Origin of the sequence: Novosphingobium sp. PhB55, assembly GCF_004368805.1 — a bacterium.
Classification (GTDB): domain Bacteria; phylum Pseudomonadota; class Alphaproteobacteria; order Sphingomonadales; family Sphingomonadaceae; genus Novosphingobium.
Genome location: NZ_SODQ01000005.1, coordinates 335,643 through 391,132 on the forward strand (window position 1 = coordinate 335,643; position 55,490 = coordinate 391,132).

At 66.6% G+C, this 55,490-nt stretch carries 53 protein-coding genes and 1 tRNA gene (2 of these 54 cut by a window edge); 26 read left to right on the top strand and 28 right to left on the bottom strand.

Annotated features, from left to right (window positions below; genetic code table 11):
- Positions 1 to 298, bottom strand: partial view of a prephenate dehydratase gene (locus tag EDF57_RS14250; RefSeq protein WP_132264498.1) — the 5' portion only. The gene continues 611 nt to the left of window position 1, outside the view; only the first 298 of its 909 coding nucleotides appear in the window; its start codon is at positions 296 to 298; its stop codon lies beyond the left edge, outside the window.
- Positions 299 to 428: 130 nt separating this feature from the next.
- Here EDF57_RS14250 and EDF57_RS14255 point away from each other — a divergent pair, with 130 nt between their 5' ends.
- Complete coding sequence (locus EDF57_RS14255; protein WP_134094762.1) at positions 429 to 1,058, top strand: cytochrome c family protein; 630 nt, start codon at positions 429 to 431, stop codon at positions 1,056 to 1,058.
- A 260-nt stretch (positions 1,059 to 1,318) separates the two neighbouring features.
- Here the strand turns inward: EDF57_RS14255 and EDF57_RS14260 are convergent, their stop codons facing one another.
- From EDF57_RS14260 to EDF57_RS14270, 3 genes are read right to left on the bottom strand one after another with little or no spacing between them, the layout of a single operon-like run.
- Positions 1,319 to 1,870, bottom strand: coding sequence for an alpha/beta hydrolase (locus tag EDF57_RS14260; RefSeq protein ID WP_134094763.1), 552 nt, complete (start codon positions 1,868 to 1,870; stop codon positions 1,319 to 1,321).
- Positions 1,867 to 2,544, bottom strand: coding sequence for an RlmE family RNA methyltransferase (locus EDF57_RS14265; RefSeq protein ID WP_132264492.1), 678 nt, complete (start codon positions 2,542 to 2,544; stop codon positions 1,867 to 1,869). Before EDF57_RS14265 ends, EDF57_RS14260 begins: the two co-directional genes overlap by 4 nt.
- Positions 2,541 to 3,983 (bottom strand): Ppx/GppA phosphatase family protein, encoded by a 1,443-nt coding sequence (locus tag EDF57_RS14270; protein WP_132264490.1) that lies wholly within the window; start codon positions 3,981 to 3,983, stop codon positions 2,541 to 2,543. Before EDF57_RS14270 ends, EDF57_RS14265 begins: the two co-directional genes overlap by 4 nt.
- Positions 3,984 to 4,131: 148 nt before the next feature.
- Here EDF57_RS14270 and EDF57_RS14275 point away from each other — a divergent pair.
- Together EDF57_RS14275 and EDF57_RS14280 are read left to right on the top strand one after the other, a co-directional pair.
- Positions 4,132 to 4,205 (top strand) — tRNA-Gln (locus tag EDF57_RS14275).
- 348 nt (positions 4,206 to 4,553) lie between these two features.
- Entirely contained in the window at positions 4,554 to 4,826 is a 273-nt protein-coding gene (locus EDF57_RS14280) for a histidine kinase (protein ID WP_132264488.1), read from the top strand.
- 15 nt (positions 4,827 to 4,841) lie between these two features.
- Here the strand turns inward: EDF57_RS14280 and hemN are convergent, their stop codons facing one another.
- Entirely contained in the window at positions 4,842 to 6,155 is a 1,314-nt protein-coding gene (gene hemN / locus EDF57_RS14285) for an oxygen-independent coproporphyrinogen III oxidase (protein ID WP_134094898.1), read from the bottom strand.
- Between the two features lie 188 nt (positions 6,156 to 6,343).
- Here hemN and EDF57_RS14290 point away from each other — a divergent pair, with 188 nt between their 5' ends.
- Positions 6,344 to 7,054 carry an OmpW family outer membrane protein gene (locus EDF57_RS14290; protein WP_134094764.1) on the top strand — a complete coding sequence of 237 codons (711 nt, stop codon included), beginning with the start codon at positions 6,344 to 6,346 and terminating at the stop codon, positions 7,052 to 7,054.
- 136 nt (positions 7,055 to 7,190) lie between these two features.
- Here EDF57_RS14290 and EDF57_RS14295 read toward each other — a convergent pair whose 3' ends face one another.
- Both EDF57_RS14295 and EDF57_RS14300 read right to left on the bottom strand, forming a co-directional pair.
- Positions 7,191 to 7,892 (bottom strand): Crp/Fnr family transcriptional regulator, encoded by a 702-nt coding sequence (locus EDF57_RS14295; RefSeq protein ID WP_132264483.1) that lies wholly within the window; start codon positions 7,890 to 7,892, stop codon positions 7,191 to 7,193.
- Positions 7,893 to 7,954: 62 nt separating this feature from the next.
- Positions 7,955 to 9,013 (bottom strand): LD-carboxypeptidase, encoded by a 1,059-nt coding sequence (locus tag EDF57_RS14300; RefSeq protein WP_134094765.1) that lies wholly within the window; start codon positions 9,011 to 9,013, stop codon positions 7,955 to 7,957.
- A gap of 190 nt (positions 9,014 to 9,203) precedes the next feature.
- On the opposite strand from EDF57_RS14300, the gene EDF57_RS14305 reads away from it, so the two are divergent.
- Positions 9,204 to 10,079: a TIGR00730 family Rossman fold protein gene (locus EDF57_RS14305; RefSeq protein ID WP_132264479.1), complete on the top strand. Its 876-nt coding sequence runs from the start codon at positions 9,204 to 9,206 to the stop codon at positions 10,077 to 10,079.
- A gap of 114 nt (positions 10,080 to 10,193) precedes the next feature.
- Here the strand turns inward: EDF57_RS14305 and thiD are convergent, their stop codons facing one another.
- The 3 genes from thiD to glmM all read right to left on the bottom strand — a co-directional run bounded on the left by thiD (position 10,194) and on the right by glmM (position 12,644).
- Entirely contained in the window at positions 10,194 to 10,943 is a 750-nt protein-coding gene (thiD, locus tag EDF57_RS14310; protein ID WP_134094766.1) for a bifunctional hydroxymethylpyrimidine kinase/phosphomethylpyrimidine kinase, read from the bottom strand.
- 133 nt (positions 10,944 to 11,076) lie between these two features.
- The gene (locus EDF57_RS14315) at positions 11,077 to 11,304 is read right to left on the bottom strand and encodes a DUF1272 domain-containing protein (protein ID WP_132264476.1); all 228 of its coding nucleotides are present in this window, start codon (positions 11,302 to 11,304) and stop codon (positions 11,077 to 11,079) included.
- Positions 11,304 to 12,644 (bottom strand): phosphoglucosamine mutase, encoded by a 1,341-nt coding sequence (gene glmM, locus EDF57_RS14320; protein WP_132264474.1) that lies wholly within the window; start codon positions 12,642 to 12,644, stop codon positions 11,304 to 11,306. Before glmM ends, EDF57_RS14315 begins: the two co-directional genes overlap by 1 nt.
- A 175-nt stretch (positions 12,645 to 12,819) precedes the next feature.
- Here glmM and EDF57_RS14325 point away from each other — a divergent pair, with 175 nt between their 5' ends.
- The 3 genes from EDF57_RS14325 to EDF57_RS14335 all read left to right on the top strand — a co-directional run bounded on the left by EDF57_RS14325 (position 12,820) and on the right by EDF57_RS14335 (position 15,073).
- Positions 12,820 to 14,109 carry a cation:dicarboxylase symporter family transporter gene (locus tag EDF57_RS14325; RefSeq protein ID WP_132264473.1) on the top strand — a complete coding sequence of 430 codons (1,290 nt, stop codon included), beginning with the start codon at positions 12,820 to 12,822 and terminating at the stop codon, positions 14,107 to 14,109.
- A gap of 68 nt (positions 14,110 to 14,177) precedes the next feature.
- On the top strand, positions 14,178 to 14,741 hold the full coding sequence (locus EDF57_RS14330; protein ID WP_134094767.1) for a flavin reductase family protein: 564 nt from the start codon (positions 14,178 to 14,180) through the stop codon (positions 14,739 to 14,741).
- The gene (locus EDF57_RS14335) at positions 14,741 to 15,073 is read left to right on the top strand and encodes a hypothetical protein (protein WP_134094768.1); all 333 of its coding nucleotides are present in this window, start codon (positions 14,741 to 14,743) and stop codon (positions 15,071 to 15,073) included. The genes EDF57_RS14330 and EDF57_RS14335 overlap by 1 nt, the downstream gene beginning before the upstream one ends.
- A gap of 39 nt (positions 15,074 to 15,112) precedes the next feature.
- Here EDF57_RS14335 and EDF57_RS14340 read toward each other — a convergent pair whose 3' ends face one another.
- Positions 15,113 to 15,721, bottom strand: coding sequence for an HNH endonuclease (locus tag EDF57_RS14340; RefSeq protein ID WP_132264468.1), 609 nt, complete (start codon positions 15,719 to 15,721; stop codon positions 15,113 to 15,115).
- A 489-nt stretch (positions 15,722 to 16,210) separates the two neighbouring features.
- Between EDF57_RS14340 and gluQRS the strand changes: the two genes are divergently transcribed.
- The 5 genes from gluQRS (at position 16,211) to EDF57_RS14365 (ending at position 19,285) form a co-directional block, all read left to right on the top strand.
- Complete coding sequence (gene gluQRS / locus EDF57_RS14345; RefSeq protein ID WP_134094769.1) at positions 16,211 to 17,056, top strand: tRNA glutamyl-Q(34) synthetase GluQRS; 846 nt, start codon at positions 16,211 to 16,213, stop codon at positions 17,054 to 17,056.
- On the top strand, positions 17,053 to 17,286 hold the full coding sequence (locus EDF57_RS14350) for an HIG1 domain-containing protein (protein ID WP_132264465.1): 234 nt from the start codon (positions 17,053 to 17,055) through the stop codon (positions 17,284 to 17,286). Before gluQRS ends, EDF57_RS14350 begins: the two co-directional genes overlap by 4 nt.
- A gap of 50 nt (positions 17,287 to 17,336) precedes the next feature.
- A complete protein-coding gene (locus EDF57_RS14355) occupies positions 17,337 to 17,918 on the top strand; it encodes a cob(I)yrinic acid a,c-diamide adenosyltransferase (RefSeq protein WP_134094770.1) in 582 nt (193 codons plus the stop codon).
- 64 nt (positions 17,919 to 17,982) lie between these two features.
- Positions 17,983 to 18,852 (top strand): 3-hydroxyacyl-CoA dehydrogenase NAD-binding domain-containing protein, encoded by an 870-nt coding sequence (locus EDF57_RS14360; RefSeq protein WP_243841069.1) that lies wholly within the window; start codon positions 17,983 to 17,985, stop codon positions 18,850 to 18,852.
- Between the two features lie 112 nt (positions 18,853 to 18,964).
- A complete protein-coding gene (locus EDF57_RS14365; protein ID WP_132264459.1) occupies positions 18,965 to 19,285 on the top strand; it encodes a hypothetical protein in 321 nt (106 codons plus the stop codon).
- 440 nt (positions 19,286 to 19,725) lie between these two features.
- Here EDF57_RS14365 and mutS read toward each other — a convergent pair whose 3' ends face one another.
- Complete coding sequence (gene mutS / locus EDF57_RS14375; RefSeq protein ID WP_134094899.1) at positions 19,726 to 22,335, bottom strand: DNA mismatch repair protein MutS; 2,610 nt, start codon at positions 22,333 to 22,335, stop codon at positions 19,726 to 19,728.
- 150 nt (positions 22,336 to 22,485) lie between these two features.
- On the opposite strand from mutS, the gene EDF57_RS14380 reads away from it, so the two are divergent.
- A complete protein-coding gene (locus EDF57_RS14380) occupies positions 22,486 to 24,747 on the top strand; it encodes an NADP-dependent malic enzyme (protein WP_132264456.1) in 2,262 nt (753 codons plus the stop codon).
- A gap of 147 nt (positions 24,748 to 24,894) precedes the next feature.
- Here the strand turns inward: EDF57_RS14380 and EDF57_RS14385 are convergent, their stop codons facing one another.
- The 4 genes from EDF57_RS14385 to EDF57_RS14400 all read right to left on the bottom strand — a co-directional run bounded on the left by EDF57_RS14385 (position 24,895) and on the right by EDF57_RS14400 (position 28,645).
- Complete coding sequence (locus EDF57_RS14385; RefSeq protein WP_134094772.1) at positions 24,895 to 25,626, bottom strand: tRNA (guanine(46)-N(7))-methyltransferase TrmB; 732 nt, start codon at positions 25,624 to 25,626, stop codon at positions 24,895 to 24,897.
- Positions 25,627 to 26,157: 531 nt separating this feature from the next.
- On the bottom strand, positions 26,158 to 26,853 hold the full coding sequence (locus EDF57_RS14390) for a response regulator transcription factor CtrA (protein ID WP_021233000.1): 696 nt from the start codon (positions 26,851 to 26,853) through the stop codon (positions 26,158 to 26,160).
- 204 nt (positions 26,854 to 27,057) lie between these two features.
- Positions 27,058 to 28,416, bottom strand: a complete 1,359-nt coding sequence (locus EDF57_RS14395) for a putative O-glycosylation ligase, exosortase A system-associated (protein ID WP_132264451.1) — start codon at positions 28,414 to 28,416, stop codon at positions 27,058 to 27,060.
- Complete coding sequence (locus EDF57_RS14400) at positions 28,409 to 28,645, bottom strand: hypothetical protein (RefSeq protein ID WP_134094773.1); 237 nt, start codon at positions 28,643 to 28,645, stop codon at positions 28,409 to 28,411. Before EDF57_RS14400 ends, EDF57_RS14395 begins: the two co-directional genes overlap by 8 nt.
- Before the next feature lie 65 nt (positions 28,646 to 28,710).
- On the opposite strand from EDF57_RS14400, the gene EDF57_RS14405 reads away from it, so the two are divergent.
- The 5 genes from EDF57_RS14405 to EDF57_RS14425 all read left to right on the top strand — a co-directional run bounded on the left by EDF57_RS14405 (position 28,711) and on the right by EDF57_RS14425 (position 38,860).
- Positions 28,711 to 29,964 (top strand): TIGR04063 family PEP-CTERM/XrtA system glycosyltransferase, encoded by a 1,254-nt coding sequence (locus EDF57_RS14405; RefSeq protein WP_134094774.1) that lies wholly within the window; start codon positions 28,711 to 28,713, stop codon positions 29,962 to 29,964.
- A gap of 46 nt (positions 29,965 to 30,010) precedes the next feature.
- Positions 30,011 to 32,008: a hypothetical protein gene (locus EDF57_RS14410; protein WP_134094775.1), complete on the top strand. Its 1,998-nt coding sequence runs from the start codon at positions 30,011 to 30,013 to the stop codon at positions 32,006 to 32,008.
- A gap of 274 nt (positions 32,009 to 32,282) precedes the next feature.
- Positions 32,283 to 36,920 (top strand): glutamate synthase large subunit, encoded by a 4,638-nt coding sequence (gltB, locus tag EDF57_RS14415; RefSeq protein WP_134094776.1) that lies wholly within the window; start codon positions 32,283 to 32,285, stop codon positions 36,918 to 36,920.
- Between the two features lie 19 nt (positions 36,921 to 36,939).
- The gene (locus EDF57_RS14420; protein WP_132264441.1) at positions 36,940 to 38,373 is read left to right on the top strand and encodes a glutamate synthase subunit beta; all 1,434 of its coding nucleotides are present in this window, start codon (positions 36,940 to 36,942) and stop codon (positions 38,371 to 38,373) included.
- A gap of 178 nt (positions 38,374 to 38,551) precedes the next feature.
- A complete protein-coding gene (locus tag EDF57_RS14425) occupies positions 38,552 to 38,860 on the top strand; it encodes an antibiotic biosynthesis monooxygenase family protein (protein ID WP_134094777.1) in 309 nt (102 codons plus the stop codon).
- A gap of 29 nt (positions 38,861 to 38,889) precedes the next feature.
- Here the strand turns inward: EDF57_RS14425 and ung are convergent, their stop codons facing one another.
- Positions 38,890 to 39,561 (bottom strand): uracil-DNA glycosylase, encoded by a 672-nt coding sequence (gene ung, locus EDF57_RS14430; RefSeq protein WP_132265279.1) that lies wholly within the window; start codon positions 39,559 to 39,561, stop codon positions 38,890 to 38,892.
- Positions 39,562 to 39,699: 138 nt separating this feature from the next.
- Here ung and EDF57_RS14435 point away from each other — a divergent pair, with 138 nt between their 5' ends.
- The 3 genes from EDF57_RS14435 to EDF57_RS14445 are packed head-to-tail and all read left to right on the top strand — an operon-like array spanning position 39,700 to position 41,545.
- Positions 39,700 to 40,323: a ribonuclease D gene (locus EDF57_RS14435; RefSeq protein WP_134094778.1), complete on the top strand. Its 624-nt coding sequence runs from the start codon at positions 39,700 to 39,702 to the stop codon at positions 40,321 to 40,323.
- A gap of 17 nt (positions 40,324 to 40,340) precedes the next feature.
- A complete protein-coding gene (gene lptC / locus EDF57_RS14440; protein ID WP_132264436.1) occupies positions 40,341 to 40,988 on the top strand; it encodes an LPS export ABC transporter periplasmic protein LptC in 648 nt (215 codons plus the stop codon).
- 14 nt (positions 40,989 to 41,002) lie between these two features.
- Complete coding sequence (locus EDF57_RS14445; protein WP_134094779.1) at positions 41,003 to 41,545, top strand: LptA/OstA family protein; 543 nt, start codon at positions 41,003 to 41,005, stop codon at positions 41,543 to 41,545.
- Between the two features lie 169 nt (positions 41,546 to 41,714).
- Here EDF57_RS14445 and EDF57_RS14450 read toward each other — a convergent pair whose 3' ends face one another.
- From EDF57_RS14450 to EDF57_RS14470, 5 genes are all read right to left on the bottom strand, one after another.
- The gene (locus EDF57_RS14450; protein ID WP_132264432.1) at positions 41,715 to 43,115 is read right to left on the bottom strand and encodes a sugar transferase; all 1,401 of its coding nucleotides are present in this window, start codon (positions 43,113 to 43,115) and stop codon (positions 41,715 to 41,717) included.
- Between the two features lie 148 nt (positions 43,116 to 43,263).
- Entirely contained in the window at positions 43,264 to 44,322 is a 1,059-nt protein-coding gene (gene holA, locus EDF57_RS14455; protein ID WP_132264430.1) for a DNA polymerase III subunit delta, read from the bottom strand.
- 61 nt (positions 44,323 to 44,383) lie between these two features.
- On the bottom strand, positions 44,384 to 44,821 hold the full coding sequence (gene lptE, locus EDF57_RS14460; RefSeq protein WP_165921377.1) for an LPS assembly lipoprotein LptE: 438 nt from the start codon (positions 44,819 to 44,821) through the stop codon (positions 44,384 to 44,386).
- 86 nt (positions 44,822 to 44,907) lie between these two features.
- A complete protein-coding gene (gene leuS / locus EDF57_RS14465) occupies positions 44,908 to 47,439 on the bottom strand; it encodes a leucine--tRNA ligase (RefSeq protein WP_134094780.1) in 2,532 nt (843 codons plus the stop codon).
- Between the two features lie 71 nt (positions 47,440 to 47,510).
- Positions 47,511 to 47,978, bottom strand: a complete 468-nt coding sequence (locus EDF57_RS14470) for a DUF3576 domain-containing protein (RefSeq protein ID WP_132264426.1) — start codon at positions 47,976 to 47,978, stop codon at positions 47,511 to 47,513.
- A 385-nt stretch (positions 47,979 to 48,363) separates the two neighbouring features.
- Here EDF57_RS14470 and EDF57_RS14475 point away from each other — a divergent pair, with 385 nt between their 5' ends.
- Both EDF57_RS14475 and phbB read left to right on the top strand, forming a co-directional pair.
- Positions 48,364 to 49,086 (top strand): hypothetical protein, encoded by a 723-nt coding sequence (locus EDF57_RS14475; RefSeq protein ID WP_134094781.1) that lies wholly within the window; start codon positions 48,364 to 48,366, stop codon positions 49,084 to 49,086.
- 140 nt (positions 49,087 to 49,226) lie between these two features.
- Positions 49,227 to 49,949, top strand: a complete 723-nt coding sequence (gene phbB, locus EDF57_RS14480; RefSeq protein WP_132264422.1) for an acetoacetyl-CoA reductase — start codon at positions 49,227 to 49,229, stop codon at positions 49,947 to 49,949.
- A gap of 60 nt (positions 49,950 to 50,009) precedes the next feature.
- On the opposite strand, the gene EDF57_RS14485 is transcribed toward phbB, so the two are convergent.
- Positions 50,010 to 50,336 carry a YnfA family protein gene (locus EDF57_RS14485; protein ID WP_134094782.1) on the bottom strand — a complete coding sequence of 109 codons (327 nt, stop codon included), beginning with the start codon at positions 50,334 to 50,336 and terminating at the stop codon, positions 50,010 to 50,012.
- Positions 50,337 to 50,505: 169 nt separating this feature from the next.
- Here EDF57_RS14485 and EDF57_RS14490 point away from each other — a divergent pair, with 169 nt between their 5' ends.
- Positions 50,506 to 50,739 (top strand): ribbon-helix-helix domain-containing protein, encoded by a 234-nt coding sequence (locus tag EDF57_RS14490; protein WP_134094783.1) that lies wholly within the window; start codon positions 50,506 to 50,508, stop codon positions 50,737 to 50,739.
- A gap of 118 nt (positions 50,740 to 50,857) precedes the next feature.
- Here EDF57_RS14490 and EDF57_RS14495 read toward each other — a convergent pair whose 3' ends face one another.
- Complete coding sequence (locus tag EDF57_RS14495) at positions 50,858 to 51,079, bottom strand: hypothetical protein (RefSeq protein ID WP_132264417.1); 222 nt, start codon at positions 51,077 to 51,079, stop codon at positions 50,858 to 50,860.
- A gap of 78 nt (positions 51,080 to 51,157) precedes the next feature.
- Positions 51,158 to 52,441 (bottom strand): UDP-N-acetylglucosamine 1-carboxyvinyltransferase, encoded by a 1,284-nt coding sequence (gene murA / locus EDF57_RS14500; protein ID WP_132264415.1) that lies wholly within the window; start codon positions 52,439 to 52,441, stop codon positions 51,158 to 51,160.
- Positions 52,442 to 52,568: 127 nt separating this feature from the next.
- On the opposite strand from murA, the gene EDF57_RS14505 reads away from it, so the two are divergent.
- Complete coding sequence (locus EDF57_RS14505) at positions 52,569 to 53,462, top strand: UTP--glucose-1-phosphate uridylyltransferase (RefSeq protein WP_132264413.1); 894 nt, start codon at positions 52,569 to 52,571, stop codon at positions 53,460 to 53,462.
- A 144-nt stretch (positions 53,463 to 53,606) separates the two neighbouring features.
- Here the strand turns inward: EDF57_RS14505 and EDF57_RS14510 are convergent, their stop codons facing one another.
- From EDF57_RS14510 to EDF57_RS14520, 3 genes are all read right to left on the bottom strand, one after another.
- Complete coding sequence (locus tag EDF57_RS14510; protein WP_134094784.1) at positions 53,607 to 54,254, bottom strand: lytic transglycosylase domain-containing protein; 648 nt, start codon at positions 54,252 to 54,254, stop codon at positions 53,607 to 53,609.
- Positions 54,255 to 54,321: 67 nt separating this feature from the next.
- Positions 54,322 to 55,440: a phytase gene (locus tag EDF57_RS14515; RefSeq protein ID WP_134094785.1), complete on the bottom strand. Its 1,119-nt coding sequence runs from the start codon at positions 55,438 to 55,440 to the stop codon at positions 54,322 to 54,324.
- Positions 55,440 to 55,490, bottom strand: the 3' end of a protein-coding gene (locus tag EDF57_RS14520; protein WP_132264408.1) for a TonB-dependent receptor. It continues 2,745 nt past the right edge of the window; only the last 51 of its 2,796 coding nucleotides appear in the window; the start codon falls outside the window, past its right edge; the stop codon is at positions 55,440 to 55,442. The genes EDF57_RS14515 and EDF57_RS14520 overlap by 1 nt, the downstream gene beginning before the upstream one ends.

A 55,490-nucleotide genomic window follows, 5' to 3' on the forward strand; every position in this document is an offset into this window, starting at 1 on the left:
CGCCCACGATCGACAGCCCGCTTTCCGGCAGCAGGAAATGGATGTCCGCCACGCGGCCGTGCTGCGAATTCTCGATCGGGATGATGGCCCGGTCGGCCCGGCCGTCCTTCACCGCATCCAGCGCATCCTCGAAGGAAAAGCACGGCAGCGGCAGACAGTCGGGATCGTGTTCCAACGCCGCTCGGTGCGAATTGCATCCGGGGGCGCCCTGGAAGGCCGCCGCGCGCGAGGGATCGGCCGCAGCGGCCTCGTTCATGCGGGCGACCAGGTCGAGAGCGGGTTCGGGATAGGAATGCATAGCGTCCGCGCGATTAAGCCGCAAAGGCGATGTCCGCAATGGCTCTTGCACTAACCTGCTGGCAACTCTAGAGCCTCAACCCAAAGAGGATGAGAAAAAACTCCACCCGTGGGGCAAGGGCAAACAAGAAATGGATGATCGTTTCAACACCATTGCCGGCTGGGCTTTGTTCGCCGGTATCGTCGGTCTTGGTCTGACCACCGTCAGCTCTCATTACTTCCGTGCAGACAAGCCGCATCGTCCCGAGACGATGGGTTACGCCATCGAAGGCGTGGAACAGGAAGGCGAAGCAGGCGCCGAAGCGCCGATCGCCACTCTTCTTGCCAGCGCGGACCCGGCCAAGGGACAAGCCACTTTCGCCAAGTGCCAGTCCTGCCACACGATCAACCAGGGCGGCACCAACGGCATCGGTCCCAATCTCTACGGCGTGGTCGGTGAAGGCATCGGCCAGGGCGTCGGCGGTTTCGCTTTCTCCGACGCGCTCAAGGGCGTTGGCGGCAAGTGGGACTTCGACAAGCTGAACGACTGGCTGAAAAGCCCGAAGGCTTTCGCACCCGGCACCAAGATGACGTTCGCCGGCCTGCCCAAGGGTGAGGATCGCGCCAACGTGATCGCCTACCTCAACGCCCAGGGTTCGAACCTGCCGCTTCCCGCCGCACCTGCGGCAGCGGCAGCAGCAGCACCGGCAGCCGGCGATGCGCCCGCCGCCGCCAGCAGCGAAGCCGCAGCCGCGCCCGCAGCCGCCGCGGCTGCCGAGTAACACCCCATTTCCGGTAGCGGTCCGGCCTGACTCTGTCGGGGCGGACTGCCCGGTCCAGGAATCCGGCCAGGCCGGCAGAAAACGGTCCCGCGGGCGCCACCGAGTCGCCTTGCGGGCCGTTTTCGTCAGGACGTAGAGGCGGCCTCGCCCCCGATCGCGAACCACTTCGCGAGCAGGTGGAATCACCTGATGACCCGGAAAAACGCGGCAAACCAGAAGCCTGGAGCAGTTGATCCGATGCATCCAGATCGGAAACTACTCTAGCCTTCGATCCTGCCCGTCAAACCATCTTCGAAGCGGCGGAGCTGTTCGCGGCCCCACGACCAGTCGCCCAGGCCACTTGCGGCATTAATGTGCCCCAGCGCCCCGGCCTCGACGAAGGACGCGCCCCATTGGCGGGCGCGCGCACGGGAATGGACGAGCGGACCATAGGGATCGTCCGAACTCGCCACGACCACCGCCGGAAACCGCAGGAAAAGCTCGGGCGGATTGCCGAAGCTCGCCGCCTCTTGCGGAAAATCCGGGCCTTGCGGATCCGGCATCGCCACCAGGAACGCGCCTCGCGCCGCCCGGTCGGACCGCGCGCTCCAATGCGCGACGAGCAGGCAGGACAGGCTGTGAGCGACGAGGATCGGCGCCTCGGAAAGCGCGGCCACGGCCGCGTCCAGCGCGGCGATCCACTGATCGAGCTGCGGCGCGTCCCAGCTGTCGGGCGCGAACCGCTGCATCTCCGGCTCGGCGGCTTCCCACCGCGATTGCCAGTGCTCCGGCCCTGAACCGCCAATGCCGGGCAGGACCAGATAGGCGCTCATTCGCCGCTGTCCGCCGGCCCCTTGAACCCCTTGGCGATCACGTACCACTCGGACGAACCCTTGCGGCTGGCCGGCGGCTTGGCGTGCTTCACGCTGGTGAAACGCCGCTTGAGAATGCCGAGCAGTTCGGTGTCCGTGCCGCCCGCGAAGACCTTGGCAACGAAAGTACCGCCGGGCGCGAGGTACTGGATCGCGAAATCGGCCGCCGTTTCGACCAGCCCCATGGTGCGCAAGTGGTCCGTCTGCTTGTGGCCGACGGTATTGGCCGCCATGTCCGAGAGAACGAGGTCCGGCGCGCCTTCCAGGGCCTGTTCCAGCGCCGCGGGGGCCTCGTCGGCCATGAAGTCCATCTCGAAGATGGTCACGCCCTCGATCGGGTCGGTGGGCAGCAGGTCGATGCCCACGACTTTGGCCTTGGGAGCCTTGAGACGCAGCACCTGGCTCCAGCCGCCCGGCGCGATGCCGAGGTCGACCGCGCGGGTCACGTTCTTGAACAGGTCGAATTTCTCGTCGAGTTCCAGCAGCTTGTAGGCGGCGCGGCTACGGTAGCCGTCGGCCTTGGCCTGCTTCACGTAAGGATCGTTGATCTGGCGGGTCAGCCAGCGCGCCGAACTGGTCGTGCGCTTCTTGCCAGTGCGAAGCCGCTCGTTGGGATCGCGTCCGGAACGGCTCATGGCCGGTTCTCCAATAGATGTGATGGCGCGGGGGCTACCGTGGGCCTGCCGCTGGAATGGGATGCGATGAGGCTGCGCAGGATGCCTTCGCGAATGCCGCGATCGGCCACGCCCAGCCGCGCCGCGGGCCAGAGGTCGAGAATCGATTCGAGGATCGCACAGCCGGCCACGACCAGGTCCGCACGCTCGCGCCCGATGCAGTTCACCTCGCGCCGCTCCTCGATCGACATCGAGGAGAGCCGGGAACTGATGTCGCGCATCGATTCGGCCGGAACGATCAATCCGTCCACCATGCGGCGGTCGTATTGCGGCAGTTCGAGGTGGAGGCTGGCCAGCGTCGTCACCGTGCCGCTGGTGCCCAGCAGGCGCAGCGGACCCGTTTCCGCCGCGCTGCCTCGCGCCGGGCCGACGCGCTTGGCAAAAGCAGAAAAGCTTTCCGAGACCAGCCCATGCATGTGGCGATAACGCGCGAGGCGTTCCTCCAGCGTCGTGCCTTCCGGCCCGCAGCTCTCGGTCAGCGAAACGACGCCCCAGGGCACCGATTGCCAGTCGAGGATACGCGGCACCGTGCCGGTGCTCTCGATCAGGACGAGTTCGGTCGATCCGCCGCCGATGTCGAAGATCATCGCCGGGCCGAAGCCTTCCTCCAGCAGCACATGGCAGCCGAGCACGGCCAGCCGCGCTTCCTCGCGCGCGCTGATGATGTCGAGCGCGATGCCGGTTTCCTCGCGCACGCGCTCGATGAATTCCGGGCCGTTCTCCGCGCGGCGGCAGGCCTCCGTCGCCACCGAGCGGGCGAGATAGACATTGCGGCGCATCAGCTTTTCGGCGCAGACCCGCAGTGCGGCCAGCGTCCGGTCCATCGCCGCCTCGGACAGACGGCCGGACTGCGCCAGGCCTTCTCCCAGCCGCACGACGCGGCTGAACGCATCGATCACCGTGAAATTCTCGCCCGATGGCCGGGCGATCAGGAGACGGCAATTGTTGGTGCCGAGGTCGATGGCGGCATAGGACTGCCGATAGGACGGGCGCGACGACGGCCCGTTCGCGCCCGGAAGCACGGGCGTGAAGCCGGCAGGCACGAAGCTGGCGGCCGGGAAGCCCGGTGCAACGGTCTTCGCTTCTGCCGGCACCGTCTTGGCGGCAACGGCTTCGCCCTGGGCGCGCGGTTTCTTGGAGGAACGCGCTGCGCCCTTGCGGGAGCCGCGCTTCCGGGCAGCCGCCCGGCGCGATTCCGGCTGGCGGGGCGACGCCTGCGAGCCGGATGTCTTCTCTTCGCGCGGCGCTCCGCCTGCCTCGGCGGCGCCGCCCGGAGGGCGCGCCTTCGCCTTGGCCGTGTCGGGTCCGGACGAGCGTGACTTGCCCTTCCTCGCCTTGCGCCGCCTTCCAGTGCGGCCCGACACATCGACTCTTGCTGCCGGCGGATCTTGCTCCGCCATGATATGTAATCTCGTTCGAATAAATCTTACCGCCGTGCGCGGCGGATACCTGGGGCGATGCTAACGCCCCCCGGGCCAAGGGGCAACCCTGACTGCAAAAAGGGTGCTTGACGCGAATCAGAAGCCCTACTAGAGGGGCGCCTCCCGATGCCCCGTCGTCTAATGGTAAGACTACGGATTCTGATTCCGTCTATCGAGGTTCGAATCCTCGCGGGGCATCCAATTCTCCCTAAATCGCTGAAATCCGCTTCTTCTTAGGGAAGCGCGTCTGGCATCGCCGGACGCTTTCGCATGCCCTGGCGGCATGCGAATCGTGCCCAATCCCGGCGGTTTTCCGGTTCATGTCTGGAGTTGGCGCCCGCCCGGAAAGAGGGGCGGCCCTTCGCGGGGAAGAGCCGCCCGAAGTCGGGGAGAAGCGGTTGCCACCGCCGGCAAGGTTCGACTTGGCGGTGTACGACCGGCACGGCCCATCTGCCAGCCCCCGCTCCGCACTGCATTGATCGTGGTCAATAGACCGATTCGCGCCTGCCCCGGCCTTCAATTGTTCGCCGATTCGCCGTCCTGCCGAAAATGGATGATCCGCATTTCAGGCCCACACCGATCCTGCGTGAACGCCGCCGTGGCCGCTGCGCCCATGTCACGCTGATGGATTCGCACGGCAGGCCGATCGACGTGATCGTGCGCAATGTCTCGTCACGAGGGTTGAGCGCGGCGGCGGCAGGCCAGCCGCCTGCCTGCAACGAAGTCGTGCGCGCGGCGATGGACGATGGCCGCGAACTGTGGGGCCTCGTGCGCTGGGTGGACGGCAATCTCTTCGGCGTGGAATTCGACATTCGCCCCTGAGGGAGCAAGGCGCCGTCAGACCGCCGAACTGAACCGTCGCAGCGAATCCTTGCGATAGGGATCGAAGCGCGCCGCGATCGAGCGGGCATAGGGCAGGCCCTGGGGCAGGATCACCAGATCCTCTCCGTCGCTGTCACAGAGCCCGGCATCGAAATAGGGCAGCAGCAGCGGCCAGGCCTTGCATTGCAGGTCGCGCGGGATCGGCGCCCTGCCCCGGCACAGCAGCGCCTCGATCACCGCGCCGCGCCGCCGGTCCTCACCCCTGCGGCGAATCCCGCGGTTGGCAGCGATGCGGTCCTGCGAGAGCATCATGCGATAGCGCCCGGTGTTCTTCTCGTTCTGGACCAGCAGCTCGGGAAAGCCGCTGATCGACGAAGCGCCCAGACCCAGCAACACCGGCGCCTTGTCCTCGGTGAAGCCCTGGAAGTTGCGGCGCAGGCTTCCCGATAGCGCCGCCTGCGCCAGCGCGTCTCCGGGCCGGGCGAAGTGATCGAAACCGATGGGCACATAACCGGCCTCGACCAGAACCGCATGGCCGCGCGCGGCCATGGCGAATCGCTGCTCCGCATCGGGCAGGGCATGGGCATCGATCTTGCGCTGGCGCGCGATCAGGTGCGGCACATGGGCATAGCCGAACAGCGCGATCCGGTCGGCCCCCAGCGCGGCGGTTCGCGCCAGTGAGTCTTCCAGATCGGCCATGGTCTGCCCGGGAAGCCCGTACATCAGGTCGAAGTTGAGCGAATCGATGCCTGCCGCGCGCAGCATCGCGGTCGTTTCCTCGATCATCCACGCCGGCTGGACCCGGCCTATGGCCTGCTGAAGGCCCGGCGCGAACGTCTGCACCCCCAGGCTGGCGCGCGTGATCCCCACCGCGCCGATCACGGCCGCCCATTCTCGGCCCATCGTGCGCGGGTCCAGCTCGATCGACAGGACCGGGCGCGATGCGGGGAACTGCAGCGTCAGCGCGTCCACCAACCGCACGAAGTCGACCGGGGGAATTCCGTTGGGACTGCCGCCACCAAAGGCGATGCGCGTGACCCGGGCGCCTTGGGGCAGGCGTTCGGCGACAAGGCCGATCTCGCGGTGGAGGGCATCGAGATAGCCGGAGACGCGATCGGTGCGGTTGGCGACGCTGGTGTTGCAGCCGCAGTACCAGCAGATCTTCTGGCAGAACGGGATATGGACATAGAGCGAGACCTCGCCGGTCACCGCCTCCAGCGCCTGCACGAAAGCCTCGGCACCGACGGTCTGGTCGAATTCGGCGGCGGTGGGGAAGCTGGTGTAGCGCGGCACGGGCACCGCAAGCAGTTCGGGGTGATAGGTCCACATGCGCAGACCCATCGCGCCTGGAGGCGGCCGCGTCATTGCGCTCGATCAACGGGCGGGAAACCGGCTCGATCTGCCGATTTTTGCGCGCGATCAATGTCCCCGCCGCGCGGGAGGACCAAAGCGGCCCTGCTGCCGCTCAAGAGGGGGACCCGCACGGTGCGGCCCCGGCGGCGCAGGAAAGACCCAAGATGCGCAAGATGACCATGCTCGCGGCCACTGCCCTGACGGCCGCCGCCGCCACCGCGATCGTCACCCCGGCCCAGGCCGGAAGCCCGGATGGCAAGTGGCAGGTCAAGGTTCTGGGCACTGCCGTGCTGCCCGACGGCCAGATCGACAAGATCAGGTCGATCGACACCGACACCGCGCTGGGCGGCACGCTCGCCGGGCTCGAAACCGTGGGCACCAAGGCGAACGACAACGTGGTGCCCACGCTGGCGGTGGAATATTTCTTCAGCAACGCCTTCTCGGTAGAGACGATCTGCTGCTTCACCCAGCACCACGTCAGCGGCACCGGCGACGTGGCGGGCGCCAGCCTGGTCGATCACGTTCTCATCCTGCCGGCCACGGTGACCGCCAAGGCGCATCTCGACACCGGAACGCCCTTCAAGCCCTATGTGGGCGCCGGCCCGGCCTGGTTCTTCGTGTTCGACGAGAAGCCGGGCGATACGGCGCGCGCGCTGGGCGTGGACAAAGTGAAGATGTCTAACAAGGTGGGCTTCGCGCTGCAGGGCGGCGTGGACATCGCCATCAACGACAAGGGGCTGGGCCTCTCGCTCGATGCCAAGAAGTACTGGGTGAAGCCCACCGCCTCGTTCTACGAGGATGGCGTGCTGGCGCTGAAGACGCGCCACGATCTCGATCCCTGGGTCCTGAGCGCAGGCGTGTCCTACCGCTTCTGAGAGACGGTCCGGTTCCGGCAGGCACTTCGGCCATAGCCGAATGCCCGCCGTCCCCGCGAAAGCCGGGGCGGCGGGCTCGCCTACATTACCGCCAGGAGATCGCGATCAAGGCCTGATCCGGGGGATCGAGGCCCCTTCAGCCCGCTTCGGCGGTCAGCGCCTCGTGGTCCAGGAGGATCACGTCGCGGCGCGAAGGCAGGTCGATCAGCCGCTCGTTCTTGAAGCGGGTGAACTGGCGGCTCACCGTCTCGATGGTGAGGCCCAGCACGTCGGCGATCTGCTGGCGCGAGAACGGCAGGGTGATGCGGCGCGGGCCGGCATCCTCGAAATTCCAGGCGCAGCCGGGGGGTTGCAACCGCTCGGCCATTTCCAGCAGGAAGCTCGCCAGCTTTTCCGAGGCCGACTTGCGGCCGAGCAGCAGCATCCAGCGGCGCGTGCGGTCCAGTTCGCCCAGCGTCCGCTCCAGCAGCTTGTGTTCCAGCGCCGGATGCTCGCGGGCGAAAGCGTCGAAATCGCGGCGGGAGAAGACGCAGACCGTCGCTTCCGTCAGGGCGGTGGCGCCGTGGCCGGTGGTGCCGCCGAAGGGACGCCCGATGAAGTCCGAAGGATAGACCACGCCGACGATCTGCTCGCGCCCGTCCTCGGTATTGGTCGAAAGCTTCAGCACGCCGTCGATCACGTTGGCCACGAGAACCGAGTCCTCGCCTTCCCAGATCAGCGATTCGCCGGGCTGGATCGTGCGGGTACGCCCGATGGCGTTGAGCGCTTCCAGCTCTTTCGCATCGAGGGATGAACAGATCGCCCGGTTCCGAACGACGCACAGGTCACAGTTGGACATGTGCCCGCGATAACAGTCGCTTCGCCATGTCTCAAGTGCAGGGCAGGCCGACTTGCGTCAGCTTACGCAACCGCCGCTTCCAGCAGGCGCATCGTCCCGGCATCGGCGTCGATCTCCACCGGCAGGCCCACCGGCACGCTGAGCTGCGAGGCGATATGGCCGATCTGGAGCCCCTGGAACGCGGGAACCCTGAGGCCGGAAAACTGCCGGTCGAGCACTTCGTAGATCGTGAAGTTCGAATAGCCGCCGTCGGGGTTCTGGCAGCCGGTGCATTGGCCGAAGACGACCCCGGCCACCCGGTCGAAGATTCCCGCCAGTGCCAGCTGGGTGAGCATGCGGTCGATGCGGTATTCGGATTCGTTGGTGTCCTCGATGAACAGCACGGCCCCCGTGAAGTCCGGCAGGTAGGGCGTGCCCACCAGGGCGGAAAGCACGCTGAGATTACCGCCGAGCAGCCGGCCGCGCGCCTTGCCGCCGCGGAACGTGCGCAAGTCCTTGCCCCGGCCCGAAAGATTGACGCCAGCCCCCTCGGGCACTTGCCAAGTCGGCGTCGCGCCTTCGAAAGCCAGCGCATGGAACGAGGCCCAGGCCGCCGGCGGCCACGAGGCGGAAGCATTCGGCCCGTGGATGCTGGCCACGCCCGTCCGCGCCGCGAAAGCCAGGTGGAGCGCGGTATTGTCGCTGAAGCCCACGAAGAGCTTCGGGTTCGCCGCGATCCTGTCGAAATCGAGCAAGGGCAGGATGCGTGCGCAGCCCCAGCCGCCACGCACGGCCATGATGGCGCGGACCTTGTCGTCGGCGAACATGGCCATGAGATCGTCTGCCCGCGTCCGGTCGGAGCCGGCCAGGTAGCCTTCGCGCTGGAGCATGTGCAGCGCCGGCCTTGGCTCCAGGCCCATGGCGCGCACGGTGGCCATGATCTGGTCCAGTCCGAAGCGATCCCCCACGAAGCCCGCCGGCGCGACCAGACCCAGCACGTCGCCTTCCTTCAGGCGCGGGGGCTTCACCAGCTTGCGCGCGGGGCTGCGGACCTCGGCCGAGAGAGCGGGGAGCACCGGCAGCACGGAGCCTGCGGCCACGGCGCCGAAACCGGCCATCGCGGCGCGGCGTGTCATGGTCATGTTCGACATGTCGTGCAGCCTAGAGCGTTTTCCCATCAGGGGGAATCACCTGATGACCCGGAAAACGCGGCCATCCGTGAAACTGGTACATCGGGCCTGCGTGCAACCGTATGCCGTGCTTGCGCGCAAGCGTATCATAATTAAATCCTTATCCCTCGACGCCGCGCCTCCCAGCGGCCATGGAATGCAGATGACCGAACAAGAAGACAAGAAAGTCACCAACCGCCGGTTCTACAAGGCCGAGCAGGAAGCCAACTTCGCAGACGCGCAGGAAGGCACGATCCAGACGCAGAACCCGGCCTATCGCCTGGCCTTCCAGGACACCGAGTTCCTGCTGCGCGACGAACTGCGCCCCGTCCGTTTCCAGCTTGAGCTTCTCAAGACCGAGATGCTGCTGGAAGAAGCCAATATCGGCTCGACCATGGTGATGTACGGCTCCGCCCGCATCCCCGCGCCCGAGAATGCTGAAAGCGTCCTGGCCCAGGCCAAGACCGACGAAGAGAAGAAAGTCGCCGAGCGGCTCGTCGCCAAGGCGAAGTATTACGAGGAAGCCAAGACCCTCGCCAAGCTGGCCAGCCAGTGCTCGGTGGTGGAAAAGGGCATGCGCCAGTTCGTCGTCTGCTCGGGCGGCGGCCCGTCGATCATGGAAGCCGCCAATCGCGGCGCTTCGGAAGTCGGCGCGGAATCGCTGGGCCTCAACATCGTGCTGCCCCATGAGCAGGCGCCCAACCCTTACGTGACGCCGCGGCTCTCGTTCCAGTTCCACTACTTTGCGCTGCGCAAGATGCACTTCCTGCTGCGCGCACGCGCCGTGGCCGTGTTCCCGGGCGGTTTCGGTACCTTCGACGAATTCTTCGAACTGCTTACCCTGATCCAGACCGGCAAGATGAAGCCGATCCCGATCCTGCTCTACGGCAAGGAATTCTGGGAACGCGTCGTCAATTTCGAGGCCCTGGCCGACGAAGGCGTCATCAACCGGCAGGACCTCAAGCTGTTCCACTGGTGCGAAACCGGCGAGGAAGGCTGGAAGGTCGTGCAGAAGTTCTACGATCTCGACTGCTGCTGAGGTAAGGGCGGCGGCCGCCGGGCCGCCCCTTTTCCGGACGCACACGCTTTGGCCGGCCGAGTTCTTCGGCTCTCTCGCGTTTCTGCGGCCGGCCCTGCCCGGGCTGTCCGCTGCCTAGCCGCGAACGTGATGTCCCAGCGGGCCATGTCCCGCGCCGAAGCCCGGCGCATTGAGCAGCGCCGCGCGCACATAGTCGCGCGCGCTGACGATCGCCGCTTCCAGGCCGGCGCCCTGCCCCATGAACGTGGCGATGGCGCTGGAGAACGTGCAGCCGGTGCCGTGGGTATGGCGCGTCTCGATGCGCGGTGCGGTCCACGACATCGGCGATTCGCCGGGCCGCAGCAGCCTGTCTTCCACGATCGGACCCTCCGCATCGCCGCCCTTGGCGATATAGGCCACTCCGCGCGCCGCCATGGCGCGGTCCCCGCCTAGCGCCTCCAGTTCGGGGACGTTCGGCGTGGTCAGCGTGGCGAGGGTCATCAGCCGTTCGAAAGCGGCAATGGTGGCCGCATCCGCCAGGACCGAGCCGCTGGTGGAGATCATCACCGGATCGAACACCACCGGCACGCCCAGCCGCTCCAGCCGTTCCGCCACGACATGGGCGATCTCGGGACTGCCGAGCATGCCGATCTTCACCGCGTCCACGCCGATGTCGCTTACGCAGGCGTCGATCTGCGCCGCCACCATTTCCGGCAAGAGCGCCGCCACATGCGTAACTCCGCACGTGTTCTGCGCAGTGATCGCGGTGATCGCGGTCATGGCATAGCCGCCGAGCATCGTGATGGTCTTGATATCGGCCTGGATACCGGCACCGCCCGAACTGTCGGAACCGGCGATGGAAAGGATGCGGGGCGGTGTGGTCATGACGGGCTGATGGCACCCGAGGTGTCGTTCGGCAAGCATGCGCCGGATGGCATCGCGCAAAGCCGCCGATGCGCGAAGACGTCGCGCAGCCGGCTAAGCCGCCCTGCCCGCTTCGCGCCCTTGCGGGAGCCGATCAGCCCTTGAACCTGCGCTCCTTCGACGGGGGCGCGGAATCGAAATGCCGCTTGGCCCGCGTCGGCCGGTCGAGCAGTTCGCCGCTGCAATTGGGGCAAAGCTCGTCGAGGTCGTCCGCGCATTCGGCGCAGTAGGTGCATTCGAAGCTGCAGATGAACGCGCCGGGGGCATCGGCCGGAAGGTCGGTACCGCAGCGTTCGCAGTCGGGGCGCATTTCCAGGGCCATCAGGCTGCCGCCTCTTCCACGGCCGCGCAGATCGAGGCCACGGCGGCCTCCACCTGCCCGGCATCGTCGCCTTCCGCCATGACGCGGATCAGGGGCTCGGTGCCCGAGGCACGGATGACGAGGCGGCCGCTGCCGTTGAGCGAAGCCTCCGCCTCGGCAATGGCAGTCTTCACGCTGGCGGCCTCCAGCGGCTGCCCGCCCGAGAAGCGGACGTTGCGCAGCAGCTGCGGGACCGGGTCGAAAAGGTGGAGCAGTTCGCTCGCCCGCTTGCCGGACTGGACCAGCGCCGCCAGCACCTGCAGCGCCGCCACGGTGCCGTCCCCGGTGGTCGCATGGTCAAGCAGGATCATGTGGCCCGATTGCTCGCCGCCCACGTTGAACCCGCCCGCGCGCATGCGTTCGAGGACGTGGCGGTCACCCACCTTGGTGCGTTCGAGCGTGAGGCCCTGCCCCTGCAGATAGCGTTCGAGGCCCAGGTTCGACATGACCGTCGCCACCACGCCGCCGCCGCGCAGGGCGCCGCGCGCGGCCAGCTGGGTGCCGATCAGCGCCATGATCTGGTCGCCGTCCACGGTCTTGCCCTTTTCGTCCACGACCAGCAGCCGGTCCGCATCGCCGTCAAGCGCGATGCCGATATCCGCCCCGGTCGTGACCACGGTTTCCTGAAGCAGGTCGACGTGCGTGGAGCCGCACTTGTCGTTGATATTGCGGCCGTTGGGCGTGACGCCCACCGCCACGACTTCGGCACCGAGTTCCCACAGGGCCGAGGGCGCGACCTGGTAGGCAGCGCCATTGGCGCAATCGACCGCGATCTTGAGCCCGTCCAGGCGAATGTCATGGGGCAGCGAGCGCTTGACGGCGTGGATGTAGCGCCCGCGGGCATCGTCGATGCGGCGGGCGCGGCCGATGTCCTCGGACGGGGCGAGCGCCAGATCCTGGGCCAGCATGGCCTCGATCGCCAGTTCGTCCTCGTCGGAGAGCTTGAAGCCGTCGGGGCCGAACAGCTTGATGCCGTTGTCCTCGTATGGGTTGTGGCTGGCCGAGATCATCACGCCCACGTCGGCGCGCAGCTCGCGGGTCAGCAGGGCGACGGCCGGGGTCGGCATCGGCCCCAGCAGCACCACGTCCATGCCCACGCTGGTGAAGCCGGCGACAAGCGCGTTCTCCAGCATATAGCCCGAGAGGCGGGTATCCTTGCCGATCACCACGCGGTGCCGGTGCTTGCCGCGCAGGAAGCGGGTGCCGGCCGCCTGGCCGACCTTCATGGCGATGGCCGCCGTCATCGCGCCCTGGTTGGTGCGGCCGCGGATACCGTCGGTGCCGAAGAATTGTCTGCTCATGACCTGCCCCTTGGAGACTGTCTCGTGAATACCGGATGACGTCCGCAGCCCGCTCGCGCGGCTCCCTCGCCCATCCTCTAGCCGCAGCGCCGCCAAATTGCCAAGAGCGGCGGCACCGCTTATGAGCAAGGCCGACCCCGCAGGCCCCCGCGCGGCCATATCTCCCAGGAGCCCGATGAGCACCCCAAGTCCCGCAAAACCCGGAAATTCCTCGCGCATTCCGGATATTCGCGTTCCTGGAAAGCTGACCCTGGCCGGACTCGTCGCGGGGCTGGTGCTGGGCCTCGTGCTGGCGGGCGATCCGCGCGCCATTCCGGTGCTGAAAGTGGCCGGACCGATCGGCTCGCTATGGCTGCAGGGGCTGCAGATGACGATCCTGCCGCTGGTCGCGGGCCTGCTGTTCAGCGGCATCGTCGAGACCATCGCCGTCGCCCAGGCCGGCGCCATGGCGCGGCGCACGCTGGGGATCATCATCGGCTTCCTGGCCTTCAGCGCCGCGCTGGGCGCGGTGGCCATGCCCCTGCTGCTGGACCTGTTCCCCGTCCCTCCCGGGGTGCGCTTCACTCACGGCGAGGAACCTGCCGCAGTGCCCGGCATCGCCGACTTCCTCTCCTCGCTCATGCCCGAGAACGTCATCTCCGCCGCCGCCGCCAATGCGATGCTGCCGGTGATCGTCTTCGTCGCCCTGTTCGCCGTCGCCTCGACCCGGCTTGCGGACGAGCCGCGACGCGCGCTCGCCGTGCTGTTCGAAGGGGTTGCCGGCGCGATGATGGTGGTGATCGGCTGGGTGCTGGCGCTCGCGCCGATCGGCGTCTTCGCGCTCGGCTTCGGCCTGGGCGTGCGCAGCGGCGGGGCCGCGCTGGGCGCGCTCGCCCATTACATCGTGCTGGTCACGGCGGTCGGAACCGTCGTCATGGTGGCCGGATACCTGATCGCCGCTTTCGCCGGGCGGCGCCGCCTTTCCGCTTTCGCCGCGGCCGTGCTGCCCGCGCAAGTCGTGGCCATTTCCACCCAGTCCTCCATCGCCACACTGCCCGCCATGCTCGCCTCCAGCCGCCGCCTCGGCGTTTCGGGCACGACCGCGGAGTTCGTCCTGCCGCTGGCCGTCACGCTGTTCCGCGCGACGGGTCCGGCGATGAACATGGCCGTGGCCGTCTACGCCGCACGGCTCGCCGGCATGGAGCTGACCACCGGCGCGCTCGTGGCGGGTGCCCTGGTGGCCTTCGCCACCACGTTCGGCGCCGTCTCGCTGCCCGGCACGATCAGCTTCGTATCCTCTATCGGGCCGATCGCGGCGGCCATGGGCACGCCGCTCTGGCCGCTCGGGGTGCTGGTGGCCGTGGAAGTGCTGCCGGACCTCATGCGCACCGTGGGCAACGTGACGATGGATGTGGCCCTGACCACCGCCGTGGGCCGCGGCGTGGAGGGCGAAGAAGCCGAAACCCCGGTCGAGACCCTGCACTGACCATAGCTGCGCCGGCGGAACCGCGCCGGCCCTGAGGCGCTCCTGATCCGACAGGAAAGGAGCCCTGCATGACTCACTGGCGCGAAGTCCCGCCGTCCCACGCCCGGCAATTCCTCGAACCCGGGCCGGTCGTCCTGCTGGCGACGCACGATGCCGGCGCGTCTGCGGACAACGTGATGGCCATGGGCTGGCACCAGGTACTGGAATTCACGCCTGCGCTGATTTCCTGCCTCGTTTCGCGCGGAAACCACAGCCATGCGCTGCTGCGACGGAGCGGCGAGTGCACCATCAACGTGCCCACCGCCGACTTGCTCGACATGGTCGTGCGGATCGGCAATTGCAGCGGCGCGGACTGCGACAAGTTCGCCGATCTCGGCATCGAGCGCGAACCGGCCGCCCATGTCGCCGCCCCCCTCCTTCCGCAATGCCACGCCCAGCTCGAATGCCGTCTCCATGACGACGCCATGGTGGGCCAGTACGACCTGTTCATCCTCGAAGTCCTGCGCATCCGCACCGCAACCAGCCCGAAGGCACCGCAATTCGTCCACTACCTGGGTGACGGGCAGTTCATGCTGTCCGGCAAGCGGGTGTCGCGAAAAAGGCTGTTCCAGCCGGAAATGCTGGGCATCTGATGCGGACAGGGCCGTGCCTGGCACTCGCCGCCGCGCTCGTCTTCGTGAGCGGTTCCTCCGCTTTCGCGGACCAGCGCGCCGCCGTCTACACTTGCGACTTCGCGCGCTACGGTCAGGTCGTCATCGACACCCGGCCCGGGGGTCCGGCCATCACGGTGGGGGGCAAGACTTATGCCGCCCAGGCCGGCGCCTACTTTTTCCAGACCGAAGACGGGAAAGTCGCCTTCTTCAAACCGGGTATGAAAGCGTGGTCCTACGCCGATGCGCGCGTCGATCCCGACCTGAAGGCCGCCGAGGCCAGCCGGTGCCGTCGCGGAACGGGGAAGCGCTGAGTAAGGGAGGCGCGCCCGCGCCGGGCGGCATCGGAGGGCTCAGGCCTCCAGCTCGATGTCCCAATAGAGCCAGTCCCGCCACGTTTCGTGGAGGTAGTTCGGCGGGAAAGCCCGGCCGCGCTCCTGGAGCTGCCAGCTCGTCGGCCGGATCGGGGCCACCAGCGGCGGCATGTTCGCCTGCTTGGGAGTACGGCCGCCCTTCTTGAGGTTGCAGGGCGCGCAGGCGGTGAGGATGTTTTCCCAGCTGGTCCTTCCGCCCAGACGGCGCGGGACGACGTGATCGAACGTCAGTTGCTGGGGAGAGCCGCAATATTGGCAGCTGAAGCGGTCGCGAAGGAAAAGATTGAAGCGGGTGAAGGCGGGGAATTCGGAAGGCCTGACATATTGCCTCAGGGCGATCACCGAGGGGATCTGCATCGACCAGCTGGGACTGTGCACCACCCGGTCGTAGCTGGAAATGATGTCCACCCTTTCCAGAACGATCGCCTTGATCGCGGTCTGCCAGGGCCAGAGACTCAAGGGGTAGTAGGAAAGCGGCGTGTAATCCGCATTGAGCACTAAGGCAGGACAGTCGGAAAGACTTCGGGAGGGGTCATCCTCCGCGCTGCGGAACCGGGCCGCGCGCTCGATCAGCTCCGACTTGAGCATGGCCTCCTGTCGCAGGCCCTGATTGCGGTTTCATGGCAACGCATGAGTTTCTTTGCAGCATTTACGCGAGTCGCCGTCAAGCCGGGACCGGGTTCGCGCCATACAACAATCCACAGGTTCGCCACAAGCATTCCACAGGATGTCCTCAGGCTGCCAACGCCCGGCGCACAGGTTATGCCAGGCTTATCCACACGCCTGGGTGTGCGTGAAGTCCTGCCGCTTTCGGCCCTACTTTTCGTCATTGCGAGCGCAGCGAAGCAATCCAGAGCCGCCCCGAACCGCCCCGAACCGCCCTGGATTGCTTCGCTGCGCTCGCAATGACGAAGGGGGGGGGGGGGGAGGGGGGGCGGTCGAGGCAAAGGCAGGGCAAGGCCAGGGGACACCGGCAGAGGCGAAGGCACAGCCAGAACCCCGCCGGAAGCGCGAAACGGAAACGCCTATCGCCACTTGCCCTTGCGGCACGCCGCAGCGCGGCTAGGAGCAGGAGCGATGATCCGCACCCGCTTCGCCCCCAGCCCCAACGGCCCGCTGCACCTCGGCCATGCTTATGCGGCCATGATGGCGCATGACCTTGCCCGCACGCGGGGCGGCGCGTTCCTGCTGCGGATCGAGGATATCGACGGAGAGCGCAGCCGCCCGGAATTCGTGGAGGAATTCTTCCGCGACCTCGAATGGCTCGGCCTGGACTGGGATGAAGACGTCCGCTTCCAGTCCCGCCGCCTGGACAGTTATGCCGAGGCGGGAGAGCGCCTGAAGGCGTCGGGCCTGCTCTATCCCTGCCGCTGCACCCGCGCCGAGATCGCCGCCGCAGCCACCGCAATGGGACCGGACGGCCCGGTCTATCCAGGCACCTGCCGCCACCAGGAGATCGACCCCGAAGGCGCGGCTTGGCGGCTCGACGTCGCAGGCGCGCTGGACCTGACCGGCCCGCTCGAATGGACCGACGAGGGGGCCGGTACCCTGCGTGCCGCGCCCGAAATCTTCGGTGACGTGGTGCTGCTGCGCAAGGACCTGCCCGCCAGCTATCACCTGGCCGCCACGCTGGACGACGCGGCCGACGGCATTTCCCTCGTCACCCGCGGGATGGACCTGTTTCCGGCGAGCCATGTCCACCGGCTGCTGCAGGCGCTGCTCGGCCTGCCGGTGCCGTTGTGGCATCATCATGCCCTGCTGGTGGAGCCGGACGGGCGCAAACTCGCCAAGCGGCGCGGCGCGCCCTCGCTGGGTGACCGGCGGCGCGCGGGAGAGGACGGCAAGGCCATCGCCGAGGCGCTTCGGCAGCACCGCTTCCCTGCTGGCATTTCGCTTTCGGCGGGCCTACACCAAAGCCCATGAGCACCATTCTCATCCCCATCATCATCCTGCTGATGATCATGGTCGTCGTCAGCCTCGTGCGCGGTATCGTGGCCTTCATGCAGGGCGCGAAGGAAGATCTGAACCGGGATCCCGCCTCCACGGAGCCCACGGCGAACCAGCTCCTCCAGAACAAGATGATGTTCAACCGCATCAAGTATCAGGCCGCGGCGGTGATCGTCTGCGCGATCCTGCTGGCCATGGCGCGCTAGGGCTTTCGCCGCCAAAATCCGCCTTGGGCGGATTTTCAAAGGATTCCACCTTGGTCCGTCTCAACAAGATCTACACCCGCACCGGTGACGACGGCACGACCGGCCTGGTCGACGGCTCCCGCCTGCCCAAGAATGCGGCACGCATGGAAGCGATCGGCGCGGTGGACGAGGCGAACTGCGCCATCGGCCTCGCCGTCTGCGCGCTCACGGAAACGCCGCACGGTTCCGTGCTCACCCGCATCCAGAACGACCTGTTCGACCTTGGCGCGGATCTCGCGACGCCGAAGGCCCCTGGTGACGAGGATTTCACGCCCGGCGAAATGACCCTGCGCGTGGTCCCCTCGCAAGTGACATGGCTGGAAACGGAGATCGACGCGATCAACGCCCATCTTCAGCCGCTGCGCAGCTTCATCCTGCCCGGCGGCAGCGAGGCCGCCGCGCGTGTCCACATCGCCCGTGCCTCCGCCCGCAAGGCAGAGCGCGCCGCCGTCGCCATGGCCGCCGAAACGCCCACCAATCCGGCGGCGCTCGGCTATCTCAACCGGCTCAGCGACTATCTCTTCGTCCTCGCCCGGGCGGTGAATGGCAATGGGACCGACGACGTGCTTTGGGTACCCGGCCAGAATCGCTAGGTTCCCTCGCCGAGCGCCGATGATAATCCTTCCGGCGCAAAGGGATCACCAGAGGAGTTTGGCAGTGCGGAAAGTCGGAATCATCGGCGCGGGCATCATGGGTTCGGGCATCGCCCAGACCGTGGCGAGCAAGGGCATGGACGTGGTCCTGTCCGACATCTCGATCGACATCGCCGAGAAGGGCAAGGCCGGCATCGCCAAGGGCCTGGCCCGGCTGGTGGCGAAGGAAAAGATCGCCCAGGCCGACGTGGACGCGCTGCTGCCCCGCATCACCACGGCCGGAGACTACTCGGGAATGGGCGACTGCGACCTCATCATCGAGGCCGCGACCGAGCGCGAGGATATCAAGCTGAAGATCTTCGCCGCCGTGGGCGAAGTGCTGGGCGCGAACGCAATCCTGGCCTCCAACACCAGTTCGATCCCGATCACCCGCATGGCCGCCAGTTCGCCCGATCCGGCGCGCTTCTGCGGGCTGCATTTCTTCAACCCCGTGCCGGTCATGGGCCTGGTGGAAGTGATCCCCGGCCTCGCCACTTCCGAGGAAACGACCGCGCGGATGAAAGCCTTCGGTGAGGCCCTGGGCAAGACCGTGGTGCTGGCGGGCGATGCCCCCGGCTTCGTGGTCAACCGCATCCTCTGCCCGCTGCTCAATGAAGCGATCTTCGTGCTGGGCGAGGGGCTGGCCTCGGTAGAGGATATCGACGCCGGCATGCGGCTGGGCGCGAACCATCCGATGGGCCCGCTGACGCTTGCCGACTTCGTCGGCCTCGATACGCTCTACGAGATCATGAAGGTGTTCCTGGCGACCACCGGCGATCCCAAGTACCGCCCGGCCCCGCTGCTCCAGAAGTATGTCGAGGCCGGCTGGTACGGCCGCAAGTCCGGCCGAGGGTTCTACGATTACTCGGGCGAAGTGCCGGTTCCTACTCGCTGACAGGTCTGGCGCGCGGACAGGAAACGCGACGGAAAGCTGTTTCCCGTCGCGTTCGTCCTATACCGGAACCCGCGTGTTCCCTTAGCCGTTATCCCGGCAAAGGAGACACGCCATGACCGAACGTCCCGACGATTCCGCGCCCGAAACCTTCAACCCCGAACAGGATGACGAAGAAGCGCAGGCCCAGTCCGTCGCCGAAGAGGCACAGGATCGCGCCACCGCGCCTTTCGGCCTGGAAGACAGCGAGAAGGTGAAGGGCGGCATCGACGACGAGGATGACGTCGAGGATCTGGTCGATCACATGAACCAGATGGACACCAGCGGCGTCATCGACATGTCCGCCTATCGCGGCGAAGAGACGATGGACGACCTCGAAAACCGTTACGGCGCCCAGAACGCCGCCGACGAGGATTTCGAAGACGACGACAGCTGACGCGGCGTTGAAGGCCGGGACCGAAGCGGAAACCAGGTTCCGGGGCGCTTTTAACGGACGCGGGCCGCTCCCTGCACAGGGGGCGGCTCCTTGCCGTCAGATGCCGCGCGGCCTGAAACCATGGGACCCGCGCATTTCGACAGAGTCGGGCCGGCGAATCGGCCTTCGCCAGGAGCGCAAGCCGGGCTTCCAGCCCCGCTAGTTCGCCGGCTTGTCCAAGGCCCAAGGATTCCGGTGCGCCGGGGGCTGCTTATCGGCATGCGCCGCCAGGGTGCCAGCCAACTGGGCAGCGTCATTCGCATCGCCGCCCTCGTCCGGCGAGGGCACGGAGCAATAGGCCGTCAGCAACATGCTGGCAGACCAGAACAGCGCATGCCACCGGCTCTTGAAGACATTCCTGATCTTGGGCCCGAACATCCGCGCAGACTAGCGGCGCGGGGTTAAGAGTCCGTACCCGCCTCGCGCTTCAGGTCGTAGAGGATTTCCAGCGCATCACGCGGCGATAGCGCGTCGATGTCCATATCGCGCAGCTTGTCGCGCAGGGCATCGCACTGTTCCTCATGAGCATCGAGCGCCGCCGCGAACAGCGGCAGGTCGCCGAGGCCCGCTGCCAGCCCGCCCGTCTCGGCGCGGCCTTTCTCCAGCTTGTCCAGCACCGACTTGGCGCGGCTGATCACCTTGGGCGGCACCCCGGCAAGGCGTGCGACGGCCAGGCCGTAGCTGCGATCCGCCGGGCCTTCGGCCAGTTCGTGGAGCAGCACCAGATCGCCCTTCCACTCGCGCGCGCGGACATGGTGGAGCGACAGCGCCTCGCACGTCTCACCCAGCCGCGCCATCTCGTGATAGTGCGTGGCGAAGAGGCAGCGGCAGCGGTTGGTTTCGTGCACCGCTTCGGCAACGGCCCATGCCAGCGCCAGGCCGTCGTACGTCGAAGTCCCGCGTCCCACTTCGTCGAGGATGACGAAGCTGCGATCGGTCGCCTGCGCCAGGATCGCGGCGGTCTCCACCATCTCGACCATGAAAGTCGACCGGCCGCGCGCCAGGTTGTCCGAAGCGCCGACGCGGCTGAACAGGCGATCCACCATGCCGATTTTGGCCGACCTGGCCGGCACGAAGCCGCCCGCCTGCGCCAGCAGCACGATCAGCGCGTTCTGGCGCAGGAACGTCGATTTACCGCCCATGTTGGGGCCGCCGATCAGCCAGAGCCGGTCATGGCTGGCAAGGCGGCAATCGTTGGCGACGAAGCGCTCGCCCTGAACCTTCAGTGCGGCCTCGACCACGGGATGACGGCCGCCCTCGATATCCAGCGATAGACCGTCCACCACTTCGGGCCGCGCCCAGCCGCCCTCGACCGCGCGCTCGGCCTGTCCGGCAGCGACGTCGAGCCGGGCGAGCGCCGCGGCGGTGCGGGCTATCGCATGGCGGGCGGCGACCGCTTCGGCCACCAGTCCCTCGAAATGCGCTTCCTCGGCGGCCAGCGCATGGGCGCCCGCCTCGGTAATGCGGCTCGCTTCCTCATGCAGCGCCAGCGCGTTGAAGCGCATGGCCCCGGCCATCGTCTGGCGGTGCGAAAATCCGCTGTCCGGCTCCAGCAGCTTGTCGGCATGGCGCTGCGGCACTTCGATGAAGTAGCCGAGCACGTTGTTGTGCTTGATCTTCAGCGCGGCGACGCCGGTTTCCTCGCGGTATTTCGCTTCCAGCGCAGCGATGGCGCGGCGGGCATTGCCCGAGGTGACGCGCAGTTCGTCCAACCCGGCATCGTAGCCGCTGGCGATATAGCCGCCCTGCCCGCGCTCGGTCGGCGGGGTTTCCACCAGCGCCTGCGCGAAGTGATCGACCAGGGCGGCCCAATGATCCTGGCTTCCGCCAAGCTCCGGCATCAGCCGGTCGAGCAGCACCGGCAACCCATCCATCTGCGCCAGTCGCTCCCCGATCCGGCGCGCGCCCGACAGACCGTCGCGAAGCTGCCCCAGGTCGCGCGGACTGCCGCGCCCCGCCACCACGCGGCCCAGCGCCCGGCCGATATCCGGCTGCGCCCGCAGCGCGGCGCGCATGTCCTCGCGCAGCAGGGGATCGTCGTGCAGCCATTCGACCAGTTCAAGCCGCTCGGCAATCGCGTGGCGATCGGTCAGCGGGGCCGACAGGTCTTCGGCCAGCTGGCGCGCACCGGCGCCGGTCACGCAGCGGTCGATCGCCTCGACCAGACTGCCCTTGCGGCCGCCCTGCGACGATTCGAGAATCTCCAGGCTGGCGCGCGTCGCCTCGTCCATCGCCAGCGCCGCATCGCTCGCGCGCGCTTCCGGCGGCAGCAGCAGCGGCAGCTTGCCGCGCCCGACATGGTCGAGATAGGCGATCAAGCCGCCCGCCGCCGCCAGCATGGCACGCGTGAAGGTGCCGAAGCCGTCGAGCGTGGCGACGCCGTGGACCAGCTTCAGCCGCTCGTCACCGCCGTCGGACGAAAACTCGTGCCCCGAACGCGGGATCGCGCCGTCCGGCGCCAGCTCCCAGCCCTCCGGCACCACCAGTTCGCGCGCACCGAGACGCGCCAGCGCCGCGCCCAGCCGGTCCGGCGGGCACTCTTCCAGCTCCATGCGCCCGGTCGAGATGTCGCAGGCCGCGATCCCCACCGTGCCCCGCAGATCGCAGGCCGCCGCCAGCACATTGGCGCGGCGCGGTTCCAGCAACGATTCCTCGGTGAGCGTGCCGGCCGTGACGAAGCGCACGATATCGCGCGCGACCAGCGCCTTGGAAGCCCGGCCTTCCTTTTTGGCGCGCTCCTTGGCTTCGGCGGGCGTTTCGGTCTGTTCGGCAATCGCCACGCGGCAACCCGCCTTGATCAGACGGGCCAGATAACCCTCTGCCGCATGGACCGGCACGCCGCACATCGGGATCGGCTGACCGCCGTGTTCGCCGCGAGTGGTAAGTGCAATGTCGAGCACTTGGCTTGCGATTTTTGCATCCTCGAAGAACAGCTCGAAGAAGTCGCCCATGCGATAGAACAGCAGGCAGTCCCCCGCCACCTCCCGCAAGGCAAGGTACTGGGCCATCATCGGGGTCACCCCCGCTTTCTCGGACGCTGTGCTCATGGCTGTGAGCGTTAGCCCCGCGCGTCCCTTTTTGTGAAGCGCCGGGGCGCCGCCTTTCCCCTATCGCGTGGCGAGAACATTCGTTAGGGCCACTCCCAAATCGGGAGAAATCGCTTGTCCGAAAAGTCGAAGATCCAGTTCACCGAGCGCGAAGCGCTGTTCTATCACAACACCATCCGCCCCGGTAAGATCGAGATCATTGCGTCAAAGCCCATGGCCACGCAACGCGACCTCTCGCTTGCCTATTCGCCGGGCGTCGCCGTTCCGGTCCAGGCCATCGCCGACGATCCCGCCACGGCCTACGATTACACCGCGAAGGGCAACCTCGTTGCGGTGATCTCGAACGGCACCGCGATCCTGGGCATGGGCAACCTCGGCGCCCTGGCATCGAAGCCGGTGATGGAAGGCAAGGCAGTGCTGTTCAAGCGCTTCGCCGACGTCGATTCCATCGATATCGAACTCGCCAGCGAGGATACCGACGCGCTGATCGAGGCCATCGCCATGATGGAGCCCAGCTTCGGCGGCATCAACCTTGAGGATATCAAGGCGCCCGAATGCTTCATCATCGAGCAGGCCCTGCGCGAACGCATGAACATCCCGGTCATGCATGACGACCAGCACGGCACCGCGATCATCGCCGCCGCCGGCCTGATCAACGCCTGCCTCATCACCGGCCGCAAGCTGGAGGACGTCAAGGTGGTGGTGAACGGCGCCGGCGCTTCGGCGCTGGCCTGCACCGCGCTGATCAAGTCGATGGGCGTGCGCCACGAAAACGTGCTCGTCTGCGATACGCGCGGCGTGATCTATCCGGGCCGCGAACGCGTGGACCAGTTCAAGTCCGCCCACGCAGTGAAGACCGACCGGCGCACGCTGGCCGAAGCGCTCGAAGGCGCGGACGTCGTTCTCGGCCTCTCGGCCAAGGGCGCGATCACGCCCGAGATGGTCAAGACCATGGCGCCCGAGCCGATCATCTTCGCCATGGCCAACCCGGACCCGGAAATCACCCCGCCCGAAGCCAAGGCCGTGCGCCCCGATGCCATCGTCGCCACCGGCCGTTCGGACTATCCGAACCAGGTCAACAACGTGCTGGGCTTCCCCTTCATCTTCCGCGGCGCGCTGGATGTCAGCGCCACCGCCATCAATGAAGAGATGAAGATCGCTGCTGCCACGGCCATCGCCGAACTGGCGCGCGAGCAGGTTCACGAGGACGTGGCCGTCGCTTACGGCGAATCGCAGCAGTTCGGCCGCGACTACATCATCCCCGCGCCCTTCGATCCGCGCCTGATGGAAGTCGTGCCCATGGCGGTGGCCAAGGCCGCCATGGATTCGGGCGTCGCCAAGCGCCCGATCGAGGACTTCGAAGCCTACCGCGACCAGCTCAAGGCGCGCCTCAATCCCACCACCTCGGTGCTCACCCGCGTCTACGAACAGGTCCGCGCCAATCCCAAGCGCATGATCTTCGCCGAAGCGGACAACGAAGTGGTGCTGCGCGCGGCGATCCAGTACCGCGACTTCGGCTATGGCGAACCCGTGCTGGTCGGCCGCACCCAGGTCATCCTCGACAAGATGGCCGAGCTGGGCGTGCCCAACCCGGAGAGCTTCCATATCGAGAATTCGATGGTCTCCGAGCATGTCGCCCCGATGGTGGAGATGCTTTACGAACGCCTGAAACGTCGCGGCTTCCTGCAGCGCGACGTGCAGCGCATGGTCAATACCGATCGCAACATCTTCGCTTCCGGCCTGCTCAAGCTGGGCGTGGGTGACGGCCTTATCACTGGCATGACCCGCCCCTTCGCGCAGTCGATCAAGGAAGTGCGCCGCGTGCTGGATCCGGCCGAGGGCAAGCTGGCCTTCGGCATCCACATGCTGGTGGGCAAGAACCACACGGTGTTCATGGCCGACACCACCATCAACGAGCGCCCGACCGCCGAGCAGCTCGCAGTGATCGCCAAGGAAACCGCGGCCGTCGCCCGGCGCCTGGGCCATGAACCGCGCGTGGCCTTCCTCAGCTACTCCACCTTCGGCAATCCGTCGGGCAAGTGGCTGGAACAGACCCGCGAGGCGATCCGCATCCTCGACGAGGAACAGCCCGACTTCGAATACGAAGGCGAAATGGCCCCGGACGCGGCGCTGAACCCGAAGATCATGGCGCTCTATCCCTTCAGCCGCCTTTCGGCGCCTGCCAACGTGCTGATCATGCCCGGCCTGCAGTCGGCCAATATCTCGGCCAAGCTGCTCAAGGAGATCGGCGGCACCACCTCGATCGGGCCGATGCTGCTGGGCGCGGAAAAGCCGGTGCAGATCGTGCCGATGACCGCACTGGCACCCGACGTGCTGACGCTGGCGGTACTGGCTGCGGCCGGAATCGCCGGGTAACGAAAAAAGCGGCGCCCGGATCATGCCGGGCGCCGCTTTTTCAGACATACCGTTCAGAAGAGCGCCTGCCCGCGATTTGGGCTGGTCATGGCCCGCGGTCCCGGATCAAGTCCGGGACGATGTCATCTCCACGACGTCACTTCCCGCTCACTTCCGGCGATAGCGGAAATACCAGACCTCATGCCCATAGACGGTGCGCGCCTTGTTTTCGTAGCGCGTTTCCGGCCAGCCGCCAGGACGGACCTGGAAGTCCTGCGGCTTGTCGCAAAGCCACTCGAACTGGTCGGTGTGGCGCTGCATCACCATCAGCGCATGGCGCACGTAGACCGCATGGTCGGTGCCGAAGCGGAACTCGCCGCCGGGCTTGAGCTTGGCCGCGAACATGTTCACCGGGCCGTCGTTCATCATGCGCCGCTTGGCGTGGCGCGCCTTGGGCCAGGGGTCCGGGTGCAGCAGGTAGAGGAACGAGAGCGAGCCGTCCGGAATGCGCGAGAGCACTTCCAGGGCATCGCCGTGATGGATGCGGACGTTGCCGAGCGGCGGCTGCGCCGGCCCGCCGCCTACCGGATTCTCGCCCGAGACATGGGTGAGCGCCTGCGCCACGCCGTTGATGAAGGGCTCTGCACCGATGAAGCCATGCCCCGGCAGCAGGTCCGCGCGGAAAGCCAGGTGCTCGCCGCCGCCGAAGCCGATCTCGAAATGGAGCGGGCAATTCTCGCCGAACAGCAGCTCGGCCGTCACCGGACCTTCGAGGGGAACCGCGATTCGCGGCAGCAGGTTGTCGACCAGCGCCTGCTGGCCCGCGCGCAGGGGCTTGCCCTTGGCGCGGCCGTAAAGGCGGTTGAGCGTGGTCGGATCGCCGGATTTGTGAGCCGTCATGGCGCGGGCCACTGGCACCGATGCGGGGCAAGGTCAACGTGGCAGCCGCTGACGGGGCCGTGGAGGCGGCGATTTACCGGCCGAGGGTGGGGTTTCGTGGGCCTTTTTGTGCGTGATTGGGGGTAAGGTTTCGGTCCGGTCCTGCGCGCCCTGTGCCTCGCACTCTGGCACCCTGGCACCCTGGCACCCTGGCACCCTGGCACCTTGGCACCGTATGCCCGACCCAGCCCCACCTTCGTCATTGCGAGCGTAGCGAAGCAATCCAGGGCAGTTCCACGCCGCCCTGGATTGCCACGTCGGCTTCGCCTCCTCGCAATGACGAAGGAGGTGGTGAGAGCGAGTATCGATCAGGGTCGGGGTGCCCAGCGGGGCGGGCACAAACATCGGCATGTGCCAAGCATGCGCCCGGAACGCGCCGGTGCCCAGCCCAGCCCCACAAACAAGGCCCGCAAAACGAAACGGCCCACCCCAAGGGGCAGGCCGTTCCGTTCACGCGTCATGTCCCCGCAAGGGGCGCGCAAGGGGTAGGTTTTACGCGACTTCCTGAAGCTCGTCCGGATCGCGCAGCACATAGCCGCGGCCCCAGACCGTCTCGATATAGTTGGCGCCGCCGCAGGCGTGGGCCAGCTTCTTGCGCAGCTTGCAGATGAAGACGTCGATGATCTTCAGTTCCGGCTCGTCCATGCCGCCGTAGAGGTGGTTGAGGAACATTTCCTTGGTCAGCGTGGTGCCCTTGCGGAGCGAGAGCAGCTCCAGCATCGCATATTCCTTGCCGGTCAGGTGCACGCGGGCGCTGTCGACTTCAACGGTCTTGGCGTCGAGGTTCACCACCAGCTTGCCGGTGCGGATGACCGACTGCGAGTGGCCCTTCGAACGACGAACGACGGCGTGGATACGCGCGATCAGTTCTTCGCGGTGGAAGGGCTTGGTCACGTAATCGTCGGCGCCGAAGCCGAACGAGCGCACCTTCGAATCCATTTCGGAGATGCCGGAAAGAATGAGAACCGGCGTCTGCACTTTGGCCACGCGCAGCTTCTTTAGCACGTCATAGCCGTGCATGTCCGGCAGGTTGAGGTCGAGCAGAATGATGTCGTAATCGTAGAGCTTGCCGAGATCGAGGCCTTCTTCACCGAGATCGGTGGAGTAGACGTTGAAACCTTCGGCCGTCAGCATGAGTTCGATGGCCCGCGCAGTAGTCGGTTCATCCTCGATCAGCAGCACTCGCATCGGAATTCCCTTTCGCCCCCCGTCCATCGGCCCAAATCCCCAGCCGGAACGGATATTTCCATGTATTAACCATAGGACCAATGAAGGTTAAAGGTTAATTTGCCGTAAATGCGAATGCCCGGGCATTTTCAGGGCGATAGGGAATCCGCGGGTGTTAGGAATATTTCATCGCGGAAAACCGGTGCGCGATGTCCGAAAGCCGGGTCAGGCGGTTCGCATGGCCGTCTTGGCGGGGCGAATCGGGGCTTGCGGCAGCCGCACGTCGATGCGCTTCAGATAGCTCCAGAACCCGCATTGCAGCCCGATCAGCATGAGGATGAACGGCTGGAAGGCGATGCCCACGAACAGCGATCCGATCAGGTAGACCACCTGGGCCAGCTGGAGCGACACCGCCAGCGGCGCCACCCAGGCCTCGTCCGGACCGGTACGCTTGCGCCAGCGGCGGCGGATCTGCTCCATCTGCAGCAGGCCGGTCAATTGGAGCAGGATCCATAGCCCGAACCCAGGGAAGCCCTGCTCTCCCAGCATCTCGAAGTAGCTCGAATGGAAGGCCCGGCCCTCCTCCACCACATGAGTGCGCCGAATCTCGGTGCTGCCGTCCACGGTCGTCTTGGCCACGGTATCGTATTCGACGCGGCTGGACTGGTTGACCACGAAGCCGCCGCCCAGGGGGTGCTGCTTCACATAGCCCCAGGTCCATTTCCACACGCCCAGGCGCGTGCTGGCGGACTGGTCGGCCTCGTGATTCTCGATCGTGCCCATGCGCGCCAGGAAGGCCGGTGGCAGGAACGGCACCACCACCATCACCGCCAGCGCCATGCCCCCGGCGATCAGCACTTTGTGCTTCGCGGTCCTCAGGTAGAACAGGCAGAGCACGCCCAGGCACACCAGCCCGGTGCGGGCCTGCGTGCCCACCGGGATCAGCGAAGCAGCGAAGATCAGCGCTCCGGCAAACAGATAGACGCGCCAGTCCGCCGGAAAGACCGTGCCGTACTTCACCAGCCAGAGGATGATGGGAATGATGGAGATCGCCACGGCCGAGAGGATCGACCCTTCGTAAAGGCCGGTGTTGTTCTCCACGAAGATGCGCAGCGTGCCGTAGCCGCCGCCGCCGCCCGCTGTCTTGAGCCCGCCGTCGATGATGAGCGCGCTCGCCGCCAGCACCATCACGAGCGCCACCGCCTCGATCCGCAGGCGGGTCCGCAGGGTGAACGGCAGGAAGATCGCGAAGACCAGCGCCTTCCACACCCAGGCCCACTTTTCAGCCGCTTCGGCCGGATAGACGGCGGTCCAGGTGGTGAAGCCGCAATAGAGCAGCAGCAGCACCAGGATGCCCTGCCGCCAGGTGAACCGCGAATCGCGCTTGTCGTCCAGGGCCACCCAGCCCAGGAACGCTGCCGCGAAAGCCATCAGCGAGATCGGCAGATGGGCCAGGATGCCCCAGGAGATGATCTGCGGGGAGACGATGTCCACGTAGAGATAGCATAGCACCCAGAGGAACGGGCGCCGGAAGCCGATCAGCAGGAAGCAGGCGACGAAGCCCGTCAGCGCAAGGTCAAGCATCGCCGTCCTCGCGCGGGTCGTCTCCGCCCGGCCAGCGCATCTCGCGGCGGACGGACGCGGTTCTCGACCGCGAGGCCGGGGCCTTTCCGCCTGCAGCCGGCGCCGTGTCGGCTGGAGAGGATGCGTTCCCGCGCGCCGATTCGACATCGAGATCCAGCCGCATCAGCAGCCGCCAGGCGGCCAGCGCCAGCAGTCCGTGACTCAGGGCAAGGGCAAGGATGTCGACCATCGGCGCCGGGCCTAGCAGTGCGGAGTTGACGCGGCGTTAAGCCTTGCAGACTTACGACCTGGCTCATGACCCGCGTCCTTCACGTCCTCGACCATTCGCTGCCGATGCAGAGCGGCTACACCTTCCGCACCCGCGCGATCCTGAAGGCGCAGGAGGCCATGGGCTTCGAAGTCCGGGGCGTCACCGGCATACGCCACAAGGCGGCCGGCCCCGCGGTGGAGGAAGCCGATGGCCTGGTGTTCCATCGCACGTCGGGATCGGTCGGCGGCCCGCCGGTCCTGCGCGAATGGCGCGAGATCGGGCTTTTCGCCGAATCCATCGAGCGGGTGGTGCACGAATGGCGGCCGGACGTGCTCCATGCCCACTCGCCCTCGCTTTGCGGCGCGGCCGCCGCGCGCGTCGCCCGGCGCCACGGCATTCCCCTCGTCTATGAAATTCGCGCCTTCTGGGAAGATGCCGCCGTCGGCAACGGCACGGGCCGCGAAGGCTCGCTGAAGTACCGCCTGACCCGGGCGCTGGAGAACCGCGTGGTGTCGCGCGCCGATGCCGTCGTGACGATCTGCGACGGCCTGCGCCAAGACCTCGTCGCGCGCGGCGTTCCGGCGGGGAAGATCACGCTCATGCCCAACGGCGTCGACCTCAGCCTGTTCGGCGCGCCGCCCCCGCGCGATCCCGCGCTCGCCCGCGAACTCGGGTTCGAGGTGGAGGGCCCCGCCGGCGCCCTGGCCTGCCCGGTGATCGGCTTCATCGGGAGCTTCTACGACTACGAAGGGCTGGACGACCTGATCGCCGCCATGCCGCTGCTGCTGGAACGCCAGCCCTTGGCGCGGCTGCTGCTGGTGGGCGGCGGCCCGCGCGAGGAGGCGCTGCGGGCGCAGGCGCTGGCTTCTCCCGCTGCCGGCGCGATCCGCTTCATCGGCCGCGTGCCGCATCAGGACGTGGAGCGCTATTACGCGCTGGCCGACGTGATGGCCTATCCGCGCAAGAAAAGCCGGCTGACGGACCTCGTCACGCCGCTCAAGCCGCTGGAGGCCATGGCGCAGGGCAAGCTCGTGGCCGCCAGCGACGTGGGCGGGCACCGCGAACTGGTCACTCACGGCAAGACCGGCACTCTCTTCGCGCCAGACGATCCCGCCGCCTGCGCCGCCGCACTTGCGGGCTTGCTGGAGGCGCGCGAATCGTGGGATGCCTACCGCCAGGCCGGGCTCCAACATGTCCGGGAACGGCACGATTGGGCCGTCAATGCCGGTCGTTATCGAGACGTTTACCAAATGGTGGCACCTCTCGATGCACGAAAAGGGCTGGAAACCGCTGCCTGAGCTGGCGGCTTCCGCTCAAACAGATCTGAGAACGGGGTTTAGAAACGTGGCGAAACCAGAGAACAGGAAGCCCCAGCCGATCAGCCGTCATCCCTTGTTCCCCGCCATCGTGGCCTTGTGGTTCGCGGCCCTGTTCGGCCTGGGTTCGATCATCGTCAGTCCGGCGCTGATCGAGCATATCGTCCTGTCGACCGGCATTGCCAAGCTGGTGCCCATGGCCGCGCCCCCGCTGGGGACGACCGCCCGCATCCTGTTTGCCCTCGGGCTTACCGGCCTGGGCGGACTGATCGGCCTGGTGGCCGCCCGCCGCGTGGCCCAGACCGCCGAAGCGCAGACCTCGCAAAGCGGCACGGCGCGCATGCCCTTCGCCGGGCTGGAACCTGCGGAAACCGATCTCGAACCTGAAGCCGACCCGGCGCAGGATCGCAAGTCCGCCGCCATGCCGCGCCGCCGCCGTGCTTTCGCGCTGGTGGCCGAGGAAGCGCCCCGGCTGGAAGAGGCCGATGCCGCAGCCGAAACCGACGCCGAAGTTTCCGGGAACGGCCAGCCGCCGATTCTCAACCTCTCCGATCTCGACCTGGAAGGCATCGAGGCCGCCGGCCTGACCGACCCGGCGCTCCCGCCCGAGCAGCACGCCTATCGCCAACCGACTCTGGCCGAGAGCGACCTGGACACGGCCGGCGCTCTCGAAACCGCCGAGATGCCCGAATCGCACATGCCCGAATCACTGGCCGCCGAATGGTCTGTCGCGAACGAGGACGAAGCCGAAATCGCTTCCGAGGCCCGCGCTGAGGAGGCCGCGCCCGAAACCATCGGCCAGGACGTTCCTGGCCAGGGCGGTTTTGCCGAAGACGATCACGGTCCCTTCGGCCGCATCCCGGAATGGCTCGAACCGCGCCAGGAAACCCACACCTTCTCGCCGGCCGCCTGGGCCGTCTCGCAGGACGAAGTCCCCGAGCCCGCCGCATCCGCACCGGCACCCGAAACCCTGAACAACCGCCTGTTCGAAGCCTATTCGCGCTCCTTGTCCGAAGTGGCCGAAACCCCGGCTTCCGAAGGCCGGCCGCTGTTTTCCCCCGAAGCGGCGGAGACGGCCGATATCGCCGTGTCCTTCCGGGCCGCAGAAGAGCTGCCGCAGGCCGCGGAGCGGATTGCCGGCGCCGACCTTGAAGACCTTTCGCAAGTCGAGCTGCTCGAACGCCTGGCGCTGGCCATGGAGCAGCAGCGCAGGCGCCGCCTTCAGGCCGCCACTCCTGACAGCGCGCCGTCCGACGGCACGGCTTCAGAAATCACCGCGCCCAAAGGCACCGCAACCGCCGAAATGCCGGCGCCGTTTTTCGATCCCGCATCGCCGGGCACCGAGACCATCGCTTTCCCCGCGCCTGCCACTTCCCTCTCCACGCTCCCGCGCCTTGCCTCGGTAGCGCCGTTCACGGCGCCCCTGCGCCCGGTCCCGGACGAAGCATCGCCGGATCGGGAATCGCCGGAGCAGGACATCGTCCCTTCCGCCACCACCCGCATCCCCGCGGCCCTGCGTCCGGTGGGCTTCGATGCCTTCGGCCATGACGAAGCCGAGGACGCACTGCCCGGCTACGTCCCGCCCCGCCACATCGGCCTGGCGCCGGCCCGCCCGATCTCGGTCCTGGCCCGCACCCTGGCGGATGCCGAAGAGGCGGAACGGCTTGGTGATGAGGCCGAGGCCGAGGATCTCGGCAAATATGCCGCCTTCGACCCGCTCTCGCAGGACTTCGACTATGCCGAGGCTCCCGAGGACGACGAACAGGAGGCCGTGCTCGAGCAGGGTTACTCCTCGCTGCTCAACCTCTCGCGCCAGGCGCCCCGCCAGAACTTCGTGCGCTTCGACGAGGCCGCCGCCCCCGCCGAGGCTTTCGGCGAGGACTCAGGCTCGGTGGAAGAGGCACACCTTGCCGAGGACGGTGGGCACCGCCCGTTCGACCCGCCCGCGCGCCCCGATCCCAGCGAAACAGAAAAGGCCCTGCGCGCCGCGCTTGCCACGCTCCAGCGCATGAGCGGGGCCGCCTGAACGGTCGGTCCCGGGGACTGGCCTTTGAGCAGCCGGTCCCTGCCAAAACGCGTTCCACGCAACTGAAACACGTTTTCGCATAACAAAATTCCCTTTTTTCCCGCGCACACGCACTAAATTTTGCGCGCACCCCTGCCTTCACCATTGCAAAAGCGTCCCGCAATCGTCATGGGGGCGCGAGGGACCACCATGACGCGCACCGGCGCCGCACGATTCGTGCGCGGCGGGGCGTGGACAGGTCCCCGGCAAAAAATGACAGGATGGGTTTATATCGATGGGATTTCCTAAGCCCCAGGGCCTTTATGATGCGCGTAACGAACACGACTCCTGTGGTGTGGGCTTCGTAGCCCATATCAAAGGCCAGAAAACGCATGCTATCATTACTCAGGCGCTGGAAATCCTGAAAAATATCGACCACCGCGGTGCGGTGGGTGCCGACCCGCTGCTGGGTGACGGCGCAGGAATCCTGACTCAGCTTCCCGATGGCCTGTTCCGCGGCTGGGCCGCCGCGACCGGCGTCGAACTGCCGCAGCCGGGCGACTATGCTGTCGCCATGTGCTTCCTGCCGCAGGACGAGGCCAGCCGCGACCTCATCACGCAGACCTTTGAAAAGTTCATCGCCAAGGAAGGCCAGCACCTGATCGGCTGGCGCGACGTGCCCGTCACGCTCGATGGCCTGGGCAAGACCGTCATCAACTCGATGCCGGTGATCCGCCAGTGCTTCGTCGGCCGCGGCGACAACTGCGCCGACCAGGACGCTTTCGAGCGCAAGATCCTGGCGATCCGCAAGCAGACGCAGAACCCGCTCAAGGCCATGGCCGAAAAGCACAAGCTGCCCGGCCTGACCGAGCTCTACATGCCGAGCTTCTCCAGCCGCACGATCGTCTACAAGGGCCTGCTGCTGGCGACCCAGGTCGGCTCGTTCTACGACGACCTGCGCAACCCAGAGTTCGTCTCGGCGCTCGGCCTCGTGCACCAGCGCTTCTCGACCAACACCTTCCCGAGCTGGAAGCTGGCGCATCCGTTCCGCTTCATGGCCCACAACGGCGAGATCAATACGGTTCGCGGCAACGTGAACTGGATGAACGCGCGCCGCCGCACCATGGAATCGGAGCTGCTCGGCGCCGATCTCGACAAGATGTGGCCGCTGATCCCGCATGGCCAGTCGGACACCGCCTGCCTCGACAACGCTTTCGAACTGCTGCTGGCGGGCGGCTATTCGCTCAGCCACGCGATGATGATGCTGATTCCGGAAGCATGGGCGGGCAACCCGCTGATGACGCCGGAACGCCGCGCCTTCTACGAATACCACGCTGCCTTGATGGAGCCCTGGGACGGTCCGGCCGCCGTGGCCTTCACCGACGGCCGCCAGATCGGCGCCACGCTCGACCGTAACGGGCTGCGCCCCGCGCGCTTCCTCGTCACGGACGACGACATCTGCGTCATGGCGTCGGAATCCGGCGTGCTTCCGATCAAAGAAGACAACATCGTCCGCAAGTGGCGCCTCCAGCCCGGCAGGATGCTCCTGATCGACTTCGATCAGGGCCGCATCATCGAGGACGAGGAAATCAAGACCCAGCTTGCCAATGAAGAGCCCTACGAGAAGTGGCTCGACCAGGCGCAGTACAAGCTGGCCGATCTCGACGTGATCGAACCCGAACTGGCCGAGCTGCCCGCGCCCACCGGCACGCTGCTCGATCGCCAGCAGGTCTTCGGTTACACCCAGGAAGACGTCAGCCGCTTCCTGGAGCCGATGGCCGTCGCTGCCGACGATCCGCTCGGCTCGATGGGCACCGATACGCCGATTCCGGTGCTGTCGAACAAGGCCCGCCTGCTTTACGACTACTTTAAGCAGAACTTCGCGCAGGTCACCAACCCGCCGATCGACCCGATCCGCGAGGAACTGGTCATGAGCCTCGTCTCGATGATCGGCCCGCGCCCGAACCTGCTTGGCCACGATGCCGGCACGCACAAGCGCCTGGAAGTCAGCCAGCCGATCCTGACCGACCTTGGCCTCGCCAAGATCCGTTCGGTGGAAGCCGCGCTCGACGGCGCCTTCCGCACCGCCACCATCGACATGACCTGGGACGCCAAGACCGGCGCCGCGGGCATCGAAATGGCGATCAAGGAAATGTGCTGGGCCGCGACCGAAGCGGTGCTGGCGGACAAGAACATCCTCGTCCTGTCCGACCGTGCGCAGGGCCCCGACCGTATCCCGATGCCGGCCCTGCTGGCGACGGCCGCCGTGCACCACCACCTCGTTCGCCAGGGCCTGCGCATGCAGACCGGCCTCGTCGTGGAAACCGGCGAAGCGCGTGAAGTCCACCACTTCTGCGCGCTCGCGGGCTTCGGCGCCGAAGCGATCAACCCCTATCTCGCCTTCGAGACCATCGAGGCCGTGCGCGTTCGCAAGAACCTGCCGGTTTCGGCGGAGCAGGCGGCGAAGAACTACGTCTATGCCGTCGGCAAGGGCATCCGCAAGGTCATGTCCAAGATGGGCATTTCGACCTATCAGTCGTATTGCGGCGCGCAGATCTTCGACGCGGTCGGCCTTTCGACCGCCTTCGTGGACAAGTACTTCACCGGAACCGCCACCACCATCGAAGGCGCAGGCCTGACCGAGATCGCGGAAGAAGCCGTCCGCCGCCACGATGCGGCCTATGGCGACAACCCGATCTACGCCAGCATGCTCGACGTCGGCGGCATCTACGGCTCGCGCGTCCGCGGCGAGGAACACGCCTGGACGTCCGAGAACATCGGCGCCCTCCAGCACGCCGTGCGCGGCAATATCCCCGCCAAGTACGAGGAATTCGCCCGCACCATCAACGACCAGTCGACCCGGATGCTCACCATCCGCGGGCTGATGGAGTTCGTTCCCGGCCAGGCGATCCACATTTCCGAAGTGGAGCCTGCCAGCGAGATCGTGAAGCGCTTCGCCACCGGCGCGATGAGCTACGGCTCGATCTCGTGGGAGGCGCATACCACGCTGGCGATGGCGATGAACCGCATCGGCGGCAAGTCGAACACCGGCGAAGGCGGCGAGGATCCCTCGCGCTTCAAGCCCCTGCCGGGCGGCGATTCCATGCGTTCGTCGATCAAGCAGGTCGCCTCGGGCCGCTTCGGCGTGACCACCGAGTACCTCGTCAACGCCGACGACATCCAGATCAAGATGGCCCAGGGCGCCAAGCCCGGCGAAGGCGGCCAGCTGCCGGGCGACAAGGTAGACAAGACCATCGGCGCCACCCGTCACTCGACGCCCGGCGTCGGCCTGATTTCGCCGCCGCCGCACCACGACATCTACTCGATCGAAGACATCGCGCAGCTCATTCACGATCTCAAGAACGTGAACCCGACCAGCCGCGTCTCGGTCAAGCTGGTGTCCGAAGTGGGCGTGGGCACGGTTGCCGCGGGTGTTTCCAAGGCGCGCGCGGACCACATCACGATCTCGGGCTACGAAGGCGGCACCGGCGCTTCGCCGCTGACCTCGCTGACGCACGCGGGTTCGCCCTGGGAAATCGGCCTGGCCGAAACCCAGCAGACCCTCCTGCTCAACAACTTGCGCAGCCGCGTGGTGGTCCAGGCCGACGGCGGCCTGCGTACCGGGCGCGATGTTGCCGTGGCCGCGCTGCTCGGCGCGGAAGAATTCGGCTTCGCCACTGCGCCGCTGATCGCAGCCGGCTGCATCATGATGCGCAAGTGCCACCTCAACACCTGCCCGGTCGGCGTCGCCACCCAGGACCCCGTCCTGCGCGCCCGCTTCACCGGCCAGCCCGAGCATGTGGTCAACTACTTCTTCTTCGTCGCCGAGGAACTGCGCGCGATCATGGCCGAACTCGGCTTCCGCACGATCGCGGAAATGGTCGGCCGGGTCGACAAGCTCGACATGAAGAAGGCCGTCCAGCACTGGAAGGCCAAGGGTGTCGACCTGTCCAAGGTGCTTTATCAGGCGCCGCTGGGCGACAGCCCCTCGCTGGGCTGGAGCGAAGTGCAGGACCACGGTCTTGAGAACGCGCTCGATAACGAGCTGATCGCCGCTTCGGGCGACGCCCTGGACAACCGCCAGGCCGTTCGCATCGAGAAGAGCGTCATCAACGTCAACCGCACGGTCGGCGCGATGCTCTCGGGCGAAGTGGCCCGTCGCTACGGCCATGACGGCTTGCCCGACAACACGATCAACGTGAAGCTCACCGGCGTCGCCGGCCAGAGCTTCGCCGCCTGGCTTGCCCACGGCGTCACGCTCGACCTGACCGGCGATGCCAACGACTATGTCGGCAAGGGCCTGTCCGGCGGCCGCGTGATCGTGCGCCAGCCCGGCCATGTGAACCGCGATCCGCTCAAGAACATCATCGTCGGCAACACCGTGCTTTACGGCGCGATTTCCGGCGAAGCGTTCTTCAACGGCGTCGGCGGCGAACGCTTCGCGGTCCGCAACTCGGGCGCGATCGCGGTCGTCGAAGGCTGCGGCGACCACGGCTGCGAATACATGACCGGCGGCGTCGTCACGGTGCTGGGCAAGACCGGCCGCAACTTCGCGGCAGGCATGTCCGGCGGCATCGCCTACGTCTACGACGAGGACGGCGAGTTCGAGAAGCTGGTGAACCCGGCGATGGTCGATCTCATCCGCATCTCGGCCGAAGACGAAGACGAAGAGGGAACCGGCCGTCCCCAGCAGCGCACCGTCTCGGTCCGCGACCTGGGCATGGGCGACATGCTGCGCCACGATGCGGAGCGCCTGCGCATCCTGCTCGAACGCCACCACCTGCACACCGGCTCGAAAAGAGCCCGCGCGCTGCTCGACGACTGGTCGAACGCGCTGGGCAAGTTCGTCAAGGTGATGCCGCGCGACTATGCGAAGGCTCTGCGCCAGCAGGAGGCGGAACGCCTCGAAGCCGCCTCGGTCGCAGCAGAATAAGATCTAGGAACGTATCAAGATGGGCAAGGAAACCGGCTTCCTCGAACTGGACCGCCAGGATCGCACTTACGGCGACGCCACCGAGCGCCTGAAGAACTACAACGAATTCGTCGTCCCGCTGTCGACGGAAGCGCTGAAGGACCAGGCATCGCGCTGCATGAACTGCGGCGTGCCGCACTGCCATACCGGCTGTCCGGTCAACAACATCATCCCCGACTGGAACCACCTGGTCTACGAGGACGACTTCAAGAACGCACTTGAAGTCCTCCACTCGACCAACAACTTCCCCGAGTTCACCGGCCGCATCTGCCCCGCCCCGTGCGAGGCCGCGTGCACGCTGAACATCATCGACCAGCCGGTCACCATCAAATCGATCGAATGCGCGATCGTCGACAAGGGCTGGCAGGAAGGCTGGATCACGCCGAAGCCTGCCGAGAAGAAGACCGGCAAGTCGGTGGCCGTGGTCGGTTCCGGCCCGGCGGGCATGGCCTGCGCGCAGCAGCTGGCCCGCGCCGGCCACTCGGTGACCCTGTTCGAGAAGAACGACCGGGTCGGCGGCCTGCTTCGCTACGGCATTCCCGACTTCAAGATGGAAAAGCACCTCATCAACCGCCGCCTGGTGCAGATGATGGCTGAAGGCGTGGAATTCCGCACCTCCACCGAAGTGGGCGTGACGGTCTCGGTCGCCTCGCTCAAGGAGAACTTCGACGCTGTCGTGTTCTCCGGCGGTGCCGAAGATCCCCGTCCGCTGAACATCCCCGGCTTCGAACTGCCGGGCGTGCGCTTCGCGATGGAATTCCTGACCCAGCAGAACAAGCGCAACGCCGGCGACGACGAGTTGCGCGCGGCTCCGCGCGGCACGCTCTCGGCCACCGGCAAGCACGTCATCGTCATCGGCGGCGGCGATACCGGCTCGGACTGCGTGGGCACTTCCAACCGCCAGGGCGCCGCTTCGGTGACTCAGCTGGAAATCATGCCCAAGCCGCCGCTTCACGAAAACAAGGCGATGTCCTGGCCGAACTGGCCGCTCAAGCTGCGCACCTCGTCCAGCCACGAAGAAGGCGTCGATCGCGACTGGGCGGTGCTGACCAAGCGCGTCGTCGGCGATAACGACGTCCGTGCCCTCGAATGCGTCCGCGTCGAGTGGAAGGACGGCAAGATGCAGGAAGTGGAAGGCAGCGAGTTCACGCTCCAGGCCGACCTCATCCTGCTCGCCATGGGCTTCGTCGGCCCCCGCAAGGCCGGCATGCTCGACCAGTCGGGCGTCGATCTGGACGCCCGCGGCAACGTCAAGGCCACCATGGTCGATTACCGCACCAGCGACCCGGCCATCTGGTCCTGCGGCGACATGCGCCGCGGCCAGTCGCTGGTGGTCTGGGCGATCCGCGAAGGCCGCCAGTGCGCCCGCGCCGTGGACGAAGCGCTCATGGGTGCTTCCGAACTGCCGCGCTGAAGCCGGCCGGTCCGCTGGATTGAAAAAGGGCGTTCCGCTGAATTGAAAAGGGGCGTTCCGCAAGGAGCGCCCCTTTTCATGCCGGCTTTCCGTCCGGGCGATCACTCCCGGCCGGCGATTGACCCAAGGCCGGGACGCGGCGAGGCTCGCTCGTACCTGTCCCCCGGAGAACGCCCGAATGCTGCTGGAAATCGCCGAGATCGAAGTGCGTCCGGGCGCCGAGGACGCTTTCGCCGCGGCCATGAACGAAGACGGGCTGGCCCAGCTCGCCGCCTGCAAAGGCGTCGTCTCCGTCCGATTCGGCCGGGGCGTGGAGAATCCGTCGAAATTCACCTTCAACGTCGTGTGGACATCGATGGAAGCCCACGAGGCTGCCCGCGCGCTCGACAGCTTTACCCGCTTCCGCGCCGCCTTCGGCGACATGGGCGTGGGCGGGGCGATGAGCCACTACGTCATGGACGAGGCCATATCCGGCGTCTCCGCCTGAACGCGCCGCTGTGACGCGGCGCCAACGGCCTACCAGTCGATCCGGCCGCGACCGTTGGCCTCCAGAAAGGCATTGGCCTGGCTGAAGGGCCGGCTGCCGAAGAATCCGGCATGGGCAGACAGCGGGCTGGGATGCGGCGCGGTCAGCACGAGGTGATGGCTGGAGGCCAGACCCGGCACCCGCATGGCTTTCTTCTTCGCGTGATTGCCCCAGAGCAGGAACACGCAGGGCTCCGCTTTCGCGGCGACGGCGGCCACGGCAGCATCGGTGATCGCTTCCCAGCCCTTCTTCTGGTGAGACCCGGCCTGGCCCTCCTCCACTGTCAGCGCATTGTTCAGCAGCAGCACGCCTTGCCGCGCCCAGTGCTCCAGGTTGCCGTGTCCCGGCGCCGTGACGCCGCAATCGGTCGCCAGTTCCTTGTACATGTTCGCCAGCGAAGGCGGCACCCGCACGCCATGCGCCACCGAGAACGCCAGGCCATGCGCCTGTCCGGCACCGTGGTAGGGATCCTGCCCCAGGATGACCACGCGCACTTCGTCCAGCGGCGTCAGTTCCAGGGCGCTGAGGCGGCTGCCGCGCGGCGGATAGATCCGCTTTCCGGCGTCTTCCTCGGCCTGAAGCCAGCCGCCGAGATGGCGCGATTCGGGGGAATCGAGCACCGGACCTAGCGCGGCCTGCCAGGATGGCGGCACGCCCTGCATGGCTCCTGAAGCGTCCACTTGCGGCTTACTCCCGATCTGTCGGCGGCCATCGGCATCCCGGACTTGTGCGTTCGGATCAAACTCCGGCCGCCTTGGCCATTGCCTAACTCAGGCCCAGTCCCTAAGCATTTCCGGACCATGGCTGTCTATCTCCACGAAGAAGATCTCCCCGAAGGCGTGCTTGCGCCGGGACCCGTCGCCGTCGACACCGAGACGATGGGCTTGATCACCCCGCGCGACCGCCTTTGCGTGGTCCAGATTTCCGACGGACAGGGCGACGAGCATCTCGTCCGCTTTGCGCCCGGCAGCGACTTTGCCGCGCCGAACCTGAAAGCGGTGCTGGCCGATCCGGCGCGCCTGAAACTCTATCACTTCGCGCGGTTCGACCTCGCGGCGATCGAGCACTACCTGGGCGTCACCGCCGCACCGGTATTCTGCACCAAGATCGCCAGCAAGCTCGTGCGGACCTACACCGATCGACACGGGCTGAAGGACCTGGTGCGCGAACTGCTGGGCAAGGAAGTCTCCAAGCAGCAGCAGTCCAGCGACTGGGGCGCCGCCGAACTGACCGAGGCGCAGAAGGACTATGCCGCCTCGGACGTGCGATACCTTCATGCGATGCACCAGATCCTGGTGATGCGCCTTGCGCGCGAGAATCGCAGCGACATCGCCCAGGCCTGTTTCGACTTCCTGCCCGCCCGCGCCCGGCTCGACCTGGCCGGCTGGCCGGACCACGATATCTTCAGCCACGAAGCCGCCTGATCGGAGCGTAAACAGGCATGTCGGTCGAAGCCAACCAGGTCCGCAACCGCCGCCGGCACTTTGCCGCGCCCGGCGGCTCGCACGATCGCATGGTGGCCTTCCTTGCCAAGGCCCTGCCCGCGGGCATCGGGCTGGTCGCGGCCGTCATGATCCTGGTGCCGCTCTCCCCGCGGGGCGAGATCAGCTTCCTGCTCGACCGTAACAAGGTGGCGACCACCGGCGAGCGTATCGCCGTCGACAACGCCGCCTATCGCGGCCAGGACAACCAGGGCCGCGATTTCGTGGTCACGGCCGGCACCGCGGTGCAGCGCTCGCCCGAAATCCCCATCGTCGAGATGCAGAAGCTCATCGCCAGGATGAACTTGCGCGACGGCCCGGCCGACATCGCCGCGCCGCGCGGCGCCTACAATTTCGACAATGACACCATGGCGGTGGACGGCCCGGTCAACTTCAAGTCGTCCGACGGCTATACGATGACCACCAGCAAGGTGGACGTCGACATCAAGGAGAAGACGGCGGTCGCATCGGGCGGTGTCCAGGGCACCGTGCCCTCCGGCACCTTCAAGGCCGACAAGATGCACGCCGATCTCGACACCCGCAATATTACGCTCGAAGGCAATGCCCGGATGCGCATTACGCCCGGCAAGCTGAGGATGCCGCAATGACCCCCCGCGCCAAAATGACCTTCCGAGCCAGCCTGTCCAAATCGGGCCTGCTCCAGTCCCGCCTGTTCCGCGCTTCCATCGCCGCCCCGGTGGCCGGGCTGGCCCTGTTCGCCGCCGGCCAGCAGCTGGGCGCGCAGGCGATCTCCGGCCACAATTCGAATGCGCCCGTCGATTTCGGTGCAGACCGCATAGAGCTGCAGGACAAGCAGAACCGGGTCGTGCTGACCGGCAATGTCGACATTACCCAGGCCGACCTGCGCCTGCGCGGCGCGCGCACGGTGATCGACTTCACCAAGGGCGACCAGACCCAGGTGCAGCGCATCACCGCCAGCGGCAATGTCGTCGTCACCCGTCAGGACCAGGTGGCCACCGGCGATACCGCCATCTACGACTTCAACCAGCGCATCATCACCATGGTCGGCAATGCCAGCCTCAAGCGCGGCACCGGCGATACCCTGCACGGCGGCCGCTTCGTGATGGACCTCAAGAGCGGCGTCTCCTCCGCCTCGGGAGGCCGCGTCAAGGGCACCTTCAACGTCCCCAAGAAGACCAACTGACGGCGAAGGCTCGATACGTCTCAGAGGCCGCCCTCAGGACGAAAGCGCATTCAGCAGGCATAGCAAAAAGGCCGGTCACGACCCTGGGGTCATGACCGGCCTTTTTGCTGTGCCTGGACCTTCTTCCGGGCGGAGGCGACCTTCGGGAAAGGCCGCGCTCCGCGACGGGTCAGAAGGCGCGATCGTGGACGAGAACCCGCAGGGTGAGGAACATGATGTGCAGGTCGCGCATGATGGTCCAGCCTTCGAGATATTCGAGATCGGACTGGAGGCGATTGATCAGGTCCGATTCCTGGTCCGTGGCGCCGCGATAGCCGCGCACCTGGGCCAGGCCGCTCAGGCCCGGCTTCAGGCAGTGGCGCTGCCAGTAGCGGCGATCCACTTCCCAGAACAGCTTCTCGCCCGCCAGCGAGCCCGTGGCGTGGGGACGCGGCCCAACCAGGCTCATGTCGCCCAGCAGCACGTTGAAGAGCTGGGGCAGCTCGTCGATGCTGGTGCCGCGAATGAAGCGGCCGACCCGGGTGATGCGCTGGTCCTCCTTAGAGGCCGAGACGTTGCCGTTCGTGTCGCACAAGGCCTGCGTCATGCTGCGGAACTTGTACATGTTGAAGAAGCGGTTGCCGCGGCCCATCCGGCGCTGGACGAAGAACACCGGTCCGCCGTCCTGCAGCTTCACGGCCAGTGCCACGACCAGCAGCAGCGGCGAGAGCGCCAGGATCGCCGCGCCGGAGAAGGCGACGTCGAAGATGCGCTTGATGGCGCGCTCGCGTATTCCGAGCGGCCCTGCCGAGACGAGCAGCAGGCCGTGCTGACCCGTGACGCGCGCACCCTGGGCACCCAGACGCGCGACTTCGTCGTCCAGCACTTCACCGTCGACATTGGCGCCCTTGAGCACCATGGCCCATTCCGCGCGGCGGTCGGCCGGGCAGCTCACCACGACCCGGTCGATGTTGCGCAGCACGAGGCCGACGCGGTCGAGCGAATCGGGGTCCTTGAGGTTGGGCCGCAGCCCCATGGCTGCCGCCGAGACGCGGATCGCGCCCGGCATGCGCAGCTGCGGACCGCCATCATCGATGATCAGCTCATTGATGACATTGGCACCGCAGCGCCAGTGGACGAAGCTGCGAAGCTGCAGGCGCGACCAGGCGATAAAGCCCATGGCGCAGATCACCCCGCCGCTGAACGCCCCGCGGGACAGTTCGGCGGAGGACTTCATGAGGAACTGCACGAAGACGACGACGACGACCGCCACCACCATCGACACTTCCGCACGGAAGATACCTCGCCAGCCGTCGCGAAGCGCGTCGGTGGAGTAGGCGGCATTGTACAAGGCCAATGTGAGGAAAATCGGCAAGAGCACTTGTCCGTAGACGAGTGCCATCTGAAATCCCCGGCCGGTATCATAAAGCCAGCCAGCCAGTGCGAAGCCAGCCAGCAGGGCCACAAGGTCCCCAACCAGCAAGGCAAGATAACATTGAAGCCGTCTACGTTCGAGCGAAGGTGCGACGAGAAGTTCGTCTGCTTCGGAGCGCTGAACGGCTTGGGTCGATACTGCAAATGGCGCATTCATGCGTTCAACACTCCCGAATTGTCGAACTCATGCCCCCCGGATCCCCTCGTCCTGTCCTACCACCAATGCCACGAATGAAAGTCCGTGCTGCACTGCAATAGGCGAATGTCCTTATGAACATTCCATCGGCGCGGGAAAGCCGATTCAGTTAAGCTGTTCTTTTTATCCGTTGTTTGCCATCAAGCGTAGCAATTCTAGCTATTTCGACTAACCCTTCCGCGAGAAGAAGGTCAGCATCCTGGCTATTACCCAAAAGGGTTTGGTGCATTGCAATAAGACGGGCAACCAGCCGTTCCAAACGATTACCACGCCAGATCCGCAATTGCACCCCAAGTGCTGGTTTGTCTTTCCAGAAAATTCGGCGGGAAGCCGCTTCCGAATCGATCAGGGCGGCCACGTCGCCGCTTCTTCCAAGCCGCGAATTCAGCCCGGCGAGCTGCGCCGTGCGCCGCTCGAAGGCGAGCAGCAGGCCAACGGCATTGATGCCCTGGTCGCGCAAGCGCTTGAGTTCGGGGCCGATCGCATCCCGCTTGCCGCCCAGCACCGCGTCAACCAGCGGTCCGAAATCGTCGTCCTCGGTCGCAGCGCCCACGGCATCGAGATCCGCGGCGGATACCGGGCGCGGCGTCTCCGCGCTGGCATCGAGATAGAGCGCCAGCTTGGTCACTTCCGAGCGCGCCAGACGGGTATCCAGGCCGGAGGCCCGGGCGATTCGCTCGGCAAGGTCGCTGCCCATCTTCAGGCCGGCGCCATTCGCCATCGTGCGCACCGCGCTGGTCACCGACGACAAGTCGGGCGGGTAGAACATCGCCACCAGCCCGTCGGGCCGATTCGCCAGGAGCTTGGCGGTGCGCGACTTGTCGGTGGCGCCGGTCGCCACGATCAGGACCGGGCAGGCGTCCACTTCGTTTTCGAGCAGGATCTGGACGGCATCGTGCGCCTCGTCGCCCTGGGCGCGCACCCAGATATGGCGAGAGGTGCCGCCGAACAGCGAATTGGAGCGCGCCTCGTCACCCAGCTTGACCGGGTCGCGGCGCAGTTCGGAGCCGGCGATCTCCACCCGCTCGCCAGGTTCGGGCAGGAAAGAGAGGATCTTCGCCGCGGCGTCGCTCGCGCCGGCCTCGTCCGGGCCGCAGAAGAAGAAAACCCGCGCCTGCTGTGCGGCGCGGGCTGCAAGGCCGCCGAAGTCCTTCTGGGTGGCCTTCACGCCCCCGCTCCGCAAGGACGCACGGGCGCTGGCCTCATTTCTCTGGGCCGCATCGGCCCGGTTACTGCTTGGTGTCGCCGCGCAGGCGCAGCGCGACGGCGGTGACGATCCGGGTGGCGACGTCCTTCGACATGTTTTCGAGCGCGGTCTGTTCCGCCGCGATCGTCGCATAGTCCGAAGAGACGACGTCGATGCCCGCATCCGATCCGGCAGTGGCGTCGAGCACGATCTCGTTGCTGGACATGTCGACCAGCTGATAGCGCGCGCGAAGCGTGCGGCGTTCACGACCGATGGTATCGTCCGAAAGCAGGGCAAAGCCTTCGAGCTTGTCGTCCAGGCGGATGTCGAGGCGGTAGCGCGGCGCTACGCCGCTCTTTTCCGCGCCGAGCTGATCGACCACGGCATTGCGGACCAGCCAGCCCGCACGCCCTTCGATCGCCGCGACCTGCACGCCCTGAAGCCCGCGCGCGACGGCACCGCTGCCGCCCCCCGCATACATCGGCTGGAGACCGCATCCGGCCAGCACAGCGGCCCCGAGAAGAGCCGGGCTGACGAGACGCAGGAAACGAGGGCGCAGAAAACCCTTCACGCGACGAGATTTACCAGTCGGTCGGGAACGACGATCACTTTCCTCACCTCGGCTCCATCCAGTGCACGCTGCACTTTCTCGCTGGCAAGGGCAAGCGCTTCAAGCTCTTCCTTGGACGTGCCCTTGGCCACGGTCAGGGTGTCGCGCAGCTTGCCCTTCACCTGCACCGCCACGGTCACTTCGTCCTCGACCAGCAGCGCCGGATCGACGGCAGGCCAGGCCGCCTGGGCGACGAGACCTTCGCCGAACTGGGCGAAAGCTTCCTCGGTCAAGTGCGGCATCATCGGCGAGACGAGCAGCAGAAGCGTACGGATCGCGCTCGAGCGGCTGGCCGAAGGGGCCGCCTTCTCCACCGCGCCGGTCAGTTCGTAGATGCGCGCCACGGCCTTGTTGAAGCCCAGCGATTCGATGTCCGAAGCGACCGCGGCCACCGTCTGGTGCGCCTTGCGGTCGATCGCCTTGTCGTCCCCCGTTACCGAGGCATCGTATTGGGCGAACAGGCGCCAGAGGCGCTGCACGAAGCGGCCGCAGCCCTCGATGCCGGCTTCCGACCACGGCAGGTCGCGCTCCGGCGGGCTGTCCGACAGCATGAACCAGCGGATCGCGTCGGCACCGTAAGTCGCGACGATCTCATCGGGATCGACGACGTTCTTCTTCGACTTCGACATCTTGATGACGCGGCCGACTTCGACCGGTGCGCCATCGGCCTTGAGCGTGGCGGTTTCGGCGCCGCGCTCGATCTCGCCGGGCGAGAAGTAGACCGGCTGGCCATTGGCATCGTTGATGCGGAAATAGGTTTCGTGCGTGACCATGCCCTGCGTGAACAGGCTGGCGAAGGGTTCCTTCACCTCGATCTTGCCGATGCGGGCCAGCGCGCGCGTCCAGAAGCGGGCGTAGAGCAAGTGCAGGATCGCATGCTCGATACCGCCGATATACTGTTCCACCGGCAGCCATTCGGCGATCTTGGCCGGATCGAACGGACGATCTTCCGGCTGGCTGGCGAAGCGCAGGAAATACCACGAGCTGTCGACGAACGTGTCCAGCGTGTCGGTTTCGCGGCGCGCGGCATGGCCGCACTGCGGGCAATCGACATGCTTCCAGGTCGGATGGCGCACCAGCGGGTTACCGGGAGTCGTGAAATCGACGTCCTCAGGCAGCGTGACCGGCAGGTGCTTCTTGGGCACCGGCACCACACCGCAAACCTCGCAGTGGATGAACGGGATCGGCGTGCCCCAATAGCGCTGGCGCGAGACGCCCCAGTCGCGCAGGCGCCACACGGTCTTGCCCTCACCCCAGCCTTCCGCCTCAGCGCGCGCGATGACGGCGGCCTTGGCGTCCTTCACGGCCATGCCGTTGAGGAAGTCGGAGTGGACGCAGACGCCGTCACCAGCCTCGGACTCGCCGTCGAACGGCTTGTCGGCATCGGCTTCGCTCGCCGCGACGACGCGCAGGATCGGCAAACCGTACTTGGTGGCGAATTCGAAGTCGCGCTGGTCGTGGCCGGGAACGGCCATGACCGCGCCGGTGCCGTAGTCCATCAGCACGAAGTTGGCGATGAACACCGGCAGGTCGGCGCCCGTGAACGGGTGCTTGGCCTTGACGCCGGTATCGAAGCCCAGCTTCTCCGCGGTTTCCAGCTCGGCCGCCGTCGTCCCGCCCTGCTTGCACAGCGCGATGAAGTCCTCGACCTCGGGACGACCCACAGCCACCGCCTGCGCGATCGGGTGATCGGCGGCGACGGCCACGAAGCTGGCGCCGAAGATCGTGTCCGGACGCGTCGAATAGACTTCGACCGAGCCGATGCCACCGATTTCAGCCGAGAGGTCGAACTTGAACTGCAGGCCCTGCGACTTGCCGATCCAGTTCTCCTGCATCGTGCGGACCTTCTCGGGCCACTTGTCGAGCGTGGAGAGACCGTCCAGCAGTTCGTCGGCAAAGTCGGTGATCTTGAGGAACCACTGGGAAAGCTTGCGCTTCTCCACCAGCGCGCCCGAGCGCCAGCCGCGTCCGTCAATCACCTGCTCGTTGGCAAGCACGGTCATGTCGACCGGATCCCAGTTGACCGCCGATTCCTTGCGGTAGACGAGATCGTTTGCGTAGAGATCGAGGAACAGCGCCTGCTCGTGGCCGTAGTATTCCGGCTCGCAGGTGGCGATCTCGCGGCTCCAGTCGAGCGCGAAGCCCAGGCGCTTCAGCTGCGCCTTCATGTTGGCGATGTTCTCGCGCGTCCAGCCGCCGGGGTGGACGCCCTTTTCCATCGCCGCGTTCTCGGCGGGCATGCCGAACGCGTCCCAGCCCATCGGATGGAGCACTTCGTGGCCGGTCATGCGCTTGTAGCGCGCCAGCACGTCGCCCATCGTGTAGTTGCGGACGTGGCCGATATGGATGCGCCCCGAAGGATAGGGGAACATCTCAAGCACGAAGCTGCGCGGCTTGGACGAAGTGTCGTCCGCCTTGAAGCACTGCGCGTCGTCCCACGCAGCCTGCCAGCGCGTGTCCGCCTGAGCCGGATCGAACCGCTCGGTCATCTTAATCGAGTCTCCTGCGGGTAAGCCCCCGCACAGTCGCGGCACCGGCCGGTGCCGCGTTCAAAAAACAATCAGCCGCCGATCGAATCGCGGCGAAGGTCGCGGGCGCGGGTGAGGATGATGTCCTCCAGCTTCTGCACGGTGGCAGCCTGCACCGGTGCCGCAGCCCAGCCGCCGTTGGCGGAGACTTCGCGCTGCGCGGTGACGCGCAGGGCGTCGGCGCGCAGGTCCTTGTCGAGGATCATGACGGTGACCTTGACGCGCTCGCCCGGCTGCTTGGGATTCACGTACCAGTCGGTGACGATGACGCCGCCGGCGCTGTCCGACTGGAGCAGCGGCATGAACGAGAGCGAATCGAGGCTGGCGCGCCACAAGTAGCTGTTCACGCCGATCGTGGTCACCGCCGAGGGCGCGATCGAGGAATTCACCTGCTTGCGGCCACCGCCACAGCCGGCCAGTGCAAGCGCGGCCACGGCGCAGAAGCCCGCGGTTGCCAGCGATCGAGCAGAGAGAAGGCCGGTATGGGTGCTGCCTGTCATCGTAATTCCCAGTTCCTGTCTTGGCGAAGGCGCCGGACTTTCCGCGCGCCTGCCGTAAAACGCCTCTATAGCCGCCATTGCCCGGCGGCAAGTGCGGCTTCTTCAGCTTGCGGCCATAACCCCTGCAAGGCTAAACGCTTGCTGAACGGCGGCGCGGCGCGGGAAAGCGCCTTTCTGCCCCTTCCCCGCGTGGATCAGCCTGTGTTAAGATGCCGCGGCCAGAATGGAGCTACCGGCTATCGCCTTTCGCCGCGCCATCCTGCAGGCCGGCATGGCCGGGCAGGATGTGTTGGCGCCGGAAGGCGGAATTGGGGCCTGCCGGAATGGAAGACGACTGGGACTTGAAGTGACGGAAAGCGAGCGCAATCACGCGTCGAAAAGCGGCATGAGGACCAGCATGATGCTGGCCTGCTGCGTGACCGTGCTCGCCTTGCCCAGCGCCGTCCTGGCCTTCACCACCACGTTCAAGGCCGATCCCTCGAATCGCGCCCTCGATGCGCTCGATGCCGAGACTTCGCCCGAGAACCTGTCCCGCGCCATTGCCATGCGCTCGCTGGGTAATGGCGATGCCTTCCCGTTCACCCCGGCCGGGGCCGCGGGCCGCCGCGAACGCGCCGTCACGGTGGCGGTGCGCGTCGATCCCCAAGCCGCGCAGGCGATCATCGTGCGCAATCGCAACCCGATGCCGCATAGCGAGCTGGCCAGCGTCGGCGGCCTGAAGATCGCGCCCGCCGCCTTCAACCTGGGCGTGGCGCGCGGCTATCAGAACTTCGCGGCCGACATCACTCCGGCCGCCCCCCCTGCCCGCGGCCTTGCCGACGCGCCGGAACTGAAGAAGTTCAGCCTTCAGGCCGGAACGCCTTCGCAGAAGGAGCCGCGGTTCACCACGCGCCTGTCGATCGACGAAAAGCGCGCGCCTGGCCGCGCACCGCACACTTTCGTAGGCGAAGCGGGTGAGGTCGACCTGGCCGGAGCCTACCGCGTGACCGACAATCTCGATCTGACGGCAGGCGTTCGCTACTCGCAGGATCGCGAACGCCTGGTGCCCCTGACCGACGGCAGGCAGGACAGCCAGGCAGTCTATGTGGGCACGCAGTTCAAGTTCTGATTTTTGCAACTCAGGCTGCATTTCTCTCAATCCGACATGGCGTAATTAAAGCTTGCTGCGGGAGGGCTTCCGCTTGCCCTTGCGCACGGCATTTCCTAGCCTGTGCTTGGTGGATGCTCACTAAGCGAAAGGCTATTTGAATGGCGCGCGTTGCTATCGTTACCGGCGGAACCAGGGGTATCGGGGAGGCTGTGTCGCTGGCCCTCCAGGAGAGGGGCCACACCGTAGTTGCAAATTATGCAGGCAATGACGAGAAGGCCAAGGCTTTCACGGACAAGACCGGAATTGCCGCCTACAAGTGGGACGTAGGCGACCATGAAGCCGTGCTCGACGGCGTCGCGCGGGTGACCGAGGAAGTCGGCCCCGTCGATATCGTCATCAACAACGCCGGCATCACGCGCGACGGCGTGCTTCACAAGATGAGCTTCGATGACTGGAACGAGGTGATGCGCATCAACCTCGGCGGGTGCTTCAACATGGCGAAGGCCACGTTCTCCGGCATGCGCGAGCGCGGCTGGGGCCGCATCGTCAACATCGGCTCGATCAACGGCCAGGCCGGCCAGTACGGCCAGGTGAACTATGCCGCGGCCAAGTCCGGCATCCACGGCTTCACCAAGGCGCTGGCCCAGGAAGGCGCCAAGTACGGCGTCACCGTCAATGCCATCGCGCCCGGCTACATCGATACCGACATGGTCGCCGCCGTCCCGGCGCCGGTCCTTGAGAAGATCGTCGCCAAGATCCCCGTCGGCCGCCTCGGCAACGCCTACGAGATCGCGCGCGGCTGTGCCTTCCTCTGCTCCGACAATGCGGGCTTCGTCACCGGCTCTACCCTGAGCATCAACGGCGGCCAGCACATGTATTGAGCCATCGGCGGACCGGCCCGCGCGTCGGGTCGGTCCGCCCTGCTCTTCTGGCCTTTGGGTTCAGACCTTGTGCGGCCCGAAGAGAATCATGGCCGCGCCCACCAGACAGACGGCCACTCCGCCGAGATCCCAGCGATCCGGGCGAACGCCCTCGGCGATCCAGAGCCATAGCAGGGCTGAAGAGATGTAGATTCCGCCATAGGCGGCATAGGCCCGCCCGGCATTGCTGCTGTCCACCAGCGTCAGCAGCCAAGCGAAAAGCACCAGCGAAACGCAGCCCGGCAATAGCCAAAGGGGAGACTTCCCCATCCGCAGCCAAGCCCAAAACGCAAAACAGCCCCCGATTTCGGCCAGCGCCGCGCCGATGTAGATGATAACGCTCTGCATTCCCGATCGATAGCGAGGGGCGGCCAGCCTGTCTCCCGGCTTCTCGGGCCATGGCGCAAAGGTGAGGCAGCGGGCGACGAAAGCGCCGGCGTCCCGGAATCAGCGGCAAGTCAGCCTGACGCGATTCCAGGCCATTCACCCGGGTCGCGCCGCCTGCTAGGCAAGGGCAATGACGTCGATCTACCACCCGCCGATCAAGCGCTCGATCGAGATCGCGGGTCACAAGACCTCGATCAGCCTCGAACCGGTGTTCTGGGACCTGCTGCGCCAGGTCGCCGCCGAAGGGGGGATTCCGATCAACGCGCTCGTGGCGCGGATCGATGCCGAGCGGCTGGAAGCGGATACCCCGCCCGGTCTGGCAAGCGCCATTCGCGTATGGCTGGTCGCGGCCCTGCAGGCCTGAACGCCCGGCCTTGCGATGTAAAGCGGTGAGGCGCCAACCGGTAAGGGGCGGAAACCTTGCGGTCCCGCCCCTTGGGTACACTGCGATGGCTCGCAGGAGATCGTTTTCCCGCAGGAACTCAGTAGGTGGACGGCGGATCGCTGGCCGGGAAGCTCTCGTCGATCGCCTCGTCGGTCTTGGACCAGCGCGGCGGCTTGTGAGTCATGTTCTCCGGCCCGGCATCGCGCACGCTATAGTTCTCGGACCCGCCGGCGGTTGCCGCCTGCTGGCCGTCGCGATTGGCATACTTGTAAAGCGCGTAGCCGATGGCTCCGGCTGCGGCCAATTTGATCAAGCCCATGGTCGTTGCTCCTCCTGGGGTGTCCGGACCCTTTCGGGTATTCGGGGGAGCAACGCGCCATCGCGCCGATAGGTTGCGTTACTCGCCGCCGACCCGTTCGATCTGTGCGCCGACCAGAGCGAGCTTTTCTTCCAGCCGCTCGTAGCCGCGATCGAGGTGGTAGAGGCGGTGTACCTGCGTCTCGCCCTCCGCCGCCAGGCCGGCGATGACCAGGCTCATCGAAGCGCGCAAGTCCGTTGCCATCACTTCCGCGCCTGTCAGCTTCTGCACGCCGTGGACCACGGCGGTGCGGCCCTTGGTCTCGATATGCGCGCCCATGCGGTTGAGTTCGGGAACGTGCATGTAGCGGTTCTCGAAGATCGTCTCGGTCAGCACGCTGGAGCCTTCGGCACGGCACAGCAGGGCCATCAGCTGGGCCTGCATGTCCGTGGCGAAACCGGGGTAGGGCGCGGTGGAAAGAGTGACGGGCTTCAGCGGACCGTCGGCCGCGACATGGAGGCCGTCAGCCGTCGGTTCGACATGGACGCCGGCATCGCGCAGGGCCTGCACGGTGGCTTCCATATCCTCGATCTTCGCGCCCTTCAGCGTCACTTCGCCGCCGGTGATCGCCGCCGCGCAGGCATAGGAGCCGGCCTCGATACGGTCGGGCATGACCATGTAGGTCGCGCCGTGAAGGCGGGACACGCCGTGGATGGTGAGGTCCGAAGTGCCGATCCCTTCGATCTGCGCGCCCATGGCGACCAGCAGGTTGCAGAGGTCGACGATCTCGGGCTCGCGCGCGGCGTTGTGCAGCGTGGACTTGCCGGTGCAGAGCACGGCGGCCATCAGCGCGTTCTCGGTCGCGCCGACCGAGACCACCGGGAAGGAATAGCGGCCGCCGGGAAGGCCGCCGTCCGGCGCGATGGCGCGGACGTAGCCGGCCGCCATCTCGATCTGGGCGCCGAGCGCTTCCAGCGCCTTCAGGTGCAGGTCGATCGGGCGGTTGCCGATCGCGCAGCCGCCGGGCAGCGACACGGTCGCCTCGCCCATGCGGGCCAGCATCGGGCCGAGAACCAGGATCGAGGCGCGCATCTTGCGCACGAGATCGTATGGCGCGACCGAACTGGTGATGCGGGTGGCCTGGAGCGTCATCACGCGGCCGAAATCTTCGGGACGGCTGCCGGCGATCATCGTCGAGATGCCGAACTGGTTCATCAGGTGCTGGAACCCGTCGATGTCTGCCAGGCGCGGCAGATTGCGCAGGGTCAGCGGCTCTTCGGTCAGCAAGGCACAGGGCAGGAGCGTCAACGCCGCGTTCTTCGCGCCGGAAACGGGGATGGTGCCGGAGAGGCGCTTGCCGCCTTGGATGATGATCTTGTCCATGGCCCGCTCTTTAACGGGATTTGGCCGTGCAGCAAGCACACCTCGGAGAAAGATGGATAGACTGTTGCGCTGCATCTGCGAAGCGGCTTTAATCGCATTGTAACCAAACGGAGTCAGACCTTTACCCATGTCTGCACCACAGTTCAAAAAGCCCGTCCGAAAAGCCGTATTTCCGGTAGCAGGACTTGGAACCCGCTTTCTTCCCGCCACAAAGGCGATTCCGAAGGAACTTCTTCCGGTCGTCGACCGGCCTCTGATTCAATACGCGGTCGACGAAGCCCGCGAAGCCGGGATCGAGGAGTTCGTCTTCGTCACCGGCCGCGGCAAGACCGCGATCGTCGAACATTTCGATACGGCCTATGAACTGGAAGCGACCATGTCCTCGCGGGGCAAGTCGCTCGACCCCCTCGAACCGACCCGCATCCAGCCCGGCAACCTGGTGACCGTGCGCCAGCAGGTCCCGCTCGGCCTGGGCCACGCGGTCTGGTGCGCCCGCGCCGTGATCGGCGACGAACCTTTCGCGATCTTCCTTCCCGACGAACTGATGTACGGCTCGCCCGGCTGCATGGCGCAGATGGTCGAAGCCTATAACGAAGTGGGCGGCAACCTGGTCTCGGTGCTCGAAGTGCCGCAGGAAGAAGTCTCCAGCTACGGCGTGATCGCGCCGGGCGCCACGCTCGACGTGCTCGGCGGTGCGCTGACCGAAGTGAAGGGCCTGGTCGAAAAGCCCAAGGTGGCCGAAGCGCCCTCGAACAAGATCGTTTCGGGCCGCTACATCCTCCAGCCGGAAATCATGGATCTCCTGGCGAACCAGGGCAAGGGCGCCGGCGGCGAGATCCAGCTCACCGATTCGATGGCCAAGCTGATCGGCCAGCAGCCGTTCCACGCCGTGACGTTCGCCGGCCAGCGGTTCGACTGCGGTTCGAAGGTCGGCTTCGTGGAAGCCACGCTCGCCATCGCGCTCGATCGCTCGGATATCGGCGAGGAAGTGCGGACCATCGCGAAGAAGCTCCTGGGCTGAGCCTTTCTTCCCTGTGATTCAGACGAAAAGCGCGCCCCGCAAGGCGCGCTTTTTTCTTGGGCGGGAAAGGTCGGAAGAGCGCCGTCGAACCACTGGCTCCGGCGTTCTGTCCGCCGGTGAGCGATCACACCGATCGGCGCGTTGTCAGTGGCGGACCGGGTCCGTCAGGCGCGCCATGATCGAGGCGACATAGGCCTGGGTCTCGCGGATGCGCGGGATTCCGCCCGCCTTCTGCACGCGGCCGGGACCGGCATTATAGGCCGCGAGCGCCTTTTCGATATCGCCGCCGAAAGCATCCAGCTGCATGCGCAGATAGCGCGCGCCGCCTTCGAGGTTGGCCATCGGGTCGCCCGCATTGACCCCCATCTGCGCCGCCGTGCCGGGCATGAGCTGAGTCAGTCCGCGCGCGCCGACGGGTGAGAGCGCCGCCTCGTTCCAGCGGCTTTCCTGCCAGACCACCGCTTCGAACAGGGTCGGGCTGATGTCGTACTTGGCCGCGAGTTCCGCGACCCGCGCCCGCCAGCGGGTCGGACCCGCAGCATCGAGCGCCTGGGTGATCGACTGGGGATGGAGCTGCGAGGCTTCCAGTCCGGCCGGAACCGGCTCCACTTCGGCCACTTGCGCGCCCACGGTGTCACCGCCCTGCCCCGCCGGACCGCCGGCCACCCACTGGTAGCCTCCGGTGCCGACCTGGAGGACATCGGCCAAGGCGGCCTGCGGACAAGCGAAGCCGGACACAGCCATCACGGCCGCGCCGGCGATTCCCATCATGCGATTCGTGATCCGCGTCATCGCCGCCCTGTTACTCCAGCCCGGTACACCCCCTCAAGGCCGGAGATTCGCAGGGCGGCGGCACGCATCACTGAATGCCCAGAGCCGTGCGAATCGCGCGCCAGGACAGCATCTTGAAGTTCTGCGCCTTCGGGGCGTTGTCCCCGTCCTGCGCGACCATCAGGCCCTCCGGGAACTGCGGACCGAAATCGCCGAGCGCGACTTCGATGCCGTCGGTGTCGCTGGTTCCGCGGATCGGACCGCCATTGATGCGGAAACGGCCGGAGAGCTTGCCCGAAGACAAGTCGAACAGGGCATAGGCATTGTCGCCCTGGCTGGAAGCCACGAGCCAGGCCCGGCCCCCGCTTTCGCGCGCGATCGCCAGCCCCTCGACATCGGCGACGAGGCCATCCTGCGCCCCGACACGGGCGAAGGGCTCGGCCACCAGGGTGGCACCGGCCAGCGGCACCTTCCAGATGCCGACGTCTTCCTCGGCCACGAACAGCACCTTGCCGGCATCGTCCACCACGCAGCCTTCGGACTGCGTCGCGAACTTCACCAGCCGCACGTAGTCCGCGGCAATCCGGCCGTCCTTTTCGACCAGGCGGCTCTCCGCCACCGAGCCGTCCTTGAGCACGACATAGGCGCGGGCCAGTTCGTCACGCGCCAGGGGGCTGCCCATGCAGAAGCCGTAAGCCTCGGCCGGGGCATGGCCGGCGGGCAGGAATGTCTCGGACCCGAGCGCCGCCAGCTTGCCGCTGGCACCGTCCAGCGCGAAAAGCGCGATGCGCGGCTCGGCGCGGTCGGTACGGTCGCTCGCGCCCACGAGGATCCGCTGCGAACCGTCGGCAAAGCGCACTTCGCGCAAGTCGGCATTGTTGAGCGCGCCTGCCGCGGCGAAATCCCGCACTTTGCCGTCGAGGCCGTAAACGTAGAGCCCCGCCTTCTTGTCGGTGCCCAGCACCAGGCTGGCGGCCGGATCGGCGGCATTGCGCCAGATCGCCGGATCGTCGGCGGCATCGACATTGGCCGTGCCGACCGGGTCGGTCTCGGCCTGCGCGGGAACATCCGTGGCTGGAAGCATGACGGCGGCAGGCGCCCCGCCCGTCGTCGCGCATCCGCCAAGGGCGCCAAGCAGAAGGGCCGGGAGCAATGCTCCCGACCCCTGCTTCACGATTCCCGAAAGGTTCGTGAAGGCTGCCTTCATCAGAAGGTCACCCGCGCGCCGAACTTCACGGTCGAGCCATATTCCTCGTA

Coding starts and splice junctions, on each gene's coding strand:
- EDF57_RS14510 (WP_134094784.1), bottom strand. CDS start 54,254: ATGACGCGGATCACGAATCGCATGATGGGAATCGCCGGCGCGGCCGTG.
- EDF57_RS14325 (WP_132264473.1), top strand. CDS start 12,820: ATGAGCACCCCAAGTCCCGCAAAACCCGGAAATTCCTCGCGCATTCCG.
- lptC (WP_132264436.1), top strand. CDS start 40,341: ATGTCGGTCGAAGCCAACCAGGTCCGCAACCGCCGCCGGCACTTTGCC.
- EDF57_RS14315 (WP_132264476.1), bottom strand. CDS start 11,304: ATGGCCCTGGAAATGCGCCCCGACTGCGAACGCTGCGGTACCGACCTT.
- EDF57_RS14485 (WP_134094782.1), bottom strand. CDS start 50,336: ATGCAGAGCGTTATCATCTACATCGGCGCGGCGCTGGCCGAAATCGGG.
- EDF57_RS14390 (WP_021233000.1), bottom strand. CDS start 26,853: ATGCGAGTGCTGCTGATCGAGGATGAACCGACTACTGCGCGGGCCATC.
- EDF57_RS14365 (WP_132264459.1), top strand. CDS start 18,965: ATGACCGAACGTCCCGACGATTCCGCGCCCGAAACCTTCAACCCCGAA.
- EDF57_RS14395 (WP_132264451.1), bottom strand. CDS start 28,416: ATGCTTGACCTTGCGCTGACGGGCTTCGTCGCCTGCTTCCTGCTGATC.
- EDF57_RS14435 (WP_134094778.1), top strand. CDS start 39,700: ATGGCTGTCTATCTCCACGAAGAAGATCTCCCCGAAGGCGTGCTTGCG.
- thiD (WP_134094766.1), bottom strand. CDS start 10,943: ATGACCACACCGCCCCGCATCCTTTCCATCGCCGGTTCCGACAGTTCG.
- murA (WP_132264415.1), bottom strand. CDS start 52,441: ATGGACAAGATCATCATCCAAGGCGGCAAGCGCCTCTCCGGCACCATC.
- gltB (WP_134094776.1), top strand. CDS start 32,283: ATGGGATTTCCTAAGCCCCAGGGCCTTTATGATGCGCGTAACGAACAC.
- EDF57_RS14420 (WP_132264441.1), top strand. CDS start 36,940: ATGGGCAAGGAAACCGGCTTCCTCGAACTGGACCGCCAGGATCGCACT.
- EDF57_RS14470 (WP_132264426.1), bottom strand. CDS start 47,978: ATGACAGGCAGCACCCATACCGGCCTTCTCTCTGCTCGATCGCTGGCA.
- EDF57_RS14515 (WP_134094785.1), bottom strand. CDS start 55,440: ATGAAGGCAGCCTTCACGAACCTTTCGGGAATCGTGAAGCAGGGGTCG.
- EDF57_RS14265 (WP_132264492.1), bottom strand. CDS start 2,544: ATGAGCCGTTCCGGACGCGATCCCAACGAGCGGCTTCGCACTGGCAAG.
- EDF57_RS14335 (WP_134094768.1), top strand. CDS start 14,741: ATGCGGACAGGGCCGTGCCTGGCACTCGCCGCCGCGCTCGTCTTCGTG.
- EDF57_RS14280 (WP_132264488.1), top strand. CDS start 4,554: ATGGATGATCCGCATTTCAGGCCCACACCGATCCTGCGTGAACGCCGC.
- glmM (WP_132264474.1), bottom strand. CDS start 12,644: ATGAGCAGACAATTCTTCGGCACCGACGGTATCCGCGGCCGCACCAAC.
- ung (WP_132265279.1), bottom strand. CDS start 39,561: ATGCAGGGCGTGCCGCCATCCTGGCAGGCCGCGCTAGGTCCGGTGCTC.
- EDF57_RS14330 (WP_134094767.1), top strand. CDS start 14,178: ATGACTCACTGGCGCGAAGTCCCGCCGTCCCACGCCCGGCAATTCCTC.
- hemN (WP_134094898.1), bottom strand. CDS start 6,155: ATGTGGACCTATCACCCCGAACTGCTTGCGGTGCCCGTGCCGCGCTAC.
- EDF57_RS14405 (WP_134094774.1), top strand. CDS start 28,711: ATGACCCGCGTCCTTCACGTCCTCGACCATTCGCTGCCGATGCAGAGC.
- EDF57_RS14490 (WP_134094783.1), top strand. CDS start 50,506: ATGACGTCGATCTACCACCCGCCGATCAAGCGCTCGATCGAGATCGCG.
- EDF57_RS14450 (WP_132264432.1), bottom strand. CDS start 43,115: ATGAATGCGCCATTTGCAGTATCGACCCAAGCCGTTCAGCGCTCCGAA.
- EDF57_RS14270 (WP_132264490.1), bottom strand. CDS start 3,983: ATGGCGGAGCAAGATCCGCCGGCAGCAAGAGTCGATGTGTCGGGCCGC.
- gluQRS (WP_134094769.1), top strand. CDS start 16,211: ATGATCCGCACCCGCTTCGCCCCCAGCCCCAACGGCCCGCTGCACCTC.
- EDF57_RS14475 (WP_134094781.1), top strand. CDS start 48,364: ATGAGGACCAGCATGATGCTGGCCTGCTGCGTGACCGTGCTCGCCTTG.
- EDF57_RS14425 (WP_134094777.1), top strand. CDS start 38,552: ATGCTGCTGGAAATCGCCGAGATCGAAGTGCGTCCGGGCGCCGAGGAC.
- lptE (WP_165921377.1), bottom strand. CDS start 44,821: ATGTATGCGGGGGGCGGCAGCGGTGCCGTCGCGCGCGGGCTTCAGGGC.
- EDF57_RS14505 (WP_132264413.1), top strand. CDS start 52,569: ATGTCTGCACCACAGTTCAAAAAGCCCGTCCGAAAAGCCGTATTTCCG.
- EDF57_RS14340 (WP_132264468.1), bottom strand. CDS start 15,721: ATGCTCAAGTCGGAGCTGATCGAGCGCGCGGCCCGGTTCCGCAGCGCG.
- EDF57_RS14305 (WP_132264479.1), top strand. CDS start 9,204: ATGACCGAACAAGAAGACAAGAAAGTCACCAACCGCCGGTTCTACAAG.
- EDF57_RS14300 (WP_134094765.1), bottom strand. CDS start 9,013: ATGACCATGACACGCCGCGCCGCGATGGCCGGTTTCGGCGCCGTGGCC.
- EDF57_RS14290 (WP_134094764.1), top strand. CDS start 6,344: ATGCGCAAGATGACCATGCTCGCGGCCACTGCCCTGACGGCCGCCGCC.
- EDF57_RS14400 (WP_134094773.1), bottom strand. CDS start 28,645: ATGGTCGACATCCTTGCCCTTGCCCTGAGTCACGGACTGCTGGCGCTG.
- EDF57_RS14295 (WP_132264483.1), bottom strand. CDS start 7,892: ATGTCCAACTGTGACCTGTGCGTCGTTCGGAACCGGGCGATCTGTTCA.
- EDF57_RS14495 (WP_132264417.1), bottom strand. CDS start 51,079: ATGGGCTTGATCAAATTGGCCGCAGCCGGAGCCATCGGCTACGCGCTT.
- EDF57_RS14445 (WP_134094779.1), top strand. CDS start 41,003: ATGACCTTCCGAGCCAGCCTGTCCAAATCGGGCCTGCTCCAGTCCCGC.
- phbB (WP_132264422.1), top strand. CDS start 49,227: ATGGCGCGCGTTGCTATCGTTACCGGCGGAACCAGGGGTATCGGGGAG.
- leuS (WP_134094780.1), bottom strand. CDS start 47,439: ATGACCGAGCGGTTCGATCCGGCTCAGGCGGACACGCGCTGGCAGGCT.
- EDF57_RS14260 (WP_134094763.1), bottom strand. CDS start 1,870: ATGAGCGCCTATCTGGTCCTGCCCGGCATTGGCGGTTCAGGGCCGGAG.
- EDF57_RS14350 (WP_132264465.1), top strand. CDS start 17,053: ATGAGCACCATTCTCATCCCCATCATCATCCTGCTGATGATCATGGTC.
- EDF57_RS14385 (WP_134094772.1), bottom strand. CDS start 25,626: ATGACGGCTCACAAATCCGGCGATCCGACCACGCTCAACCGCCTTTAC.
- EDF57_RS14255 (WP_134094762.1), top strand. CDS start 429: ATGGATGATCGTTTCAACACCATTGCCGGCTGGGCTTTGTTCGCCGGT.
- mutS (WP_134094899.1), bottom strand. CDS start 22,335: ATGATGGCCCAGTACCTTGCCTTGCGGGAGGTGGCGGGGGACTGCCTG.